A 57,671-nucleotide genomic window follows, 5' to 3' on the forward strand; every position below is an offset into this window, starting at 1 on the left:
CTAAAAGTTTGTTTATAAAGTCCATAATTGTAATTTATTAATTTGTTGATAATTTTTCGATAAACGCACCTTATGGTGTAGTTCCTATTCACTATTAAATCATTGTCTAATCATCATCCAAACAATCCAGCGGATTGGGGATTTTTGCTTTATAGGCGTTCGATACGTGCAGATAAATTGCCGTTGTTTTTATATCGGTATGTCCCATAAGTTCCTGTATGGTTCTTAGGTCTGTCCCTTGTTCCAGCAGGTGGGTGGCGAACGTGTGCCGGAGCATGTGCAGGTGTACCCGATGCTTTATTCCGGCTTTCCTTGCCGCTTCTTTCAATATCTTAACCAATGCGCTGGGCGAGTATTGTTCGCCTGCCTGTTCGCCCTCAAAAAGCCATTTTTGCGGTCTGTATTCCCGGTAGTAAGCCCTTAGTTCGTTGAGCAGCTTTTCCGACAGTAGGGAATACCTGCACTTCTTGCCTTTTCCGGCAATCCTGATTAGCATCCGTTCGCTGATGATGTCTTGGGGTGTCAGGTTCAGAAGTTCGCTTCGGCGTAGTCCGGCAGAGTAAATAAGAGAAATCATGCACCTGTGTTTCCGATTGGATAACTGTGCAAAGATGCTTTTCATTTCTTCCCGGCTTAATACTTCGGGCAATGCCTTGTACTCTTTTGCACGGGCTATCCCGCCATAATATTGCCGCTTGCCTTTCCGGACTTTCTCGTAATAGAACTTGATAGCGTTGATGCGCATGTTCTGCTGGGTGGCGGATATGTGCTTTTCCTTTACCATGTGGAGCATATAGCTGTTTATGTCCTCGACCGTCAGCAGGTCAAGGTCTTGCCCCTTGTGGTATTCCATGAAGTCGCTGAAATAGATTTTATAGGCTTTTATGGTGGAAAGGCTGTACCGCTTCTGTTCCAGCAGTTCGAGGTAGCCTCTCGGCAGTATGTATTCCCTTTTAGGTTTGGGATGCCGCACGTAAACCCGGCTGTAATCAATATAGGCGTGGGGCGAATAGCGGTCATAGAAATCCGGCAGTTTAAAAGCGGTGGCAGGTATGTAGGCAGAACTATTGCCTGTCTTTTCCACGTCCGTATCTTGGGCGAGCAGCAGGGCGACAGCCTGACTGTTTACATACTCTATCCGTATGTAGTCCGCACCGTTTCTTTCTTCCTTGTACAGAACGATGCTTCCTCTCTGTTTCTGAACCTTATCCATGTCGCTGAATTTTGCTTCGCTCCAAAGATAAGATAAAAATATCACTTTTTGAACATCTGTTCAAAAATAATAGAGGTTAAAAAAACAAAAGAGTATCAGGCTTTAAGCAGCGAATAGATATGGCGAAAATTTTCTGCCAGTTCGTCCACGTTCAGACCGTTCAGAAATGCTTGTTCGTATGACAGTCCTAAAAACATTTGCCGGAACAAGATAGCCGTTTTCTTCACGTCCGTGTTGCTCCTGATTTCCCCGCTTTCTTTTGCCTTCTGTATGACTTTCTCCCATAGGTCATAGTCTTGTCGGTAGATTTTCTCAATTTTCTGCCTGATACCCGGATAGTACATGCGCACTTGTGACAGGAAATGAAAGTAGTAGAAGTTAGGACTACAATCATGCGGGCTGCAATTATCGCCAATCAGTTCAACAATCCTTTTCATGGAAGCGGCTACTCCCGCCACGTATTGCCCGATGAACTCCGTCAACGTATCGGCAGGAGCGGCAAACTTGTTTTCCGGTTCGTGCATTTGCAACACGTATTTGTCCGCCACAGCCATGAATAAATCCAACTTGTGCGGAAAATAATAAACGATACCCGTTTTTGTCACCCCGCAGGCTTTGGCAAGCGTGATGATGCTTGCTTTCTCGTAGTTCATCCTGACAAATACGCCGAACGCTTTATCTATTACTTCTTCACGGTTAGTTATTATCATACACGTTTGTTTTTAATCGGTTACGAAGATACGGATTTTGTTTTAACCATTTGTACCCCAGTGCTTTTTTTTAGTGCAAGGTGCAAGTATATATTTATATATATAGCTTGCACCTTGCACTAACCCAAAAATATTTATTATCAGATATTTGCGAGTTTCAAAAGAAAGCCGTATCTTTGAACCCGAAAGTTAGGCAGACAAACAGCGGTCAAAGTTGGACAAGCCCAACATCTGAAAATCGTTACTGTTTCGTTACCTATTTGAAATTTTGAAAGCGAAGTAGCTGAAATATAAGCGGTTAGAGTTGTAGGTTCAAAACCCTGTCTCTCCGCTAGAAAGCAGCTTTTTGCTGCTTTCTGTTTTTATGGAGAGTTTTTTCTCTAGTTGGTAATTGTAAGGAGAGGTGCTCGAGTGGTTGAAGAGGCACGCCTGGAAAGCGTGTATACGCCAAAAGTGTATCACGAGTTCGAATCTCGTTCTCTCCGCATCATTTTTTTACATTTTAATATTAATGAACGACTGTTTTGACTTATCAAGGCAGCCGTTTGTTTTATATTGTTTTCGGGAATTCGGTTATTCCAATTCTTCAATAATCTTCTTTACATCTACCGGTTGTAATCGACCATATACCTTCTCGCCGATCATCACTACCGGAGCCAGTCCGCAGGCGCCTACACAACGCAGACAGTCTAATGAGAACTTTCCGTCCGGGGTAGTGTCACCGACTTCGATACCTAATACACGTTTGAACTCTTCCAGCAGTTTTTCTGAACCACGTACATAACAAGCTGTACCCATGCAAACAGAGATGGGATGTCTTCCTTTGGGAGTCATGGTAAAGAAAGTATAGAAAGTGACGACACCATACACTTTCGATACGGGAATTCCAAGTTTGGAAGCGATAATCCGTTGCGTTTCCTCGGGTAGATACCCTTGCAAATGCTGTGCCTCATGCAAAATATTGATAAGTTCGCCCGGTTTGTTTCCATGCTTGTCGCAGATCGTTTTGATTTGCTCTGCCATGTCACAGGCTAGTTTGATATCTGACATAATACTCTTCGTTTAAAGTTAATCCATAGATTTGTTGAAATAGTGCGTGTGCAATAGCGTTTCCGATATCTCGCCCAGTGGTTTGCCGAGATATTCTTCGTACAAGGTCTTGATGTACGGATTCTCGTGCGATTTGCGCAAAGGTTTGTTGGTGTCTTCGCGGTAGAGTGCGTTGGCGCGTGCATACAATATTTCCGAGTTGCCGTGATGCAACGGCTGTCCGCCTCCTCCGATGCAACCTCCGGGGCAAGCCATAATTTCGATTACATGATATTCGTTGTGCCCGTTTCGTATATCTTCCAGTAGATGGCGGGCGTTGCCTAGTCCGTGTGCGATGCCTACTTTTAATTCAAATCCGTTTAGGTTGATGGTAGCACGCCGGACACCGTTAAGTCCGCGTACTTGTTCGAAGTTTACATTTTTCAGAGATTCTCCGGTATAGATTTCATAAACAGAACGGAGGGCGGCTTCCATTACACCACCTGTTGTACCGAAAATAACGCCGGCACCGGTCGACTCACCCATAGGATTGTCAAACGGGCTGTCCAGTACCAGCGGGAAGCCGATATTGGCGCGTTTAATCAGTCGTGCCAGTTCGCGGGTGGAAATAGAATAATCTACGTCGGGAATACCGTTCACTTTAAATTCATCGCGGGCACATTCATACTTCTTTGCCAGACAGGGCATGATGGATACGACTACCAGCTTTTCTCTGGGAATTCCCATCTTTTCCGCCCAATAGGATTTGGCGATAGAACCGAACATCTGTTGCGGTGAACGGGCGGTGGATGGAATGTCCAGCATATCCGGGAAGTGATGTTCGAAGAAGTTCACCCATGCCGGACAGCAGGAGGTCAGGATAGGTAACCGTACGGACTTATCTCCGTTGAGATAGCGCGTCAGACGGTTTAGTATTTCCGATCCTTCTTCCATGATGGTGAGGTCGGCGGCAAAGTCAGTATCGAATACATAGTCGAATCCCAGTTCACGCAGGGCATAAACCATTTTTCCGGTTACCAGTGTGCCGGGAGGAAAACCGAATTCTTCGCCCAGGGCAGCACGTACGGCAGGGGCTGTTTGCACAATCACCACTTTATCCGGGTTAGCTAAGTCGTCGAGCAGGCGGTTCGTATAATCGCGTTCGGTCAGTGCACCCACCGGACAGACAGCTACGCATTGTCCGCAATAGGTACATTCGCTTTCCGTCATCATCCGGTCAAAGGCAGGGGCTATCGTCGTGTTGAATCCGCGACGGATGGCACCGAGCGCACCGACTGTCTGAACATCGTTGCAGACACTTTCGCAGCGGCGACAGAAAATACATTTATCCATGTTGCGCACGATGGAGGCAGTGATTTCCCGCTTGCGAGGAGAGAGCTCGCCTCCATTGAAAGGCATTTCGCGGATATTAAAGCGTAGCGCTAATGTCTGAAGTTCACAATTGCCACATTTGGGGCAGGTGAGACAGTCGTTGGGATGATCCGACAGGATAAGTTCGGCTACCACTTTGCGTGCGTTCATCACACGTAGCGTACTGGTTTTTACTACCATTCCTTCTGTGCAACGGGTAGCGCAGGCAGGAGCCAGATTGCGGCGTCCCATCACTTCGACCACGCAGATGCGACAGGAAGCAGGATTGTTCTTTATGCAGGTGCCTTTCAGGTCGATGTGACACAAAGTAGGTATGTTGATGCCGATTTTCGTGGCAGCTTCAAGGATGGTACTTCCTTCGGGGACGGTAATGAAATGACCGTCTATCTGGAGGGTGATTTGTTTATCTTCCATAGTAATCGATTTTAGCAGACAAGAATAGCGTTGAATTTGCAGCGTGCCATACACATGCCGCATTTGATACATTTATCGGGAGCAATGACATGTGGCTTACGCACCAGTCCGCTGATAGCATCCGCCGGACAGTTTTTGGCGCATAGATGACAACCAATGCAACGTTCCGGACTGATGGTATATGTTAATAGTGATTTACATTGCTTGGCGCGACAAGTCTTATCCCGCACGTGCTCCATATATTCATCGTAGAAGTTATCCAATGTGGATAAAACGGGATTCGGAGAGGTTTGTCCCAGTCCGCAGAGGGCCGTATCTTTGATGACTTGTCCCAAAGTGGCAAGTGTGTCCAGGTCTTTTTCTGTGCCTTTTCCTTCCGTAATCTTGTTCAGTAGTTCCAGCAGACGTTTGTTTCCAATGCGGCAAGGTGTGCATTTCCCGCAGGACTCTTCCACTGTAAAATCCAGATAAAAGCGGGCTACGGATACCATGCAGTCGTCCTCATCCATGACAATCATCCCTCCTGAACCCATCATGGAACCGGTCGAGAGAAGGTTGTCAAAGTCAATGGGAGTGTCCAGATGTTTTTCTGTCAGACAGCCGCCTGACGGTCCTCCTGTTTGTACAGCTTTGAACTTCTTTCCGCCTTTGATGCCTCCTCCGATTTCGTAGATTACTTCCCGAAGAGTAGTTCCCATCGGCACTTCGATCAGTCCGACATTATTAATCTTTCCGGCAAGAGCAAACACTTTGGTTCCTTTGGAACGTTCTGTGCCAATCGTTGCAAACCAGTCGGCTCCTTTGGTTAGAATAATGGGAATATTGGCAAGCGTTTCCACATTATTTACATTGGTTGGTTTTCCCAGATAACCGGATTCGGCAGGGAAGGGAGGTTTCAGAGTCGGCTCTCCCCGTTTTCCTTCCATCGAATGAATAAGGGCAGTTTCTTCTCCGCAGACAAAAGCTCCGGCTCCGTATCGTATTTCTATGTCGAAACTGAAATCTGTTCCTAAGATATGATCTCCTAGTAATCCGTATTCGCGTGCCTGATTGATAGCTGTTTTCAGTCGGTTGATAGCTAACGGATATTCGGCACGGATATATACTAATCCTTTGGTGGAACCAATGGAATAACCGCAGACACACATCGCTTCTACAATCGAATGTGGGTCGCCCTCCATAATGGAACGGTCCATGAATGCACCGGGATCTCCTTCGTCGGCGTTACAAACCACGTATTTGACATCTGACTGTTGCTTGTTGGCAAATTCCCATTTCAGTCCCGTCGGGAAACCGCCACCACCACGTCCGCGAAGTCCCGAACGTTTGATAATATCAATAACGTCCGTCGGCTGTTTGTTAAGCAGGCAATCGGCCAATGCAAAGTATCCTTCACGGGCGATATACTCTTCAATATTTTCGGGATCGATAAAACCACAGTTACGCAATGCGATGCGAAGTTGTTTCCGGTAGAAATCCATGTGCTTGGAGTCGCTGACGGTATGTTCCGTTTTAGGATCTACATACAGCAACCGTTCGATTCTTCGTCCTCCGATGATATGCTCGTTGATGATTTCTTCCGCATCTTCGGGAGTGACTTGGGTGTAAAAGGTATTATCGGGGATGATTTTCACGATAGGACCTTTTTCACAGAAGCCGAAACAGCCTACGGTGATGACTTCTACTTTATCGGTGATTTCGTTCTTTTTGATGGCTTTTAGAAGATTGTCTGTAATATCCTGGCTGGAAGATGCCTTACAGCCTGTACCACCGCAGATCAGAATCTGAAGATGTTGCGCACCGGATGCCAGTCCGTAACACTTTTCAGTCACCTTTTCATTGCTTTCTTCGCGCAATGAAAGATTGTGCTTTGCTCTCTTCCTGATTGTTGCCAAATCATGGATAGATAAAATTTTCATAAGTATCAGAATTGTTAGTCGGTTTTTTGCAAATATAATTCTTTGTTTGAAATAACAGCGTAGTCTCGTACAAATAAAATTGATCTTCGACGGAGGATTTAGGTAAATAAATCTCTATCTTCGTATTTAATAGGTATCAAACCTAAAAAATATAACTGAAGTATGAGACGAATTTTACTTGGACTATGTTTTCTATCTTTTCTGAACATTGCATCCGGACAAGAGATTCCTTTGCCGGAAAAGATGCCGCAGACACATCCGCGGGTACTGACTACTCCGGCGGGAAAGCAGGAAACATGGAAGCTGATTAAAAAAGAAGAATGGGCGAAAGATGTTTTCAATAAATTGAAGGAACGGACGGAAGTATATACGAACCTGACGGATGCTCAACCGGCGTGGTTGCTGTCTCGTTTGGCAATGTACTGGAAGTCTCATGCCACGGAAGTATATGTGAAAGGTGAAACGTTCGACCATGCAGGTGGTGAAAGAGCTCCTTATCCCACTGTGCGCTACACGGGAACCCGTGGCACAGCTGCTACCCACGGCCGTCCCAAATTGGCGGATGTCGTTCCTTATGATGATGAGGACGGGAATGTCACTTTCTGCAATAATGCACTTCCCGACCGTCCTATGGAGAGTGTACACCCATCCAAAACAGGCCGGAATATTGAAAGCCTGAACTGCGAAATCCTGGGAATTGCCCGTGATGCCGCTTTCCTTTATTGGATGACGGATGAAGAGAAATTCGCTAAACTTGCCGCAGGGGTCTTTGATACATATATGACAGGCATTTATTATAGAAACGTGCCCATCGACCTGAATCACGGCCATCAGCAAACATTGGTAGGATTGACTTCTTTCGAAGTAATCCATGAAGACGCACTCCATATCGCTGTCCCTTTATACGATTTTCTATATAATTACCTAAAGGCCAATTACCCGGATAAAATGGAAATCTACGCCGGAGCTTTTAAGAAATGGGCGGATAATATCATTGCGAACGGTGTACCTCATAACAACTGGAATTTGCTACAGGCACGGTTTGTTATGAATGTCGGATTGGTATTGGAAGACAATAAAGAATATGCCGACGGAAAAGGACGTGAATATTATATCGACTATGTGATGAACCGTTCCAGCATCCGCCAGTGGAGTCTGACGCGATTGGCAGATTATGGTTTCGATATAAATACGGGAATTTGGGCAGAATGTCCGGGATATAGCAGCGTGGTAATCAATGATTATGCCAATTTCGTGAATCAGTTTGATACGAATCTGCAATATGATTTGGTGAAAGCAATGCCTGTATTGTCGAAAGCGGTAGCAACCACTCCCCAATATCTGTTTCCCAACCGTATGATTTGTGGCTTTGGAGATACGCATCCGGGATATTTGAGTACGAATTTCTTTATCCGTATGATACAGAATGCACAGGCGAACGGGAAGAAAGAACAGGAAAACTATTTCACGGCTTTATTGAAATGCCTGAACCCGGATTTGGGAAATGATAAAACAGAAAAGAAGAATGTGCGTGTATCTGTCAATTCTTTCTTTGAAGATAAACCGCTGGCGCTAAATCCCAAAGTGCAGCCGGGAAAGATAGAAGATTATGTTTCTCCTTTGTTTTATGCTCCCAATGTGTCATGGCTGGTACAGCGCAACGGTATGCATCCGCGCAACAGTTTGATGATTTCGTTGAATGGCAGTGAAGGGAATCACATGCACGCTAACGGCATTTCGATGGAACTTTACGGAAAAGGATACGTATTGGGTCCGGATGCAGGTATCGGGCTTTTCCTGTATAGCGGACTGGATTATGCGGAATATTATTCTCAATTCCCCAGTCATAATACAGTTTGTGTGGATGGAATATCGAGCTATCCGGTGATGAAAAGTAACCATTCTTTTGATTTGCTTTCCTGTTTCCCGGCATCAGCGGAACCGGGCAAAGCATTTACGTCCGTTACTTACAGTAACCTTTATTTCCGTGAACCGGAAAGCAGGGCGGATCAGACCCGTATGATGAGTATTGTCACTACTGGGGCGGAGACGGGGTATTATGTCGATGTATTCCGCAGCCGGAAAGAGAAAGGAGGCGATAAGATGCACGATTACTTCTATCACAACCTTGGGCAGACTTTGACATTGACGGCAGCAGATGGCAGCGACCTGAATCTCCAGCCTACGGAAGAACTCGCCTTTGCAGGCGCACATCTTTACGCTTATTCCTATTTATATGATAAGAAAGTGGCTGCGACCAATAAGGATGTCAAGGCAACTTTCACCATAGATATGAAAGATAAGGACGGCGATGATATATACATGAATCTTTGGATGAAAGGCGAACCGGATCGTGAAGTCTTTACGGCTTTGGCGCCAATGACCGAAGGGCTAAGCCGTACACCGAATATGCCCTATAATATAAAGGAGCAGCCGACGCTGACATTTGTTGCCCGTCAGCATGGAGAAGCTTGGAATCGTCCTTTTGTCTCGATATATGAACCGAGTACGAAAAAGGAACCGTCTGCTATTCAGTCTGTTTCTTATTTTGATGCAGAAGGAGCAGGTTTGGAAGATTTTGCCGGAATCTGTGTGAAAAGCAAAAATGGACGTATAGATCATATCTTCTCTCTATCCGATGCTGCACAAACCGCTACTTATCAAGGAATGAAAGTGAAAGCGGATTATGCTGTTATCAGCAATGAATATGCAGGAAACCGGACGTTGTTTTTAGGGAATGGAACCCAATTGGTTGCACCCGGGGTAATGATTCAGACCGACAATGCCGCTAATGTATTGCTCGAAAAGAAAGAAGGGAAATGGTATATTATTTCTTCTGCTCCCTGTACGGTTGTTATCGGCGATAAGAAGATAAAATCCGATGCTGCGTCGGAGCCTATGTTGTTGCGTATCTGATGTTTCATTGGTAATAAAGAAAAATTGTATATCTTATCCGTAGTATGGTATATTATGGCCTAAGATGGAAATTGTTGCAATAAAAAACAAAAAAAGCGTGTTTAAACGTTTTTAATACTATATTTTTTCTAATTTTGTGGCTTTCTGTCCAAGTAGTATATAAAATGGACAGTAAGCCCTTTTTTTGTGGGTAAATATTTAGTGGGAAATATTTAGTGGGAAATAAATGATGGTATATGTGATGAGAAATGGTCGCAGGGTAATAGCTGCGTTATCATTTCTGTTATTATGTTGTGGTGTACATGTGCACGCACAACGGGTGGCTGTAAAGACAAATGCATTGGGTTGGCTGACCGCCAGTCCGAATGTAGAAGCAGAATTTGTATTGGGTAGTCATGTCTCCTTAAACATGGGGATTGCTGCGAACCCAATCAGTACAGACAACTTTAAAACGACTTTCACGCATTTTCAGCCTGAAGTTCGTTACTGGCTAAATCGTCCGATGGTGAGTCATTTTCTTGGAATCACCGCTTTCGTGAATAATTTTGATATGATGGTAAAAGATGTGCATCACAAAGGCGATGCATACGCCGCCGGTTTGACCTATGGATACGCATGGGTGCTGGGCGATCATTGGAACATCGAAGCAACTGCCGGAGTGGGTGTGTTGCGCTACCGTCAGTTTAAGTATGATAAGGGTACTCCGAAACCGGGTGCGGTCAACGATAGTAAGACCACCATTGCACCTGTCAAACTGGGGGTATCCTTTGTTTATATTATTCGATAACGAACATTAGCTAGTCAGAAAAGAGAATGAAAATCAATTTGAAACGTGATAGATTAACAGGTATACTTCTCGTGGCGATGATGTTCGTCGGTATGAATGTATCCGCCCAACGGATCCGCGTGCAGGGGCATATCACAAACCCGCAGGGAAAAAGTGTTCCGAATGTAAATGTGTTGAATCCGGTCAATGACGAACGTATAGAAATGTCCGACGAGGATGGTCGTTACAGTGTCTTGGTTGAGAAAAACGGCTCGTTGAAGTTTACATGTGTCGGTTATGAGGACAAAACAGTGAAGGTGGCAGGAAAGCAGATTTTGAATGTAGTATTGAAAGATGCCGTCATCGAACTGGACGAAGTAACGATTACTTCCAAAGTGAAGGACAAAGTGATTCCGGAACCTACGGACATCGAAATCAAAGGTAATTATTTCCATCTGAAAACTCGTGTCCCGGTGCCTAAGGAGATGTTTAACTCACATCGTCGCTTGGTATTGCAGCCTTCCATTTATGATGTGACACTGAAAAAGCGTCTGTTGATGCGTCCTGTTGTATTCGACGGGGATACTTATAATACAACGCAAAATCGAATGTACGATTATGATATGGATAAAGATCCTTTGCACGATTATATCCGTGTGAAAACTACTTCTTCACGCAAGGGGGATATTATTGCTTACCATGATTCTATCTATATAGAATATCTGCAACATGACTACCGTGCAGATGTGCATCTGGCGATGGAAAATTACCGGAATATCATTTATCGTGACTCTTTCTCCATTGCACGCGGAACGGTCAACCCGCTTCGCTTCTTGGAGTATAAATTCTCCGCTTTCAGCCTGACGGACGAGAAATACCTTCCGAAACCCGTGATGCAGTTGCGGGATACGAAAGGTGAGGTAAACTTAACCTTCCTGGTAGGTAAAGCCGACCTGGATGATAAGAATCCACAAAATCAGGTGGAACTGAACCGATTGAATCAGGAATTGCGTGGTATTGAGACGAACCCGGATGCCTCTTTGAAGAGTTTTCATATTACGGGGGTGGCTTCGCCGGACGGTTCTTACGCGACGAATCTTCGTCTGGCAAAATTGCGTACGGATAAAGCCCTGGAACGTATACTGGCACAACTGGACCCGGAAACACGTAAACTGTTGGAGGTGAAATCGGATGCATCGGTTGCCTCCTGGAAGGAGGTAGCTGAATTGCTGAAAAAAAACTCCAAGCCGGAACTGGCTAAAGAAGTAGAGGACTTAATCAAACAATATGCAGCTACTCCTTACCGGTTGAATGGGGTCTTGAAATCGAAACCTTTCTACAAGGAACTTGCGGCTACTTATCTGCCTAAATTGAGAAAGGTGCAATATACGTATGGTTATTCAATCTTCCGTTCCTTGACAGACGACGAGATTAGAGAACTTTACAGAAAGAATCCGAAGCAACTGACCCGTTTCGAATATTACCGTATGATTACGACAGCAAAAACTCCCGACGAAAGGGAAAAGTATTGCAGGGAAGCTCTTGAACTTTATGATAACTTTACGTATGCAGCCAATGAACTGGCAGTGGCAACGATACAGAAAGATACTCCGGATTCACGTATTCTCGAACCGTTTGTCAGTAAATCGGCACCGGCGGAGTTATTGTCCAATCAGGCTATTGCCTTGCTGCATGAAGGGAAATATACAAAAGCAGATTCAGTCTTGACCTTGGTTCCCGAAGAAGCGGTTTCTGAAGATTTGCAGGCCATTGTTCAGGCATTGGCCGGTTATTATAATGATGCTTTCGAAAAGGTGGCGGCTACCAGCCCTTTCAATGAGGTGGTGATGCTGCTGGCAATGAAGAAGAATCAGGAAGCATGGGATAAGATTTCTACCATAGATGTAGAGACCGCCCGCGAATATTATATAAAAGCGATTGCCGCCAACCGCCTGGAGAAAATAGGTGATGCGATTATGAGCATTGAGAAGGCCCTTGAACTTGATCCTTCCTTATTGGAAGTAGCGAAGGTGGATGGTGATATTATTGACTTGCTGCCGGAAGAGCAGAAAATTAAATAATGATATATACAACAAGAGTAAACGATGAATATCTTCAGAATCAACAATAAATATGTGGTAGTGGCAATCTTCCTGATGCTTGCTGTTACCTTACAGGCACAGGATTATGGTGCATTGCAATATATGTTACAGAAACGGCCTGCAAATGAAAAGTTCGAGAGCAATAAATTCAATGAACATCTCTTTTTCTCTGCCGGAATAGGGCCATACAGCTTGTTAACAAGTGGAGATAGTCAGGATGGAATGGGAATGACTGCCCATCTCTTTATGGGAAAGTGGATTACTCCGGTTCATGGACTTCGGATAGGGGTGAATTTGGGTTATCTGCCGTCGAGTATCTACGATTCTAAAATAAAAAAGGGTGGCGGCAGCCTGGACTATCTGTTGAATATGTCCTCCCTGGCATACGGATACAATGCAAACCGTTGTTTTGAGTTAGTAGGGATTGCAGGTATAGAAGCCGGTTATTCTAAGGTGGGCGACAATAGCGATCGTTCCGAAAAGTATCCGGATTTGAAAGGCGGCGGTCAGCTTTATTACGGCGCTCATCTCGGTTTACAGGGAAATGTACGTCTTTCTTCTACATTGGATTTGTTTGTAGAACCGCGGATCGGATGGTATAATGACGGTTTTGCGTATACGGAAAGTTGGAGAAACTATAAAATGGCTGGTTCGGTTCTGGTAGGTCTGACCTATATGCCTGCTGCTCCGATGGGAACTAAGATTCATTTCGATGATTTCGATAAAAGTTCCTTCCTGAATCATATGTTTATCTCTTTATCTGGTGGTATCAGTACACTGAAAGTTCCGGGAATCAAGAATACGATTAAAGGATTAGGTCCCCAGTTCTCTGCCGGAATCGGTAAATGGTTCAGTCCTTCTTCCGGTCTGCGTTTGTCCGGGACGGTTGGACTTTCAGACACCCCTTCGGGCAGTGCAAGCGGCTACTTTAAACATGTCGATCTGCATGCGGACTATCTGTTGAATATCAATAATGTTCTTTGGGGATATGATGAAGACAGAATATTTAGTCTGATCGGTATTGCCGGAGTTAACCTGGCAGGTACGAAAGGAGTGGATAAAACCGCCAAGTATGCTCCGGGAATAGGAGTCGGTGTGCAAGGAAGTTTCCGTATCAACCGTTCTGTGGATTTATTTATAGAACCTCGCTTCAATGTGTATAATAAGAAATATGCAGGAGGTTGCGGAGTAGGTGGCAATACGGATCAGCTCGGAGAGTTGAATTTTGGTTTGACTTATCATACGATTGACCGTGCGGCACGTCCGAAGAACGGATTCTCAAGCAATCACATCGCAGACAATCTGTTTATGACTTCGGGAATCGGTGTGCAAATGTTCCTGAATAAGACGAATCTTGAAAACCTTGGTTCTTTAGGTCCGCAGGCTTCTGTCTCTATCGGTAAGTGGTTGAGCCCTTATTCCGGTTTGCGCCTGGTGGGTACGGGTGGATTCTTTACGAACTATGTAGTTCCGGGAAGTGTTAAAGCGGGCAAACTTAGACATGCCAGCGTCAGTGGTGGTCTTGATTACTTGTGGAACATAACGTCTACCATGAGTGGATATAATCCCGATCGTATCTTTGATTTAATAGGTTCGGTAGGTGTCAACCTTGCTTATACTTCCAAATCAGACCATAAGTTCCAACCGGGTATTAATGCAGGCATACAGGGATTATGGCATGTGAATGATTTTCTCGGTTTGTACATTGAACCGCAGATTCGCTTGTATGGAGATAAATTCATTGAAGGTAATCTGGGCTTTATGCAGAAAGACGTAATGGTAGGAGTCAATGCAGGTTTCCACTATCGCTTTGTTCCTTATTCAAAAGCAGCCAATCGCAGCGTGTTTGGTCAGGATGACAAGCGTTACTTCATCTCCGGTGCACTTGGATTGGGTAGCTTGCTCGTAGCCAACAAAGATTTGGTGAAGAATGCAGGTGTAGAAGCAAAAGGAAGCATAGGTAAATGGTACACTCCGTTATCTGCATGGCGGGTAAATGGAACAATTATGTACAAGGCCAAAACGTCGTCGAAGATGAATCTTCATTATGCCGGTTTGGGTATGGATTATATGATGAGTCTGGCCACATTGGCAAAAGGATACAGCCCCGACCATGTGATAGATGTTGTTCCTTTTGTGGGAGTTACGGCCGGACTGGTACGCCGTTACGGTAAGTTCCGAGCAGTGCCGGGACTGGATGCCGGTGTGCAGGTAAAGCTGAAAGTGGCTTCTTCTTTGTATCTGTATGCCGAACCTAAAGTCGGTATCCGTACCGATACATACGATGGCTCCGAACAGGGAAGACCTGACCGCGTAGCTTCCATGGTAGGTGGATTATTGTACAGATTCAAGATGCCTACTTTCCAATAAGAAGAAAAATAAGAAATCGAATAAAAAGGGTTGCGCAATACCGGATTAGTGATTGTGCAACCCTTTTTGTATTCCATTTCCAAGAAATTACGGTTACATAAACGTTACATTAATATTACTTCCATTTCTACCTGATAATGAATAAAATGAATCTTTAGAATTCATTTTCTCCCTTGCTATTCTCCTCTACTTTTGCTCCAGAAATTAAAACGAAAACGTATGAAAACGATTACTGAAGCAATATCGAAACAAAGTTCAAACAGAAGATTAGCCGATTTCCTCTTTATTCTATGGGCAGGTGGAGCAGCCCTTCTTTCTTACTCACTGGTTTATACATTGCGCAAACCTTTCACAGCTGCTACTTTTGACGGGATAGAAGCATTCGGCTTTGATTATAAAGTACTGGTTACTATCATTCAGATAGCAGGTTATCTGATAGCCAAGTTTATAGGTATCAAGTTGATTTCCGAATTGAAGAGAGAGAATCGCCTGAAGTTTATACTCGTTTCCATTGCCGTAGCGGAATTGTCATTGGTTGCGTTCGGAGCACTTCCCACTCCTTATAATATGTTTGCCATGTTCTTCAATGGATTGTCATTGGGCTGTATGTGGGGAGTTATTTTCAGTTTTATCGAAGGTCGCCGCACTACGGATATTTTGGCCAGTCTTTTAGGAATCAGTATTGTTATCAGTTCGGGAACGGCAAAATCCATCGGATTGTTCGTTATGAATACATTGAACGTCAGCGAATTTTGGATGCCGGCACTTATCGGTGCTTTTGCACTTCCTTTATTGGCTCTTTTGGGATATAGCTTAACCCGTTTGCCACAACCTACGGCACAAGATATAGAACAAAAAAGTAGTCGTGTAACTCTGAATGGCAAGCAACGGAAAGAACTGTTCATCGACTTTATGCCATTTCTTGTATTATTGTTTGTAGCTAACCTAATGTTGGTAGTGCTTAGAGATATTAAGGAAGATTTCCTGGTGAAGATTATTGATATGAACGGACAGTCCTCATGGATGTTTGCGCAGGTAGATACAGTCGTTACATTAATAATTCTGGCGTTATTCGGAGCGATGGCCTTTGTGAAAAGTAACATAAAAGTTTTGGTTGCCCTGCTGGGATTGGTCGTACTTGGGACAGCCACCATGAGTTTTATATCTTTCAATTATGATTCTCTGCAATTGGATGCAATCACCTGGCTGTTTGTCCAAAGTCTCTGTCTGTATATTGCCTACCTCTGTTTTCAAAGCATTTTTTTCGACCGCTTCATCGCTTGTTTCAAGATAAAAGGAAATGTCGGTTTCTTCATTGTGACCATTGATTTTATCGGATATACGGGAACTGTACTTGTCTTGATGTTCAAAGAATTTGCCCATGCAGACATAAACTGGTTGGAATTTTATAATATATTATCCGGTTACGTAGGACTGATCTGTACGGTTGCTTTCACCTGCTCCATGATTTACCTGATACAGCGCTATAAAAAAGAGAAACAACTGAAGAAAGCGAAAGAAGCCGAAATGAGCAACGGGATAAAATTTACGGGAGAAGGTATGGAGCCAACTACTTTTTCACAAATTTGATAAAAGGTGGACGATGAAAATAATAGGACTATATTTGAAATTCTCCTTCCTTCTATCTCTAATACTAACGACTTCCCGGATAACGGCACAGAATCTGCCCGATGGCATACAATATAAAATCACCGGGCGTCTATTAATGGATGGAGGAGTGTATCTGAAGAATCCGAATAACTTTGGCAACGGCACGGAATTTAATGACCTTCGCATCGGTGTAAAAGCTACCTATCAGAACTGGGGAATGAAACTGGAAATGGGATATGCCGGAAACAAAGTAGCCATCAAAGATGCTTTTGCCACCTATTCCTATAAGAATAGTTCCATTCAGATAGGACAATTCTATGAGCCATTCAGTCTCGATATGATTTGTAGTACATTTGATCTTCGCTTCAACCAATCTCCGGGAGCTGTGCTGGCATTGACAAATAGCCGACGTATGGGAGTAGCCTATTCCTATCGTACCCAATATTACTATCTGTGTGGCGGATTCTTTACCGATAATGATTTGAGCAACCTGAAAAACGCATCGCAAGGATATGCCATTGACGGACGTTTGGTTTACCGTCCACTTTATGAGCAAGCGAAACTGATACATATAGGATTAGCAGCTATCCATCGTACACCGGACGGCACGCTTCCCGAAGATGAGAACAGGAATACGTTTACTTATAAATCTCCGGGCGTGAGCACGATTGATAATCGTACATTAATACAAGCAGATGTAGATCATGCAGCATCCCAATTTAAAATAGGAACCGAACTGCTAATTTACTATCATAAATTCTTTCTTCAGGGTGAATACATCCGCGCCCATGTAAAACGGGAAAAGGGTTTTGAGAACTATACGGCACAAGGAGCTTATCTGCAATGTTCCTGGCTATTGTTGGGACAGAATTATCTGTATGACGAAGAAGTAGCCTGTCCCGGAAGACCGGAAGGAAAAGCACTCGAACTATGTGCCCGTTTCAATTATCTCTCTCTGAATGATGCCGGAATAAAAGGCGGAACACAGAAAGACCTCTCCTTCGGATTGAATTACTATATCAATAAACACATTGCTGTCAAATTGAATTATAGCTACTTCATCCCCGGCTCGCATATCAAAGAGATCGAAAGCACAAACTTTAGTGTAGTACAGGGACGTTTTCAATTCATATTCTAGTACTTGGCAGTTCCGTTCGAATAAAGCTATAATAAAGAATAGGAAGGTGTATTGTATACTAGTTTTACTAAATGTTTCAAAGACATATCGAGAGCACTGCCGACTCAATATGCAGAACCGTATGTAAAAAGTAAAAAATAAGAAGACAGAAAAAACTGGAATGTTCTAGGTAAATCTCCTTTATTGTTCGTAATAGACAATAAAGGAGATTTTTTGCATTGGTTATTTTTTCTATAGTTTCTGTTACCAGTTTGCCAACCTGGGTGGAATAGAAAGTATAGTTTTAGAAAGAACTTCAATAAACAGAATAATTAAAATATAACATAGTTTAGTGATATGAATATAGTAGGAGTTTTATCAGGTAAAAGAAAATGTTTGTTAGCAATAGCTATTGCATTTTCGACATTCGGGAATGCCCAATTAGTAACCTATCCGGAAGGATTGAACACTGGTATGCCACATAATGATGATTATACAGTCAAAGTACGTGAAGCAGGCGGTGAATGGAAAGATGTATTCGAATATGAAGTCCAAGTAGATATGGATCGGGTACAATCTGCTTCAATGGTACAGTTTGATATAGGCAGTCCCGTAGAAGTGATGGTGAAAAAGAACAATGGCACCATTCAGGATGTGAAAATCCGTCCGTTAGCAATAGGTATACAACATACGGTAAACCACAATGCTATCTTTTTTACACTCACTAGACCTCAATGCCTGTCGATTGAGTTTAACGGTGATCGTTTGCATAATCTTCATTTGTTTGCTAATCCTTTGGAAACAGAAACTTATACTGAAAGCAGTGACAAAGTAATGTATTTCGGACCGGGTGTCCATCGTCCGAAAGATTTGCCGAACACACAGATACAGATTCCTTCCAATACTACTGTTTATTTAGCTCCCGGAGCTGTTGTAAAAGCTAAATTATTGATTGACAAAGCTGAAAATGTACGCATTGTCGGGCGTGGTATTCTCGACCATCCGATCCGTGGAATAGAAGTTACTCATTCTAAAAATATATGGATTGACGGTATTACAGTTATAAATCCAGATCACTATACAGTATTTGGTGGTGAGTCTACAGGGTTGACCATCAATAATTTAAAGTCTTTTAGTTGTAAAGGATGGAGTGATGGCATAGATCTGATGTGTTGCAGTGACGTATTAATAGACAATGTTTTTATGCGGAACAGTGATGATTGTATTGCCATCTATGCCCATCGCTGGAACTATTACGGAGGAAGTCGTAACGTGACTTTACAGAATTCAATCCTTTGGGCGGATATTGCTCATCCGATCAACATTGGAGGACACGGTAACCCGGACGATAAGGCTGGAGAGATTCTTGAGAATATAACTGTCCGTAATGTCGATATTCTGGAACATGATGAAGATGATCTTCTTTATCAGGGCTGTATGGCAGTGGATTGCGGTGATAAAAACTTGGTACGCAAGGCATTATTTGAGGATATCCGTGTAGAGAATATCCAGGAGGGAAGATTGTTTCATATTAATGTTCGTTTCAATTCAAAGTATGATAAGCAACCCGGCCGGGGAATTGAAGATATTATTTTTCGGAATATCATTTATAATGGAGTAGGGGAGAATCCATCTCTATTGAAAGGGTTTGATAAAGAACGTTCCGTCAAGAATATCATCTTCGATAATGTGATTATCAACGGCATGAAGATGAAAAATATAGATGATTTTATCACGAATGAATACATAAAGAATATCACAGTCAAATAGCATAATCTGGTATATGAAGTATGAATGGAAAAATCTCTTTGTATTAGGTGCAAACTTCTTTTCTTCTAATATCAAACTTTCTTTAGGTTAAACATAAACTATAAATGCAAGTTTCATTTATATAATTAGAACTTGCAATTATATAAATGAAACTTTCGTTTTTATAATCAAAGCTTGCAATTATAGATTTCTATTAGATAAGAGTAACTTTAGTATTAGAAGGAAAGAACTTTGCAATAGGAAGATAATAACTTATCTATTAATAGATGAGAGCAAAGCTGCACTGGAATCAGAATTAAGGAGTCTGGAAGAGAACCATGAGTATAAATACAAGAGTTTTATTCCCGGGTTTATGCTAATCAAAGTAAATGTTTCATTCACTTTGAACTCCTTTTTATTACTAAATACTATCTTTGCTTATCACTTGTATAAAAAACGAATCGCACTATGATTAACAAAATTATATGGATTATTGGGATTGTATGGATTGGGAATATTCAAAATGGAGTGCAAGCGCAACGACGTAACTTTATCCATCCCGGAATCACCTATACCCAAGGTGATTTAGACCGGATGAAAGCTATGGTCAAGGCGAAACATGAGCCTTATTATTCTACTTTTCTGAAATTAAAGGAATCTCCCTATTCTTCACTCAATACGCAAGTTATCAATCGGGGAAAACAAATCAGAGAAGGACGTTTTAATGCTACTATCGGAGTAGATGGCAGGCGGGCACATGACTTAGCATTGCTTTGGCATCTGACGGGCGATGAGGCTTATGCCCGTAAAGCGGTCGAATATCTGAATGCTAATTCTTATTATACCAATACAAGTAGTCGTGGAACAGGACCATTAGATAACGGAAAGATTTACCTTTTAATTGATGCCGCCGAATTAATGCGTGATTATTCCGGTTGGAAAGTAGAAGACCAGCAACGTTTTAAAAATATGTTGGTCTATCCTGGATATAGCAATACGGAAGATTTCTCTTCCAAATATGCAAATTACTGGGATGATTCAAAGAACGGAGTTACATTCTATTGGAATATTTTTAATTTCGATGCCGCAAGGTTTGGTAATCAAGGACTTTTCGCTGCTCGTGGAATGATGGCAATGGGGATTTACTTAGATAACGAAGTAATGTATGACCGTGCTTACCGTTATTTATTGGGAATGAAGCATCGACCGGATGATTTACCTTATCCTTCAGGACCGACGGTCACTAGCAAAGAACCGATTAAGAAATCACCAACCATGCTTGATTATAAATTGGAAGGAAGAGAAAACAAGATTTCAGATTATGGATACGATGAACAGCTACAGTATTATATCTATCCAAACGGTCAATGTCAGGAGTCGAGTCGCGACCAGGGACATGTATTGGCAGGTATCCACAATTATGTAGCTATCGCAGAAATGGCATGGAATCAGGGAGATTCTTTGTATAATTGTCTCAATAACCGTTTGCTTCTTGGTTTGGAATGGAACTATCGTTATAACCTCTCTAAAGTCCAGACCTATGAAGAGCAAAAAGAGCCTTGGGAACCGACAAGTTATAGTAAGAATTCAAATGAAGTTACCTTTGAGAACGGAAAATTTCTCCAGATAAAAAGCCGTAGTGGACGTTGGGAATCCGTAGCCGTATCTCCTCACGGACGTGGAGACGTAGCAGGTAGTGGCGGAACTCGTGAAATGGCATTGGCGCATTATGCAGTACGTGCTGGATTGCCGGAGAACAACTATACCTGGTTGAAACGTTACCGTGATTATATGATAGAACATCACGGTTGCGAAAACTGGGGGATAGCACCTAACTGGTTTTATGAATGGACTGGCTGGGGAACATTGACCAAGCGATTGACTCCCTGGATGGCAGGCGATCCCGTTTCTTTCTCTACGGGAAAGCGTGTATCAGGAATTCATTTGCTACCTAGTGAAATATCGGCTGCCGATTACGATTATTATTGTCTTGCGGAAGATCCCGAAGGGCATACCTATCACAATGTAGGAAAGAAACGTGGCAACGAATACAGACCTGACGGAGCAGTAGAGCTACGAAAAGAAGAAGATAATTACGTCGTTACCCAAATAGAAGATGGAGAATGGATGAATTATACTGTAAGTATTCCTACCGATGGAGATTATACCGTTTATCTTGTTTATCAATCAAAAGGAAATTCTTTATTGTCCGTAGCTTCTGATTCAGAAGTAAAGACAGAACCCATGCAATTACCCAGTTCTATACAATGGACGGAAAGAGAAATAGGAAAACTCACTCTTCCCGCAGGAGCTTGTGTACTTCGTTTACAGATAGAGCAAGCCGGAGATAAACTCGAAATTCAGAAAATAATAGTAAAGTAGGATAAGGGGATTTGATTCTTCGTTCGTACTTAATAATAGTACTACAAAAAAAGATGGCCATGAAAATTCGAATATGTTTGTTAATCATACTAATGGGATTATTGTATCCGGGTTATATTAGCTCGCAAGAATCCCCTTATGTATTCCGCCAGATTGGAGTTGTCGAAGGATTACCGGATAACTATGTAAAAAGCGTTTTCCCCATTCCCGACGGACGTATCGGTGTGCGAAGTACTGTGTTATTAAGCCTGTATGATGGTGCGAACTATTCAAATTTCCCTTTCAATATTCATGGCGAATATTCGATAGCATATAACCATATTATTCCCGAACAATATATTGATGCCGACAAACGTTTGTGGATGAAAGAACGCAAGAGCCTACGCGTCTTCGATTTGACTACCGAACAGTACATCTATAACGTAGATTCTTTATTTCAACAATTCGGCTTAAAGGATAAAGTGGCGGACCTGATTATTGATTCAGAGAAACATTGTTGGTTTCTGACGCCGGGTTCCTCTGTCTATATGTACGATGCAGAGACAAAATCAATCGAACAGGTTTGTAGGAATGATGAGTTTATGGAATACTATGGAGGATTACTCGGAGTAGAAAGTCATGGAAAATACAGTTGGATGGTTCATCAGAAAGGGGCTATCCGTTGCTACGATTTAGAAAAGAAACGTTTCGTGCATCAACTTGATTTCCTGAAAGACCAACTGAAACCGGATGACCGTGTGGTTTTGAAGATACTCGATAATGGTGACTTTTGGTTGATGTGGGATCGTGGAGTAGGCTATTATGATGTCTATAATAAAAAATGGAACCAAATTTCAGGTATCCAACTCGGACACTATTCATGGTTTACTTCTATGGATGTGGATAAAGGTGGAAATGCATGGGTAGGAACCGTTATCGATGGATTCTATGTCATTGATATGCACAATTTCTCTGTAACCCGGACACTGGATATTCCTTTATTATCAGGTAATACAGTACGAAACGGTATTCAAAGCATCTATTGCGACCGGGAAAATAATTCCGTTTGGATAGGACTTTATAATCAGGGAATGTGTTATTATCATCCCAGCATGAATAAAATAGTGCTGTACAATAAGAAGATGATAAATGGCGACTGGAAAGGAGAGGAAATCCGCTGTATGCTCGAAACATCTAAAGGAGAAATTCTGATGGGTACTACGCAGGGTGTCTATCGCTATGAACCGGAGACTAAAAGCATGAACAGATTCTATCATGAATTCAGTCAGAAGAATTGCCGTGTACTTTATGAGGATAGCAAGAAGCGTGTTTGGGTCGGAACATACCACGATGGGCTCTACTGCATAGATCATGGAAAGGTACAATCTTACGATTATCCCGATACGGATTATCAGAATGAATTGGATTTCAGTAATATCCGTGTCATGGTCGAAGATTCTTCCGGTCGATTGTGGGTAAGTATATATGGGGGTGTAGGATTATTTAATCCTGAAAACGGGCAAATAAACTTATTGTCCGAACAGTTTCCCGAACTCAAAAAATACAAAGTAGCGAATGCATTGGCCATAGATAATCAATCCCGGTTGGTCGTAGGCAGTGATAACGGACTCTACATTTACGATCCTGCAACGAATAAAATATGGATACCGGAGGAAGATGGCCAGGCTAATTCTATATTCAATCAGGGAAGTATCAAGTATAATCAGATACTCAAAGACCATGAGGGAACTTTATGGTTTGCTACACAATATGGCTTGAGCGTTTTGACTTACAATGGGCAAAGCTACACATTAGGGAAAGAAGAAGGTCTGTCTAAAGCTATCCTGAACGTAGTGGAAGATAAGAACCATGATATATGGATTTCGACAGTCACTTCTATTTATAAGATAAAAGTAGACAGAAGAGCAAATAAATACAGCTTTCATGTAATCAGCTGTCTGTCGGAAGATGAAATCCGTCAGGATGATTTATATAGTTTCCCTTCGTTAATGACCAGGGACAATCAGCTTTTCCTGGGGCTGATGAACGGCTTTATCGCTTTCTCACCAGAAAACATGATAGATAATCAGTGCCTCAATCGTCCTCTGTTTACCTCATTCCGCTTGTTTAATGTTCCGGTTGTTTCGGGCGAAACATATAACGGACGTGTCTTATTTGATAAAGCATTAAGTTATTCGGGCGAAGTACAATTAAAATATGATGAGAACTATATTACACTTGAGTTCTCCGGTCTGAACTTCCCTAATCCTTCTCAAACCTCTTTCCGTTACCAACTGGAAGGATTTGACAAAGAATGGACGGAAACCCTTTTTGAGAATGGACAAGGACGTGTGGTCTATAATAATCTCCCTTCGGGCGAATACATTTTCCGTGTGTCCGCTGCCGGAAACGACCGGATATGGGGACCGGAGTCTGCATTCAAAATTGTAATTCATCCCCCGTTCTGGGATACACTGGCCGCTCGTTTTTTCTATGCAATTTTAGTTATTCTCTTAATCTTCGGGTTGATCTACGTAATAAACCGCCGCAACCGGCAGAAGATGATTCGTATGCAAGAAGAGGAAGCGTTGAAGCAGAAAGAAGAACTGGATCAGATGAAATTCCGCTTCTTCACAAATATAAGCCATGAACTCCGCACTCCGCTGACATTGATTATCACGCCATTAGACATGGTGATACGTCGATTGACAGACGATGCGATGAAAAAACAACTGAATACCATCTATAAGAATGCTCAAAACCTATTGTCATTGGTGAATCAGCTACTCGATTTCCGCAAACTGGAAATGAAAGGAGAGAGGTTGCATCTGATGAACGGCGATATGGAGGAATTTATTGTTTCTGCCTATAACAACTTCATGCCAATGGCAGTAGAGAAGCACCTTAACTTTGTGAACCAATCGGAACATAGAGCGCTTTATATGTTCTTCGACCGGGATAAGGTACATAAGATTGTGAATAATCTTTTGTCCAATGCCTTCAAATATACGCCGGAAGGCGGGACGGTCGACTTACTGCTTGCAACAGAAGAAATAGAAGGAAGAAACTACGTGAGAATATCCGTATCCGACACTGGAATCGGAATATCCGAATCAGACCTTCCTTATATCTTCGACCGTTTCTATCAGGTAGGAAATGAAGGAGACGAAAAAATAGGTAGTGGCATCGGACTTCATTTGGTAAGGGAATATGTAAATATACATGGTGGCCGTATTAAAGTGGACAGCCGGATAGATCGTGGATCAGTATTCACCGTTTGGTTGCCGATGGACCTGAAACCGGAACCGGACGAACTGCCGGAAGAAATCATCGGAACGGAAGCATCAGATGTTAAAGAGAAAGAAACCACTACATCTACAGTCGATGATAACCTGAAGAAACTGTTGTTAGTGGAGGACAATCAGGAATTCCGTACTTTCCTGAAAGAACAGCTGGAAGATTTCTATCAGATTATTGAAGCGGCAGACGGCGAGGAAGGAGAGCGGAAAGCGATAGAGGAAAACCCGAACTTGATTATCAGTGACATCATGATGCCAAAAGTAGACGGTATCGAGCTTTGCCGTCGGATCAAGACGAACGTGCAGACATCCCATATACCTGTGATATTATTGACAGCCCGTACTGCCGATGACATCAAGATTAACAGCTATGAAGTAGGAGCAGACTCTTATATGTCGAAACCTTTCAACTTTGATATGCTGATGGTACGCATTGAAAAGCTGATAGAGCAGCAGGAAAAGAGAAAACAAGAATTCCGTAAGAACATAGAAGTAAATCCGAGTGCTATCACCATTACTTCAGTAGACGAGCAGCTCATACAGAAGTGTCTGGAATACATAGAAAAGAACATGGATAATCCGGAATATGGCGTAGAAGAATTGAGTGGCGATCTGGGGATGGTGCGTATGAGCCTTTACCGTAAGTTACAATCCATCACCGGACACACACCGACAGACTTTATTCGCAGCATCCGTTTGAAACGGGCGGCACAATTATTACAAGGAAGTCAGTTGCCGATTGTTGAAATAGCGAACCGGGTAGGATTCAGTTCACCCAGCTATTTCTCGAAGTGTTTTAGAGAAATGTTCGGTATGCTTCCCAAGCAATATGCCGAGGAATCGGGAAGAAAAGAATGACATTGTGCCTGTGTTTGTAGTTTAATTATTACATTTGCGCTGAATAAGTGAGATAATTGTAAGTTCTTGTTCACATTGGGGCAGAAGAAGTTTTATTTTATAATATATGTTGATATGAAAGTATTAGTTTTAATTTCATTGGTAGGAGGTTTGATGTTATCCTCTTGCGGAGGTAGCAGTTCAAAAAATAATGCAAATGTTAAGGAGGTAAATCCTGCAGATACCATCTATTTGGGAGACTTACGTGAAAAATTTGCAAATGATAGTGTTTTCTTTAAAATAGTGGCACCGGATTTGATGTTGATGGATTATCAGTATCTTTGGGCCGTAACAGAATCGGAAGCAGTAGAGAAAGGACTGACAAAAGAATACTATAAACGTGTGAAGAAAGAAATCACCGATACGAATGAAGCGATCAAAAGAGGTGTGATGAAAGGTGCGAACGTAAAACGTATACCGGATTTCCAGGCATCACAGGAAAATAAATAATGAATCCTTCCGGATGAAAGCTTTCATCCATGCAAATATAAGAACAGGGGAGTCGTCAAATGTAACGACATCCCCTTTTTTATTGGTGTAACGGTTAGATTTATCCCGATGAAATGGGAAGTTTTTGCAAAAATACACGCTTGTTACGATAGTTTTGTTATCTGTTACTTTTGTGGTATTTGAATTTGAAACTTGTTCCTACTTTTGTATCATCGTTAAACGGATAAATTTAATGCCATGAATAAACAGCAAGCTACATTTGACGACTTCTTCTCTGAATGCTATCTTAAATATAAGGAGTATATCAAGAACTATATCGCTATCCGCATTTGCCATCCGCATGAAGCGGAAGATTTGGCACAGGATGTCTTTGTCCGCTTATGGGAACACAGGGCATTCGTGAACAAAGATACAGTCTGGTCTTTGCTTTTTACCATCGCTCGCAATATAGTAACCGATAAAATCCGTCGTTATTATAAACAGGAAGATTTCGTCGCCTACATATATAATAGGATGGAAGACACCAGTCGGAATACCACAGAAGATACCATTCATTTTCGTGAACTAAAGAAGATGCATGACCAGGTTATGGAAGCTCTTCCTGTTAAACGCCGTCAGATTTATGAACTTAGTTTCAATCATGAACTCTCTTGTCCTGCCATTGCAGGAAAGCTGTCCTTATCTCCCCGTACAGTAGAATGTCAATTATTACTGGCTCGTAAAACGGTTCGTACTTATTTGAAAAATGAATTCTCCAAAGTCGGTTAAATACCAGATTCGGAAAAACACATATTAACTTTAACAATTTAATAGTATTATGGAAATTAAATCCAAATTCTTATGTTCAAAAGGAGTCGCATTGGCTTTCGCCATGCTGCTGGGTGGTTCGCCCGGTGTATTGCTCTATGCAAATGATTCTGTAGAAGAGAGTTTGATGGTAGTCCAGACGGGCCGCATCATCAAAGGACTTGTGACAGATGCGAATGGTGAACCACTGATTGGTTGTAATGTAGTGGTCATAGGAAGCAATGCAGGAGTAATTACCGATATTGACGGTCGGTTTACGCTGAATATTCCTGCTGATGCCAAACAGATAAAAGTTAGCTATATCGGATATGTAGATCAGATTATTAACCTTCATGGCCGCTCTGATTTTAAAGTGGTATTAAAGGAAGATAATAATGCACTGGACGAGGTTGTTGTAGTGGGTTATGGCACGCAGAAAAAAGCGACGTTGACAGGGGCGGTAGAACAAATTGGTAGCCAGGTATTGGAAAGTCGTGCCATTACCAATGTCGGTGCTGCTCTGCAAGGAGCCACTCCGGGTTTGGTAGTCACTCGTTCTTCCTCACGTCCGGGTAATGAAGGTTTAAATTTCCAGATTCGTGGTCTGACATCTGTCAATGGCGGTAGTCCGTTGATTATTGTGGATGGAGTACCCGTATTGAATTCAGAGTCATTCCAAAATCTAAACTCGGATGATATTGAGAATATTAGTGTATTGAAAGACGGTTCAGCTTCCATTTATGGGGCGAAAGCAGCTAATGGCGTTATCTTGGTTACTACCAAAAAAGGTAAAGGCAAGACAACGGTTGATTATGGCTTCAATATGCGTTTCACTACCAATGGTATTATGGCTTTCTCTCCCAGTATGCAGGAATATGCTTCCATGTGGCTGGAAGCCAATAAAGAAATGCCGGAACATGACTGGTGGGGCTGGGGAGAAGAAAACCTGAAGAAGATGGCTCAAGGCATTGAAGGTATTTATGAGTCGACTGTAGCCGATTGGGGTACGATGTTCGTTGGTAATGCCAATCGCCTGGATGAATTGTTTGCCCGCCGTTATTCTTACCAGCATAACTTGAGTGTAGCAGGTTCTACGGATAAATCCGATTACCGCATTTCATTAGCTTATGCTGATAACCAGGCTAATCTGGCTACAGCCTATGACGGACAGAAACAGTTGAACTTGCGCTTAAACTACGGCATCAAATTGACTGATTGGTTCAAACTGGAGACTTTAGCCAGTATGATTAAAACAAATACCGAAACACCCACACATGGTATCGACCGTACACTTTACGGAAACGATGCTCCGTTTTTCCCGGCAAAAAATCCCTATGGACAATGGTACGCTAACTTCGGTAATGTAGGTGATCGCAATGCGGCAGCAGCTACAACGGATGGTGGACGTGACGAGAGAGAGAAGTTGACTACTCGTGTCGATTTTAAAGCATTGGTGGATATTTGGAAAGGAATCACTTTCGAGGGTACTGCTTCATTTCAAAATGAGGAATATCGCAGAGAACGCTATTCGCTTCCGGTACAGTGTTACAATTGGTTCGGCGAGCAGACGGCGAAGTTAGTATATGAAACAACACAAACCCTTAGTACTCCGCAAGATGTGCTGAATTTTAAAGATTCCCATCAGCCGGGATATTTGGTACAGGCAAATAATGCCCGGTATCAGTACTATTCAGGGTTATTGAAATATAAGCGTACATTTGCCGAAGTACATAATATAGATGCTATGTTCGGCATCAATGCCGAGAAATGGGTGACTAAGAAAGTTGTTACCGCCCGTGAGAAGTTTGAGGATGCCGGAATTTACGATTTGAATTTGGCTACGGGTACACAGGGTAACGGTGGAGGAAAGACTCATAATGGTACCTATTCATATATTGCCCGTTTGAATTATAACTATGCGGAAAAATATATGGTTGAATTGATGGGGCGTCGTGACGGAAATTCCAAGTTTGCTCCCGGTTATCGTTTTAAGAGCTTCGGTTCCGTTTCTTTGGGCTGGGCGTTCTCGGAAGAACAATTTGTAGAATTTCTAAAGCCAGTTCTTTCTTTTGGTAAGCTGCGTTTAAGTTATGGTAGCTCAGGTAATGATGTTGGGCTGGGCGATTACGATTATGTATCTACTGTTTCTCTTGGGACGGCCGGTTTTGGAACTATACCTGCCAACCAGGTATCTTCAGGTTTTGGCGGTTTAATTTCTTATGACCGTACTTGGGAGAAAGTTTCACAAAAAAACTTCGGTATCGATCTTAACTTTTTCGATAATCGTTTGAAAGCTACATTCGATTATTTTATAAAAGATAATACCGGTATGTTGGTGAATGTCACCTATCCGGGCGTATTAGGAGGTAAATCTCCTAAAACGAATAGTGGTCATTTGAATGTAAAAGGTTGGGAATTCACTATTGGATGGCGCGATCAGATTAAAGACTTTTCTTACTATGCCAACTTTAATATTGGTGATACAAAGAGTCTGTTGAAAGAGATGGAAGGAGCAGATTCTTATGGGGCTGGTTGGAATGCAGCTGTGAATGGGTATCCATTGAATTCGTACTTCCTTTATCGCACAGATGGTTACTTTAAAGATCAGGCAGAAGTAGACCGCTATTATGCACTCTATGGAGAGGGTAAAGAAGATTTGACTGGTGTAGGAGCAGGAAGTGCAAGCCGGTTGCGTCCAGGTGATACCAAACGTTTGGATTTGAATGGTGATTATAAGATTTCCGGTGCAGGGAATGAAAATAGCGATTTGCAATATCTCGGTGACTCCAATCCACATTTTGTTTTCGGTTTCACACTGGGAGGATCATGGAAAGGTATTGATGTGAACGCAATGTTCCAAGGTGTCGGCAAGCAGTATGTTATCCGTAATGACTGGATGGCTTATCCTTTTCAAACACGTACTGCCAATCAGAACCCGACATATTTGGGAAAGACATGGACAGAGAGCAATCCGAATGCTGAATTCCCTCGCTTGACTACCAATGCGAATCTCGCACGCTGGAATTATCAGAATAACGACTTTATGATGCAGAATAACCGCTATATCCGTTTGAAAACATTAATAGTCGGCTACACATTGCCGCAGATATGGACGCGCAAGGTGAAACTGGAAAAAGTGCGTGTTTACTTCTCTGGTAATGATTTATGGGAAGCTACCAGTATTCGAGACGGTTTCGACCCGGAAATGGGAGCAGCCTCCAACAACAGTGGATACCCGTTTGCACGTACTTGGTCGTTCGGTCTGAACATCACTTTATAGTAGCTATGGAAAATTAAATACAGAATAGAAGATATGAAAAAGATAACGAACTATATATTAATTTGCACCTGCGCATTGGGATTTTCTTCATGCGTGAATACGTTCCTTGACTTGGAACCACTGGATGCCAAGACAGATGTGATTTATTTCAAAACTCCGGAGCATTTCCGTGAATATGCTAACGGGCTTTACGGGCAATTATTGGGATGGCAGTCTTCCTATGGAAGTATATTCGATCACATGGATGCGGCATCCGATCTTTCTACTTGTTTCAGATATTCGTATGGTGTGGGGACCGGTGTGATGGGAGTTCCTAATGACGATAGCCGTTGGGGTAATTGCTATGGTAATATTCGTGCCACTAATCACATGTTTGAAAGAGCAGTTTCTTCCTATACAGGTAATTTAGCGGATATTAAAAAAGAATTAGCCGAAGGTCATTTTTTCCGTGCCTATAACTATTTTTACTTATTGAAGTTTTTTGGTGGAGTGCCTGTCGTTACGAAAGTTCTCGACGTGACTTCACCGGAGTTATATGGAAAACGTAACAGCCGTTATGAGGTTGTCAACTTGATTCTTTCCGATTTGGATGAGGCTATTGCAGGGTTGCCGTTGGAACAGAATATAACCTCTGCCGACAAAGGTAAAATCAGCAAACAGGCTGCACAGGCATTTAAGGCTCGCGTGTTACTTTATGAAGCTACCTGGCGTAAGTACAATGGCACTTCTACTGATTTTGAAGGTTCTGCCGGTCCGGCTTCCGATCAGGTAAATACTTTCTTGGAAGAATCTGTTCAACTATCCGAAATAGTGATGGGGGATGCTGCTTATTCTCTTTGGAATTATAATAATGTAGCAGCAATGAAAAATTTGAGTAGCCGTTATCTGTTTAATATTGAAGAAGAAGCTAGCAATCCTGCCGGTGCAGGAAGAGCGACGAACAAGGAATTTATCATAGCTTCTGTATATAGTCAGGAAACGCGTAAAGGACAGGTTGATTTGAATCAGGTGATTTATACGGATATGCGTCCCAGCCGGAAATTGATTGATATGTTTTTATGCACTGACGGGCTTCCGGTTAGCATGTCCGATAAGTTTCAGGGGTATAAGAATCCGGGGGATGAATTTCAGAACCGGGATTTCCGTTTGACTTCTTATGTGGGTTCATATTCAACGAGCCTGACAGTTGAGAGCTGTGGGTATGGTGTTTCTAAGTTTGCTATTACTGATATTCAACGTCAAAGTAAAGATGAATCGGCTAATTATCCGGTACTTCGGTTAGCAGAAGTATACCTGAACTATGCCGAAGCCGTGATGGAACGCTATGGTGAAATATCAGATGACCAGTTGAATAAGTCGATAAATAAAATCCGTGCCCGTGCGGGAATTGCTAACCTAACAAATGCATTGGCAAAGCGAATTCAGGAAGGAGTGCCGGCAAATGCGACTAAGACAGTCAATCAGGTAATGTTGGATGAGATCCGTCGTGAACGTGCTTTGGAACTCTATATGGAAGGTTTCCGTTGTGACGACCTGAAACGTTGGGGCATTGCGGAGAAGAATCTGAATGAGTCTCGTTGCGGTGCGGTAGTAGGTAATGCCAGCTATCCGACAGCATTTGTAGACGAAAACGGGAACGCTACCAGTGCTTTCAATCCGGCTATCTTTACGAAGGGGACGGAAGAAGTGGAAACAGGTAAAGGCAAATTACCTTGTGTAGTGCTCCTCAAATCATCCGACTGTGCATTTACTAAGGGAGATTATTTGTGGGCGATTCCAAGAAATCAAATCAACCTGAATTCAAATCTGGTACAAAATCCGGGATATTAATCATTCAATCGTTTAACGTATAATACCATAGATTATATGAAGTTTTTATTCAAATATACATTTCACTTGGCAATACTTGCTTGTGTTTCCGCACTTTTCTCCGGTTGTGAGCAAGACCCCAAGTATAGAGTTTATGATTATCCCGTGCCAGTAGTGGAGAGCATTTATCCTACGGACGGATATGTCACTACACAGGTAGTTATTACGGGAACCAATTTTGGTGACCGTGCTGAAGCAGTGAAAGTTTTCTTCGGTGAAGCCCAATCCAATAAAGTGCTCGATTGCAAAAATAACCGTTTGGTAGTGGAAGTGCCGGAAACTGCAGTAACAGGCAATCTGTCTTTACAGATTTATAATAAAAAGGTGGAGAATATCGGTCATTATACAGTACTGCCTACGCCACGTGTCATTACAGTGACTTCTGATAGTGAAGACGGTGAAGGGGTAGCCGATACGGGAGACAAGGTCACTATAACAGGTGAAAACTTTGGTACGGATCCATCCGATATTTCTGTTAGTTTCAATGGAACGCCGGCCGAATTTGAGCTGGTGGATGAGTCTACTATTGTTGCGACAACTCCTGCTGATTATCAGACAGGTAGTGTGACTGTGACTATTCACGGATATACAATGACAGGTGGTGCAATGTTCAATCCTAACTCGAAGGGTGATGTGACAGTGCTTTATCTTCAAAACTATAAGCAGCCGTTTGCCAAGGCAAATGATGAAAGTTGGAAGAACGGTGAATGGTGGACTCCGGCAGTGTGGAATCAAAATGCAGCATCGTTCAATGCAAAAGGCAATACGACTGTTTCCGGAATGCAATATAAATCAGAAGAAGGCTTAACGTTAGCATTCCAGAATGGATGGGATAAAGAAGCTTATACGAATGGGAAAATGTGGCAGGTTGCTACGCTCCGTCCTGGTAAATACAGACTGGAAGTCACTTATGCATATACATTGGTAGTTACTGATGCGGGGAACTTTATTTCCGTATTGATAGCTAAAGGAGATAGTGAAAGTGATATACCGAATGTCGCTGATCTTGAGCAACTAAATGGAGTTTATGTGGCCTATGATAAAATGGGAACAGCGAATGATTCGGGTACGTTGGTTACACCTTCATTTGAAGTGACGGAGACAACGGATGTTGTCATTGGATTCCTGACTTCTCTGGCTAAAGGTAATTCATACTTTAAGGTGACAGAATTGAAATTGATTCTTGAATGATGTGGAAAAAGAAAAAAGAGTAATTCATCGTGATAATATAATTAAGATTATGAAGAAAATATATAACTATCTGTTTCCCGTTTTTCTCTCGCTTTTCGCATTAGCTGCTTGTGACGAGGATAATGAAGAAATTGTTCCAATGAGTTACACTGATCCTGTGGCGACTGTAACAAAGATAGATCCCGTAGAAGGATATGTTGGGAATGAGTTTACCGTTAGTGGCAGTGATTTTGGTATCATAACAGAAGATGTGAAAGTATTTATCGGTTCCCAGGAGGCAGTAGTAGTCTCTTGCGCTGATGATGCTATCCTTGCGAAAGTGCCGGAATCGGCAACAAACGGAAAGATAACCGTTGAGGTTTTCGGGCAACGTGTGGAGACTGATCTAGTTTATCGTGTACTTGGTAAGCCGGGTGTCAGCGTAGTGAAACCTTCTTATGGTTTTCCGGGTGCCAGTATCGTTTTCGAAGGACAAGAATTTGTTTCTTCTAAAACACTGTATACTTTGACTTTCGGGACTTCCACAGACAAGGCAGAGATTGTGGGTACACCTACTGATACCGAATTTACGGCCAAAGTTCCCGAGACAGCTGTCAGTGGAGTTATGACACTTATTATGGCAGAACAAACGATTGATTTGGCTTCTTATCCTTTCACTGTGTTGAAGCATGCAACGCTTGATACTCCTAAGGAAGACGAACCGGTTCCATCAGGTTTTGCTGGCAGTAAATTTGCAATAACAGGAACCAATCTTGTGCAAGAATTGCTGGATAAGTCTGTTGAAGGGTTGGAGCCTTTGAAAGTAACTTTCTTTAAAGCTGGCGGAGAACCTGTAGAAGCTGCAATAGATACAGATAATTTGACGGATAAGAGTATTCCACTCACTGTACCTGCTTCGTTGGAAGCCGGAGATTATACAATTACTGTCATTACTCCGTTTGAAACTATCGGGACACAGTTGAAATATACGGTATTACCGATGCCGACAGTAACAGGCATTTCAACGAAAGCCGGATATATTAATGCGGAAGTAACGATCATTGGTCAGAACTTTGGTACGAAAGCTGAAAATATTCAGGTCTTTTTCGGAGAAACAGTTTGTGATAAAGTGACACTGAATGATAAAGGTAATATCGTAGTGAATGTTCCCAAAGGAGTTTCATCTGAAGCTCCGGTGAAGATTAAACTGATAATTCAGGGTAAGGAAATAGAGATGGGCGAATCGGGCACATTTGAGGTTTGGGAAACTCCAGAAATTACTTCTGTTGAAACACCGTATATTTATCCTTATGGTACATTAGTAAAAGCCGGACAGGAAATAACATTTACAGGAAAGGGTTTTGGAACGGATAAGAATTCTGTTACAGTTACTTTTGAGGGAATATCCGTACCCGTTACGGTTAAAGAGATTACTACGACTTCTATTACTGTAACGGTTCCGCAGGGTTTCAATGGTGGAAAAGTAACAATGGTGTTTGAAGGTATTGCACAACCCGTAGAGAGTGATATGTTGCAACCTCTGCCGGTGGATGGAGATATTTCTCAATATGTACTCATGAACTATAAACAGCCTTTTGAATATGTAAAAGAAGGTGGGGATAAAGGATTCCATAAAAAAGGAGAGTGGGCAAAAGCTGCTTATTGGATAGTTCAGAACTCTAACTTGACTGCTGGTGAAGGAGGTGCTGCTGTTGATTTGGCATTTAAAACGAAATATGGTGATGGAAGTGATGCAGGTTTGGCTTTACAAACAGATTGGGGATTTGACAATCCTAAAAATGATGGTAAGGTATATCAGACTTCTCATCTTCAAAAAGGAAAATATAAGTTGACGGCACACGTTTATGAATATGACCGCAGAGGTTTTACCGGTTATGTTGCGGTTTGTAAAGGTAATGAGATGGCAAATACGAGTGATATACCAAGTAAGAGTCTGGCAAACGCTTCTATTTCAGGTACGGGTGATGTAGTAGTTGATATTTCTGTTGAAGAGCCTACCGATGTTGTCATTGGTTTTGTATGTACGATTACAGTAAAACAAGGACGGGCTAAGATAGATAATTTCAAATTAGAGTTAGTAGAGCAATAAACTATAATTGGGTGCACCGTAATCAATGGTAGATACGGTGTACCATTAAACCAAAAATATGATGAAAAAGATATATTATATAACCGCAGTATTTGCTACCCTGTTTTTAGTAGGATGTGGGGACGGCATTGACCTTCCGGGTGTCAATGTGGAAACTGATTTGAATAAAATTCCTCTTCCTGATAATAATGTAAATTTGGAACAGGTTGAACTTAAACCGTCAACGGAACCCATGCTGCATGAAGGGTTGCATACGGAGGAAGACTTCCAGCGTATCCGGGATAAAAAAGCTGCCGGAGAAGAGCCTTGGGTAAGTGCTTATCAATTATTAGTAGAAAGTCAGTTTTCGCAGAAGACGGCAGATACTTATCCTACGGAATGGATTAAACGTGGAGTTTCCGGTGATGAAAATTATATGAATGCAGCCAGAGGGGCCACTATTGCATATCAGCAGGCGCTTCGTTGGAAGATTGAACAAGATGATGAATATGCGGCAAAAGCGGTGGAGAATCTGAATAAGTGGGTACAGACTTGTGTAGGTGTAACAGGTAATACGAATTTATCGCTTGCTGCAGGACTTTATGGTTATGAATTTGCTATTGCCGGTGAATTATTGAGGGATTATGGAGGATGGGATCGTGCGGACTTCGCAGCGTTCCAGAATTGGTTGCTTAAAGTGTTCTATCCTGCTAATGATGATTTCCTGAAACGTCATCATGATACCAATGCGTTACACTATTGGGCTAACTGGTGTCTTTGTAATATAGCGGCTAAAATGGCTATCGGCATTGTAACCGATCGTCGTGATATTTATAATGAAGGTATCGCCCATTTGCAGACAGGTGATACAAACGGACGTTTACGTCGTGCTATCTATCACGATTATGCACCGGACTATAACTTTGCTCAATGGCAGGAAAGTGGACGTGACCAAGGACACACGTTAATGTGTGTCGGATTGATGGGAGTTATTTGTCAGTTGGCATGGAGCCAGGGAGACGATTTCTTTGCTTATGATGATAATCTCTTCCTACGGGCCTGCGAATATGCCGCTTGTTGTAATTACACTAATGAGACTGTACCATATACTACTTATATATGGCAAAAACAGAGTCAATGGGGATATCCGATTCCGGAAGAACAAACAACACTTGGTGGTGGTAAATGGATCAAACGTGCGATATGGGCGTTGCCTTACTATCATTACAAAGGGATAAAAAACATCTCGGATGATAATCTCAAATATACTAAGATTGCTACCGAATATGTAGGAATAGAAGGCGGCGGCGGTTATTATGATGCTAACTCTGGTGGGTATGATGTACTTGGACTCGGTACATTGATGTATGCACAATAAATGAATAATTCAAAATGAATAGATTGATACGAATAGCGCTTACATTTTTACTTGTAATGACTTCAGGAGTTATACAGGCAAAAATTGTCATCTATCCGGTGCCACAAGGCATCTACTATGCCCGCCACAATGACGATTATACAGTAAAAGTACGGCAAGTGGGTGAAAAAGATTGGGTAGACCTTTATGAATATAATGTAAAGGTAGATATGGATACCAAGTCGGATGCAACCATGGTACAGTTTGATTTTTCCGGTAAAGTGGAAGTGCTGGTGCAAAAGAATAACGGGGAACTCCGTTCAGCAGTAGTGCGTCCACTATCTAAAGGAATTCAGCCGGAGATAGACGGAAATTTTCTGCTGTTCACATTGGATAAACCACAAAAACTCTCTGTAGAGTTCAACGGTGACCGTTTGAATAATCTGCATGTGTTTGCCAATCCGATCATTGAGAATGTGCCTGATAAGAATGATCCGAATGTGATGTATTTTGAATCCGGTATACATGAACCCACAGATGTGGCAGGCAAATGCTTCCGTATTCCTTCCAACACGACTGTCTATCTGGAAGGTGGAGCGGTGCTGAAAGGTTGCCTGACTTGCGACAGTGTAGAGAATGTAAAGATTCTCGGACACGGTATGTTGCTTGAACCGCAGCAGGGAATATCGGTGGCATACTCCAAGAATGTACTGATTGATGGAATTACAGTTGTCAACTCCCGTCACTATACAGTTTCCGGTGGACAATCACAGGGAATTACTATCAAGAATCTGAAATCATTCAGTTATCAGGGTTGGAGTGACGGATTGGATTTTATGTCTTGCTCGGATGTCGTGATTGATGATGTTTTTCTTCGTAATTCAGACGACTGTATAGCCATCTATACGCATCGTTGGAATTATTATGGAGATTCTCGTAATATCCGTGTACTTAATTCTACACTATGGGCGGATATTGCTCACCCTATCAATATCGGTACGCATGGAAATACGAAAACAGGAGATGAGGTTTTAGAAGATATATTGTTCAAGAATATCGATATCTTGGAACATGATGAGGACGATCGTGATTATCAAGGCTGCATGACTATTAATGTAGGAGATCACAATCTGGCACAAAACATCACTTTTGAGGATATTCGTGTGGAACATATCCAGGAAGGACAGTTATTTCATCTTCGGGTGATGTATAACCAAAAATATAACACAGGTCCCGGCAGAGGTGTCAGAAACATAACGTTCCGTAATATTTCATGTACCGGGAAATATATCAATCCTTCTTTGATGGAAGGTTATGATAAGAATAGGAAGGTTGAGAATATTTTGTTTGAGAACATAATGTTGAACGGCAAACGGATCGCCTCTTTGGAAGAACTGAATATAGATAAAAAAGATTTTGTAGGGAAGATACAGATAAAGTAGCTAACAAATAAAAGATTGTGTTGATTTTACCCTCACACTGTCACCCGGCTCTCAATCCCTTTATCCATCGTACTTTCGTGGGTGAGGGTAGTGTGAGGGTAAAATTTACCCTCACACTGTCGACGCTTACAGTATGCATTGGCATTGAAAGGTTTAGCTATTGAGAGGACAGTCCGTTGTATTTATTGCATCGGAATTATATGATTATAACTAAAAGCCTAGAGACAGAATGGTCGTTTCTTGTCTTTGAGACAGAATCTTCCTGCTTTAGAAACTATAGTTTTCCGCCTTTGGAACTGGAGTTTCGAGCCTTTGGAACTAAAGTTTCAAGGCGGGAAACCATCAGTTTCAACGCTTGAAACAAAATATTTCCCGCCTTAAAACAAATAACGAGGTTATTGCTCTGACGAAGCTCTGACTATATCAGTACTGTAATGATTATAATATTATCTGTCGTCTTTTCTCATCATCTACTACAGCCATCATTCCCTCTACTTGTGCAAGAGCCAGCATACGTCCGTGGAAGGAATATCCCGGATTATAACCTTTATCTTCATCTCCCAGCATCATTCGTCCGTGGTCTACACGCATCGGTAATCCCGGATTCTCATTTTCGAAGATACGGATAAGATCAATCAGATGTCCTCTTCCCGTAAGATGGGAGCTTTCAATGAAGTTTCCACCTTGCATGGCAGCTGTGCTGCGCAGATGTACGAAATGAGTTCTTTTCGCAAATTTCTTAGCCAACTCACGTGTATCGTTATGCTCGCCTGCACTCAAAGAGCCTGCACAGAAAGTCAATCCATTATGAGGATTATTTACGGCATTCAGGAACCATTCAATATCATTTTCATTGGTAACGATACGTGGTAAACCTAATACCTGGAATGGAGGGTCATCCGGATGTACGCACATATTAACTCCATATTCTTCGCATACAGGCATGATTGCAGATAAGAAATAACGCATATTTTCACGCAAAGCATCCCGGTTTATATCTTTGTACAAAGCAAGTAACCGCTTGAAGATGGAAACCGGATTTTTATCTCCTTCTTTGATATTGCCATTAACAAAACCTTGAGTCTTGACAATGATCGTATCAATCAAAGCGTCTTTTTCTGCTTCTGTGATAACCTTATTCAACTCGGCAACTTTATGCAGTTCTTCTTCTGTGTAGTCTTTTTCAGCTCCTTCACGTTCCAGTATTTTGATGTCGAAGTAAGCGAAACGAATACGGTCGTAGTAAAGCGAACTGGTACCGTCCGGCCAAGGGTACTGTAAATCCGTACGTATCCAGTCGATTACCGGCATGAAGTTGTAACAGACTGTTTTCACTCCGCATTTACTTAGGTTGGCAAGACTTACTTTATAATTTTCAATCAACTGTTCACGTTCCGTACCCGCATATTTGATTGCCTCACAAACCGGAAGGCTTTCCACGACCGACCAGCGCAACCCATACGATTCAATATACGATTTTAAATCGTTGATGGCTTCTACTGTCCAAATCTCTCCGTTCGGTACCTCGTGTAATGCAGTGACGATTCCTTCAACACCTATCTGACGGAGCATCGGCAAGGTGATTTTATCTTTCTTGCCGAACCATCTCCATGTTTTTTCCATCATAGCGTTTGAATAAATTAAAAGATTAAATATTAAACGCCGCTGAATGCACTGAAACCACCATCGATAGGCAACATAGCTCCCGTTACGAAACTAGCGGCTTCACTGCACAGGAATTGTACAGCACCGTTCAATTCTTTGATATCGCCGAAACGATTCATCGGAGTTTTGGCTAACACCTTTTTACTTCTGTCGGTCAATGAACCATCCGGGTTGATAAGTACACGACGGTTTTGGTCACCGATAAAGAATCCCGGAGCGATAGCATTTACACGGATACCATCACCGTATTTCAGTGCCATTTCGCTTGCCAGCCATTGGGTGAAGTTGGCTACTGCCGTTTTAGCGGCCGAGTAACCCGGTACACGGGTGATAGCACTATAAGCAGCCATAGAAGATACATTGATGATGCATCCTTTCTTCTGTTTTGCCATTACCTTACCGAATATCATAGACGGATAAACTGTACCGTTCATATTCAGGTTAGTCACTTTTTCCCAGCAAGAGATGTCCATATCATAGAAGTGCTGATCCGGTTCGAGAGTAGCTCCCGGCATATTGCCACCGGCAATGTTCAATAGAATATCGATCTGTCCCCATTTGGCTACGACTTCTTCGGCTACTTTCTCCAGGCTGGCGATGTCAAGTACATTACCGATGATGCCGATTACATCGTTACCGTATTGCTTAAGTTCAGCCACACGGTTGTCCAGTTGCTCCTGACGAATGTCAATAGCTACAACTTTTGCTCCCTGCTGTACAAAGTGTTGGGCAATATTTCCGCCCAGTACACCACCTGCTCCGGTAATAACAGCAACTTTACCGGCAATACTAAATAATTCGTTCATGTTTTCTATCAAATGTTTTTATGAATGGATGCAAAAATAGCGGGTTTTTATACATGCTATGATGCGTATTTTTGCAAGATATTTACCTATCTTTGCAAAAGCAGTTTAGAAAGGAGATTTATGAAGAAGATAATGAATGAGAAGTTGACTATTACGACTTCTAATCCCGTCCGTGCCCGCTTTTATGAATATCCACGTTTCACGTATCCGTGGCATTTTCATAGTGAGTATGAAATTATTTATGTGGAGAAGGGAGAGGGGGATTGTCTGGTGGGTGACAGCATTATCTCCTATTCAAAAGGTGATTTGATTCTTTTCGGTTCCGAACTGCCTCATAGTATGCAAAGTCCACCGGACGGCGGGGAAGAATCTGATAACGAAGAAAAATCCGAACTGAAAGTAAGAGGAGTCAATATTCAGTTTGAAAAAGACTTCATGCATTATTCTATATCTCAATACTCCCAGTTTATTCCTATCAGGAATTTATTGGAGGATGCTTGCAGAGGAATTAAATTCACAATTACCCGTTCGGGGAAAATCATTAAGCTATTAAAACAAATACCTTCTGCCAAAGGAGTAGATCAAATTATCCTGTTGCTTTCACTCCTACAAATGATGGCTACCAGTAATCACAGGAAGTATCTGACTACTTCTCATTATACTCCGTCTCCTTCGATTATGCGTAATGAAAGAATGGAAAAAGTGATTGCCTATTTGAATAAACATTATACCGAGTCTATCGGTCTGGATGAAATTGCTTCTTATACAGCGATGAACCCTACTGCTTTCTGCCGATACTTTAAAGAAAACACAGGAAAAACATTCAAAGAGTATGTACTTGATATGCGTATCGGATATGCTTGTAAACTATTGAATAGTAGTATGATGAATATATCTCAAATCAGTGCTACTTGCGGATTTGAATCACCTGTACATTTTAACCGCATTTTTAAAAGGGTGACAGGAATGACACCTACTTTTTATAGGGAACAGATGGAATAAGCTTTTCAGGCAATAAACATTTGAGTATAATTTCTTTCTCGTTCGTATATAATAGGAAAGATGAATAAACATGAACGTAAATAGAATGAAGAAAAGAATTTTGCTTTTGTTGTTGGTGATACCGGCATTGATAAAAGCGCAAGATGTGATGACAGAAACCCGTCAGGAACTGACGTCTCCTGATGGAGCTTATCGTTTTACCTTTTATCAACGTGCGGTAGGAGAGGATAATGCACAAATGTATTATACCTTGACTTATAAAAATCGTCCGGTGATTGAAGAAAGTAAACTGGGTGTTCTGATTGAAAATCAGTTGTTTGAATCGGCGTTGGGTATACCGAATGATACTTGTCATTTTTGGTGTGAGAATCTGAAGTTGACGGGGACTGAACATCAAAAGACGGACGAGAGATGGAAGCCTGTATATGGCGAGCGTGCGGAGGTTCGTGATTGCTATAATGAGATGACCTTGAAGTTCAAGAAAGGAGAAGGAAAAGGTAATCGGGATGGTGGTTATGATAAGCGTAAAAACTACTTTATGAATATCATAGTCCGCGCCTATAATGAAGGAGTTACTTTCCGCTATCATTTTCCGGAAATGACAAACGGGCTTTTCTTGCATATCGTCGGTGAGCAGACTAGCTTCACAATGCCTGAAGGAACGATGGCGTATTATGAACGTTGGGCACAAGGGCCTTATGAACTCCGTCCGTTGGAAGGATGGGGCAAAGAGGAGAGTGAGCGTCCTTTGACATTGAAACTGCCTGATGGATTATCTGTAGCCTTGTTGGAAGCGGAAATGGTGGATTATGTTCGTGGTAAATTCCGTTTATCGGCAGAGAAACCTTCCACTTTGGAGACAAGCCTGTATAGTAGCGTCGATATTATTTCTCCTTACAGTACTCCGTGGCGTGTAATCATGGTTGGCGAACGTCCGGTCGATTTAATTAATAATAATGATCTTGTCTTGAATCTGAATCCGGCTTGCAAACTGGCTGATACTTCTTGGATCAAACCCGGGAAAGTATTCCGTTCGGGCGACTTGAAACAAGATAGAGTAAAAGCGGCCATTGATTTTGCGGCAGAACGCGGTATTCAGTATGTACACATGGATGCAGGCTGGTACGGACCGGAAATGAAAATGAGTTCGGACGCTACTACAGTTTCTTCTGATAAAGACCTTGATATACCTGCTTTGTGTAAATATGCCGAATCGAAAGGAATCGGACTTATGGTGTATGTCAATCAGCGCGCATTAGTGCAGCAGTTGGATATTCTGTTGCCTTTGTATAAAAAATGGGGATTGAAAGGTATCAAGTTCGGTTTTGTACAGATAGGTAATCAGCGTTGGAGTACCTGGTTGCATGATGCAGTTCGTAAATGTGGAGAATATAATCTGATGGTAGATATTCATGACGAATATCGTCCGACAGGTTTCAGCCGTACTTATCCTAACCTGATGACGCAGGAAGGTATTCGTGGAAATGAAGAAATGCCGGATGCCACACACAATACGACTCTTCCTTTCACCCGCTATCTGGCAGGTGCAGGAGACTATACGCTTTGCTATTTCAATAATCGGGTGAAGAATACGAAAGCACATCAGTTGGCGATGGCAGCTGTGTATTACAGTCCTTTGCAATTTATGTTTTGGTATGACAGACCGGAATTCTACCAGGGAGAAGAAGAACTGGAATTTTGGAAAGCAATTCCGAGTGTATGGGATGACAGCCGCGCGTTAGATGGAGAGATTGGTGAATATATCGTTCAGGCACGTCGTTCGGGGAATGACTGGTTTGTAGGAGCAATGACGAATACGGAAGCCCGCACAATTACATTGACTACGGATTTTCTGGAACCGGGTAAGAAGTACATGCTTCACCTGTACGAAGATGATGACAAGCTGAATACACGCACGAAAGTACGCAGTACTCATAAGAAGATAAAAGCCGGAGATAAGCTTGTTTTGAAGCTAAAAGCAAGTGGCGGAGCCGCATTGCATTTCACTCCGCTAAAGAAATGACTCAAATTATTTTGATGGTCATTGAGTATGTGAAAATGACAAGTAAATGATAATTTTGCGGAGTGCCCTGAAAGGGCTTAATTATATAGCGTAGGGCAACGCCCTACGAAAAAGACACATCGGCCACAAGCCCTGAAAGGGCGGAACCGTATACAATTATGCCCTTTCAGGGCGCAAATTCAGATTGCTTTTTTTACGTAGGGCGTTGCCCTACGCTATATAATTAAGCCCTTTCAGGGCACCCCAATAAATATATAATTGTAAGGCTTTCAGCCTAACCGATAAATTCTCATTTAACCGCTAAATTCCCATTTGTAGTCTTTATTGGGATTTACTACTTACCACTATTTACCATAATTAATCAACCACTTCACCATCTCCGGATCATAGTGGGAGAAAAAGAGTGTTTTAGCTGTATCAAGCGCAGCGATAGCCGCCATATCGTCCGGTGTTAACGAAAAATCGAAAACATTGAAATTCTCAATCATACGTTCTTTATGAGTCGATTTAGGAATCACGATGATATTGCGTTGAATCAGATAACGCAGTGCGACCTGTGCCACTGATTTGCCATATTCTTTACCGATTTCCTGGAGAGTCGGGTTGGTAAAGAAGTCGTTTCGTCCTTCAGCAAACGGTCCCCATGACATAATTTTAGTACCATATTCTTTCATTACTTCCTGCAACTTTATCTGTTGGTTGAAAACGTGTGTCTCTACCTGATTGACGGCAGGAGTAATTTCACAGAATTCTGCCAAGTCTATAAAGCGGTCAGGATAGAAGTTGCTGACACCGATTGCACGGAGTTTACCAGCCTTATATGCTTCCTCCATAGCCCGGTAAGTTCCATAATAATCACCGAATGGCTGATGAATGAGCAGTAAGTCTATATAATCACTTTTTAATTTGTGAAGTGATTCATCAATAGAAGCTTTAGCTTTTTCGTAACCGGCATTTGAAATCCATACTTTTGTAGTGATGAACAGTTCCCCACGTGGTACGCCGCATTTACTGATTGCATTTCCAACACCTTCTTCGTTATGATAGGCTTGTGCCGTATCAATAGAACGATAGCCCACACTGATTGCATCCGACACGCAACGTTCACACTCTTCAGGCGTAACCTGATAAACACCATAACCTAAAATAGGCATTTCAATGCCATTGTTCAATTTTACTTTTTCCATAATCGAGTATATTATTAAAATAAAAGCGTATTCTAATGTTTTTATTATCTTTATTTCCTCTATACAAAGTTAGTCTGTAAAAGGTAATCTGTTTTTATATAGATTACGGGTTTTGCTACCTTTTTTACGGATAACTCTATCTTTGCATTTAATATCTACTATTATATAGTCGTTTTTTGAGTATTTTGTTCTTCATATTCGTAGTATAGGAAGTTAAATCAATTAAAAGAAGCATTATGAATAAATATTTTCTTGTTGTATTGTTGTCATTATTCATGCAGGTTGCTAAGGTGGCAGCAGCCCCCTGGCAATGGTCAGTGGAAATAAAAGAGCTGATTTCAGAAGAGACAAACGCCCACCCTTCTGCCTATCTATGGATACCGGAAAACTGTAAACAAGTCCGTGCCGTCATCATCGGGCAACACAATATGACCGAAGAAACAATTTTCGAGCATCCTGAATTTCGGAAGAATATGGGCAAACTGGGAATTGCAGAGATATGGATCACTCCCGGAATAGACCAACGCTGGGACGTGACAAAAGGTACCCAACAAATCTTTGAAACAATGATGAAGAACTTGTCTGAAATAAGCGGATATACAGAACTGGAGTTTGCCCCGGTTATACCCATCGGACACTCGGCAATGGCTACTTATCCGTGGAACTTTGCCGCCTGGAATCCTGAACGTACATTGGCCGTACTCTCTATTCACGGTGATTCTCCCAGAACTCATTTGACGGGTTACGGGCGTGCGAATTTGGATTGGGGAACCCGTACGATTGAAGGTATCCCCTCATTAATGGTAATGGGAGAGGACGAATGGTGGGAAGACCGGTTGATAACCTCTTTCGATTATCGTCGTGAATATCCGAATGCTCCCCTTTCATTTCTTGCTGATGCAGGACACGGACATTTCGACATATCCGATGAATTGATTGATTATCTTTCTCTCTTTCTGAAAAAGACAGTGGAATATCGGTTGCCGGAGCATTCGTCATTGGATGCTCCGATTCAGTTAATTCCGGTAGAAGCAAAGAATGGCTGGCTGGCAGACCGTTGGCGAAAGAATGAAAAGCCTACAGCCGAAGTCGCTTCCTATGATAAGTATAAAGGAGACAAGAACCATGCGTTTTGGTATTTTGATAAGGAAATGGCAGATGCCACAGAAAAATATTACGCCAATGAGCGTGGAAAGACAGAGCAGTATATCGGCTTTGAGCAAAAAGGAAAACTGATAACTTTCAATCCGAAATCCCATGTACGTATGTCTCCTTCTTTTCAACCCGAAGCGGACGGAGTCACTTTCCACCTGAAAGCAGTGTACACAGATACGTTAAGGAACGAATATTCAAAAGAACACAGTACGCATCCCATTCGAATGTCGAGAATTTGCGGTCCGGTGGAAGTGGTGAATGATACAACTTTTACTGTTCGTTTCTATCGGATGGGATTGGATAATCCTAAACGTACAGGAGGCATCTGCCTGATGGCTTCCGTAAAACAGGATCATAAATACCGGAGTGCCGTTCAGCAGGTAGAGATTCGTATTCCTTACCGGAATAAGGAAGGGATACCCCAAAGTATAATTTTCCCGAAACTATCCGATGTAAAAGCTTCAGTGAAAGAAATAAGTTTAAATGGAACTGCTGACTCCGGCCTTCCGGTTTACTATTATGTAAAAGAAGGTCCGGCAGAGATAAAGGGAGATAAACTGGCATTGACTAAAATTCCCCCACGTGCAAAATTTCCGGTAAAGGTGACAGTGGTAGCCTGGCAATATGGGCGTAGCGGAGAACCTAAAGTGCAGACTGCTGAAGCAGTAGAACAGAGCTTTTATATTACTGCCCGTTAGTTTGACAAAGAGATTGTCCAAGGAATCAGAGTACTAATTCCTTGAACAATCTTTCCAAAGTCTTATCTAAATCAGTAGAAAATCCCGGATGTGGGCGAGATACTTGTATGCAGGAACTTTTTACTGCAGTCAGCCAACGAAATCTGTCAGGAATATCCATATTGGCTATGGCTCCTCCCTCTTTATTTCCCATGCATATCTTGTCAAAGACCTGTAACCCTTCTTTCAGGCAATTCATATCCAGTTCGGAAGAAAACAGTTTTAGTTTGTTCTCATCTATCGTATAGAGGGATTTCAGGTATTTGGCTTGTTTGGAAAACAACACAATCCCCATATTGATAAACTCCTCCCGTTCTACTTTAGGAACGAAACGGATGACTGCGTATTCATATAAGTGCCTTTCTTGCATTTTGCGCTTCATTTACAAATGTTTCGGAATGTTTCATCCTTTCTTCTAAGAATCGAATATAAATGTCTCTCAAATCCTGTGGAGTTTCTGTGCCTTCTGTCCAGTTCAACCAGTCGTCGGGAATAGCATTGACTATCTCACGGATTTTATCAGAAGTCAATATCTGTCTGAATTCGATATCTACTTCTTCCAGTCTATCGGCAAACGGTAATAATACATGATCTTTTATCTGTACAAAAGGAACCAGTGCCTGTTTTTGCCAGTTAGTCCAGGAATGGTGGAAATAAAGGGACGCCCCATGATCTATCAGCCATAGTTCTTTGTGCCATATCAACATATTGGTGTTTTTAATGGTACGGTCTACGTTAGTCAGCAAGGCATCCAGCCATACTACTTGCGAAGCCGTTTTTCCATCTACTTGATGTACTATCGGATCAAAGGTCAACGAACCGGAAAGGAAATGCAATCCCATATTCAGTCCTCGACTCCATTGAAGTAAATCCTGTATCTCTTCGTCTGCTTCCGTTCGTCCGAAGGCCTCGTCCAGATTCAGAAAAACTATTTCGGGGACTCTGAAACCCAGTGCACGGGCTATCTCCCCACCAATCAGTTCGGCAATCAGCGCTTTTGTTCCGTGTCCTGCCCCCCTGAATTTGACTACATACTTAAATTCATCGTCAGCTTCGGCTAGAGCAGGCAATGAGCCTCCCTCACGCAGAGGAAGAATATATCTTGTAACATTTGCCGTACGTAAATCCATGTAGCTCCTTTCTTTAATTTGGGGAATAAAGATAGGACGTTTTAGATGAATTTTATAAGAAAGTGGGCTTTAAATTAAAGAATTGTAGCTTAATTAAATAATTTTGTGGCTTTGAGTGTTTAAGGCACCTTGTTCGTATCTTATAGATAAAAGATAGAAATAATATGAATAAGAAAGTTTTAGTTACGGTAATCTTGTTTGGTTCATTGACAGTATCGGGTATAGTGTCAGCTCAATCTGTATATCCCGGACAACATCAGGGAAAGTTGAAAAAGGAAACAGTCGCTCCCCTTCAGGCGGAAAGTTTTGATTTGAAAGATGTTCGCCTGTTGCCAAGTCGTTTCCGTGATAATATGCTTCGGGATTCTGCCTGGATGACGTCAATAGATGTGAATCGTCTGCTACATAGCTTCCGTACCAATGCCGGTGTATTTGCCGGACGTGAGGGCGGATATATGACAGTGAAGAAACTGGGTGGTTGGGAATCTTTGGATTGCGAACTTCGCGGACATACTACCGGACACATGCTCTCGGCACTTGGTTTGATGTACGCAGCTACCGGCAGTGAGATATTCAAACTGAAAGGCGATAGCTTGGTTAACGGATTGGAAGAAGTGCAGAATGCACTGAAAAACGGGTATTTGAGTGCCTGGCCCGAAGAACTGATAAACCGGAATATTCAGGGAAAAGGTGTATGGGCTCCCTGGTATACTCTGCACAAACTTTTCTCCGGGCTGATAGATCAATATCTGTATGCGGATAATAAGAAAGCATTGACTATCGTCACCCGAATGGGTGATTGGGCATACAATAAATTGAAACCCCTTAGTGAAGAAACACGTAAACTTATGATCCGCAATGAATTTGGCGGTATCAATGAGTCATTCTATAATTTATACTCAATAACGGGAGATGAACGTTATCGCTGGCTGGCGGAATATTTCTACCACAATGACGTAATCGACCCATTGAAAGAACTTCGTGATGACTTGGGAACGAAGCATACCAATACTTTCATCCCGAAAGTGATAGCCGAAGCCCGCAACTACGAGTTAACCCGCAACGAGACAAGCAGGAAACTATCGGAATTCTTCTGGCACACCATGATTGACCATCATACTTTTGCTCCGGGATGTAGCAGTGACAAAGAACACTACTTTGATCCGAAGAAGTTATCCCAACATCTGACCGGCTATACCGGAGAAACTTGTTGTACCTATAATATGCTCAAACTTAGCCGCCATCTTTTCTGCTGGACGGGCGATTCATCTATTGCGGATTATTACGAAAGGGCATTGTATAATCACATCTTGGGACAACAAGACCCTGAAACAGGTATGGTAGCTTATTTTCTGCCTTTGCTTTCCGGGTCTCATAAACTGTATAGCACAAAAGAGAACTCTTTTTGGTGTTGTGTCGGTAGCGGATTTGAGAATCATGCAAAGTTTGGAGAAGCCATCTACTACCATAACAATCAGGGAATATATGTAAATCTATTTATCCCTTCACAGGTAACCTGGAAAGAAAAAGGACTGACAATCCGTCAGGAAACGGAATTCCCACAGGAAGAAACAACACGTTTTACTCTTCAGGCAGAAAATCCTGTCCGCACGACTATTTATCTGCGCTATCCTTCGTGGAGCAAGGATGTAAAAGTTTCGGTGAATGGTAAGAAAATATCTGTAAAACAGAAATCTGGTTCTTATATTGCCATTACCCGTGAATGGAAAGATGGCGATCAAATCTCGGCTACTTATCCGATGCAAATCAAACTGGAAACTACTCCGGATAACCCGGATAAGGCAGCCCTGTTATATGGCCCGTTGGTATTGGCGGGAGAACGGGGAACTGAAGGTATGCAAGCCCCTGCTCCTTTCTCAAATCCTGCTCTTTATAATGATTATTATACCTATAATTTTCATGTCCCAGCACATTTGCGTACCTCTTTGAAACTAGATAAGAAACACCCTGAACGTGCTTTGCAACGTGTAGGAAGTGATTTGAAGTTTACGACAGAACAAGGAGATGTGATTCGTCCGCTATACGATTTGCATCGCCAGCGCTATGTCGTATATTGGGATTTACAATCAGAAGAATAGATAGTAAACAACGAAATGAATAATCGTTTATTAATTGCCGCTTTTGTAAGTATCTGCTTTTTGTCCGGTTCTTGCAAAATATCATCCGGTCAGGGAAGTCGGTATGACTTCTCTTCTTTGGATTCTGTTATCCAAGGATGGGTAGACAAGGGATATTACCCCGGAGCATCCATTTGTGTAGTGAAGAATGATACCGTCATTTTTCAGAAGAACTATCGGGATTATACACCCGATACAAAAGTATATGTCGCTTCTGCCGGAAAATGGGTAGCGGCTGCTGTCATAGGCGCGGTGGTAGACCGTACTGATTTGGGATGGGATGATCCGGTAGAAAAATGGTTGCCGGAATTTAAAGACGATGCTAAAGGTAAGATTCTTCTCCGGCAATTATTATCCCATACATCAGGAGTACGTCCATATCTTCCCGAGCCCCGTGTAGATAACTATAATCATTTGGATTCGGCAGTCACTGAAATTCTCCCTTTGGATACAGTCTTTACTCCCGGCACTCGTTTTGAATATGGTGGACTTGCCATGCAAATTGCCGGAAGAATGGCAGAAGTGGCGATGGGAGAGGAGTTTGAGACTCTTTTTCAAGAACTGCTGGCGCAACCTTTGGAAATGAAAAACTCTCATTTTACCCCAATCAACACGGACGGCGGACATGCACCCATGTTAGGGGGCGGACTGTGTACTACAATGAATGATTATCTTCACTTCCTGTCCATGATTTATCACGATGGAATGTATAATGGCAAGCAAATTATATCAGCAGAAACTGTGAAAGAAATGCAGGCCGACCAAGTGAAAGGCGCCATAATCCCTTCGAATAACTCGGATAATTATGTAGCGAAAGGACTGGGACAATCCCACAATGGAATCTACGGATTAGGAGAATGGCGTGAATTAATAGATAAAAAGACAGGTGAAGCTTATCAGATTAGTTCACCGGGATGGGCCGGTGCTTATCCGTGGATAAATAAACACGATAAAGTTTACGGATTCTTCATCTCCCATGTAGCAGGTTCTTCTGCTAAAGAAGACGGTTTTTCTTCTTTCTTTGGCAGCCCTGTCATTTCACGGACCGTTTCAGAAATACTGAAAGGTAAGCCATTGGTTGTCAAACAAGGACGTATCAATGTAGGAAACGGCTCTCTATACTATGAGGAAGCCGGTCAGGGTGAACCGATCATCTTTGTACACGGTCATTCGCTTGACCATCGTATGTGGGATGAGCAATTTTTAGTGTTTGCGAAAAAGTATCATGTCATTCGCTATGATTTAAGAGGATACGGCATTTCTTCTTCCCAAACAGAAGATTATCAATTTATGCATGTTGAAGATCTGGTTACTTTGATGGACTCTTTGCACATCAAGAAAGCGCATATCGTCGGACTTTCTTTGGGGGGATTTATCACTGCTGATATGTTGGCGTATTTCCCAGACCGGATGTTATCGGCTTTTTTAGCCAGTGGAAACATTCGAAAGTCCAAAGGTCCCAGTGAACCGATGACTAAAGAGGAAGCAAAGGTACGTGATGACGAAATAGCTGCCCTGAAAAAGAAAGGAGTGGAAGTGATGAAGAAAGAGTGGTTTGAAGGATTAATGAAATCCGGTGGTAGCCAGCGTGAACGGATGCGTGTGCCTTTGTGGCAGATGATTGACGAATGGGATGCGTGGCAACCGCTACACAAAGAAGTACGGGTAGTAGCAGGGCTGGATGCTATTGAAGAATTGAAGAAGAGTCACCCTGCTGTACCTGCCTTAATTGTAGAAGGTCATTCTTCTGATAACAAATTTTCAAAAAATCCTCCCATATTGGAATATCTACCTAATGGAAAGCTGAAAATCATAGAGGATTGCGGGCACATGATGAATATGGAGCGACCGGAGGAATTCAATGCAGCTTTAGAAGAATTTTTAATCAATATTGAACAGTAAAATGAAAAAGCAATAAATATCATGAAACAAATAGTTCTATGCCTGATCGGAATATTATTAGCATCGTTTGTATCTGCACAAAAGATAAATCATCCTTCACTTTTGTATACCCCTCAACGCATTCAGCAGGTAAAACAACGTATGCAGAATGAACCGAAATTGCGGGAAGCCTGGGAGGATATTCAGAAAACCGCCGATGAAGCCTTACAAAAGAAAGATTTCAATCGGTTGGATTATTTGTCGTTGGCCTATCTGATGACGGATAATAAAGAGTATGCAAATATAATCAAAGAGATTCTTTTGAAAGCTGTGGAAGCCGAATCCTGGGGAGATATGGAAATGATGGCACGTATTCCTGCCTGGCGTTCGCAACTGGGCATGGCACATAAGAGTTTCCTTTCTGCCATAGGATATGATGCAGCTTATAATATAATGTCTTCTTCGGAAAGAAAAAAGATTGCCGAAGGCTTGAAACGATTGGCTGTAGAACCTGCATTGGGAGACTGGCTGCTGGAACCTACCCGTATCCATTCTTTGAATTCTATGGGACATAACTGGTGGACTTCTTGTGTATGCCAGGGTGGAATATTAGCATTAAGCCTACAGAATGAACTTCCCGAAGTAAAAGATTGGGTGGAGCAACTTCATGAATCACTACCCGAATGGTTTGACTTTGCAGGCGATGCCTTGCAGCAGAAAGCAAAGAGCTTTGATGAGGCCGGAGGAATGTATGAAAGTCTCAATTATGCAAATTTTGGTATTCAGGAAGCTCTTTTGTTTCGGATCGCCTGGATAAACACTCATCCGGGACAAAATCCCGGTGATATACCCCAATTAGCAAAACTTCCGAACTACTTTTCTCAAGTATGCTATCCCCGTACAGGTGTGCTGCATAGTTTGAATTTTGGTGATAGTCATAAGAACGTATCAGCAGAATCCAGTATGATGTTATTGTATGCATTGGGACTGAAAGACCCGACTATTCTGTGGTATATAGCCCAAGTAGAGCAAGGACAGCATCGTGATGGATTTTTCCTGAATCGTCCGATGGGCTTTCTCTATACCCCTGATTTGAGTAAAGCTCCCATAACTCCCGATTTGAAAACCTCACAGCTATTCTCGGATTTCGGTTGGGCCACCATGCGTACTTCTTGGGAGAAGGATGCTACGATGCTTGCTGTGAAAAGCGGTCATACGTGGAATCATTCCCATGCGGATGCCAACTCCTTTATTGTTTTTCATAAAGGCGTTGATATTATCAAGGATGGAGGAAACTGCTGGTATCCCAATCCTGCCTATCGCAACTATTTTTTTCAAAGCCAGGCACATAATGTAGTCCTGTTCAACGGGGAGGGACAACCTCGTGAACAACAGTATAGCGGCTCTACTTTGCGAGGAAATCTTTATCATCTCTTGGATGCGGGCAATGTGAAATATGTTTTGGCCAATGGAACAGGTCCTGTCTCTAATAATTTCAGCCGTAACTTCCGTCATTTCCTGTGGATGGATAATGTGATTTATATGATCGATGATTTGAAGACACATAAGGTAGGACAGTTCGAATGGTTATGGCATACCAATGGAACTTATAAGAAATCGGGCATTGACGTGAATGTGACAAACGGAAATTCTTCAGTAGTCATCCGTCCTTTATATCCCCGCATGCTGGCTAAGTCCGATTTTGTGCACGACTATCCCGAAGATTTATATTGGGAAGAAATAGAAGCTCCTACGGAAGATTTGAAAGGAACCGAAAAATATTATTCATTCCATTTACCAGCCGAGGTGAACCGTGTGAAAGGACTGACAGCTATTATTCTGAAAGACGCTCCCGATGAAAAAGACCTGCCTCAAATGGAAAGACGTGAAGGGCAGGACTGGATAGGGCTTCGTATCCGTCATAAAGGTAAAATTACCGATTTATATATCAACCAACTGGCGGACGGAAGATTAATGCACAGTAATTCATGGATTATGCCCGACGACTGGATGACAGATGCTTATATGTTTGCAGTTTCTTACCCAGAAGGTACTGAAGCAAAGAACGCTAAGGACTTCTTTATTGCTTATGGAAGTGCATTGAGACGGGGTAATGAAACTTACTTTTCATCATTGGCTAAGCTGTTCGTTATTCAGAAAGCAGAAGATAAGAAACTTGATCTTTGGATAAACGGACAGCCGAAGATAAATACCACCTTTAGAAGCACAAAGAAGCCTGTGTCTGTAGAAGTGAATGATAAGAAAATCCCGGTAGTTTATCAAAAATCGCAGGTGAAGGTGAAATTATAAATTCTACAATATCGTTCTTGTATATATGCTGTTATCTTTTTCTAAGGTAGTAAATTCTTTATTTTTGTTACTCAAATATTTTTCAAATAACATTGAGTAAATAATTTAATCCCTTCGTATTTGTCTATGTGCATATAGAGAATACGAAGGGATGACTTTTTTAATTATAAGTACTTCCTTTTGGAGATTTTTATGTATGTTTGTCACATGTTTAATATGAAAGGAAGCAGTTGTAAGTGAAAGACACGATTAAATATCTGATTCTTATATTAATATATTTGGCTTGTGGTGTGGAACTACAAGCTAAAGACTATATATTCCGTAATATTGTCATGTCTGACGGGCTGTCAGGACTGTTGGTCAATGCTATTTATAAAGATTCCGAAGGTTTTGTGTGGTTAGGGACAGATAATTGTCTCGACCGTTTTGATGGAGTGAAAGTACGCCATTTTGAATTCCGGGGTATTGAGTCAGGAAGAAAGAAGCGGGTGAACAGCGTTACAGAAACAGCCAACAAACAACTGTGGGTAGGAAATGGAATCGGACTTTGGCGATTGAACCGTACAAACAGTCAATTGGAAAGAATTGTCCCCGAAAAGATTGATTTTGCCGTAAATACTTTGTTGGCTAATGAGGATGGTCTTTATATCGGCACAGAGAAAGGCTTATTCATTCATAAAGACGGTCAATTACTACAGGTCTTGACAGACCGGAATATGCTTGCTGCCTGTAACAGAATCATGGATATTTGTCTGAATGAAGACAAAACCGTATTATGGCTGGCTACGGTGCAGGGGCTGTTCTCTTATTCACTGAAAGACGGAAAGATTGATTCCTGGCATTTTCAGGAGAATGTGCCCGAAGCCGATTATTTCCGTTGCCTGACCCGTATTGGAGAAACGCTTTATCTAGGCACAATGAGCCAAGGTGTAGTACGTTTTGATATAAAAAAGGAAACATTCTCTCATACAGTATCTTTAGGCTGCGATGTCATTTCTGATATATCCAGCGATGGGAAAGAGACTGTTTATATAGCTACTGACGGTAATGGCGTCCACTTCCTTTCACACAAAGACCAACAAGTGACACGTCGTTTTTACCATGATGTCAATGATAAGGAAGGAATTCGCAGTAATTCTATTTATTCCTTACTTGTAGATGATAGAGGTGCCGTCTGGGTGGGGCATTTTCAGGCAGGGCTGGATTATTCACTCTATCAGAACGGCCTTTTCCGTACGTATGCCTATCCACCTTTATTCAATTCGGCAAATCTTTCCATTCGTTCTTTCGTAAACAGAGGACAAGAGAAAGTTATCGGTTCACGTGACGGTTTGTTTTATATAAACGAAGCCACCGGAGTAGTGAAAAGTTTTGTAAAGCCCGTTTTGACTTCAGATCTGATACTGACAATCAGCTTCTATCAAGGAGAATATTATATCGGTACGTATGGTGGCGGTATGATGGTACTGAATCCGGGAACATTATCTCTGAAATATTTTGCACAGGGCGATACGGAGCTTTTTCAAAAGGGACATATATTCTGTGTGAAACCGGATGCAAAAGGAAATCTTTGGATAGGGACTTCACAAGGACTCTTCTGTTATAACGGACAGACCAAACAGACCAAACAGATCAAACACTTTACTAGTGCTAACTCCCAACTGCCGGAGGGCAATGTGTATGAAGTAAGTTTTGATTCTACAGGCAAAGGATGGATTGCCACCGAAACCGGTATGTGTATTTATGACCCGGCTTCTCAAAGTTTACGCTCTAATGTGTTTCCGGAGGGATTCGTTCATCGGGATAAAGTGCGTACTATCTACGAAGATGCTGGACACAATCTCTATTTTATCCGTGAGAAAGGGAGCTTGTTTACATCTACTTTAACGATGGATCGTTTCCAGAACCGCTCTATCTTTTCTACTCTTCCGGACAATTCGCTAATGTCTGTTATAGAAGATAACCAAGGCTGGTTGTGGGTGGCTTGCAATGACGGGCTATTGCGTATCAAAGAAGAGGGAGAGGAATATGATGCTTTCACTTTCAATGATGGAGTGCCGGGACCTACTTTTACGAATGGAGCTGCTTATAAAGATGAAAAAGGACTATTGTGGTTTGGTAACACCAAAGGACTGATTTATGTCGATCCGAAACGTGTGGACGAAGTGCGTGGCAAGGTCCGTCCGATCGTATTTACTGACATATTAGCTAATGGTGTCCCTTTTACCAGCTCCTCTTTGAAATACAATCAGAATAATTTGACTTTCTGTTTCACAGACTTTGCTTATGGTCTCCCATCTGCCTTACTATATGAATATCGATTGGAAGGAGTGGACAAGGACTGGAAATTATTGGCAGCACAGAACGAAGTTTCTTATTACGGACTTTCTTCCGGGACTTATACTTTCCGTGTACGTCTTCCGGGAAATGAGCAATCCGAAGCTAGCTGTCAAGTGACAGTATGCCCTATGATACCTTGGTGGGGATGGACACTTTCCATTTTATTAATCGTAGGAATTATAGCCTTTATACGGTATTATGTTTGGAAACGTATGCGTCGTTTGCTTGTTTCCTCTGCTTCGTCGATTTCGACATCAACGGAGGAGGAAATACAACAGAGAGAACAAACAGTAGAACATTCGAAAGTAATTTCAGAGCAACAATCTTCCACTGTTGAAGAGAAATATAAGACCAATAGACTGACCGAAGAGGAGTGTAAAGAACTTCATAAGAAACTGGTGGCTTATGTAGAGAAAGAAAAGCCATATATCAATCCCGACTTAAAAATGGGTGACTTGGCTTCTGCATTGGATATTTCTTCACATTCATTATCGTATCTTTTGAACCAGTATCTTAATCAGTCTTACTATGACTTCATCAATGATTACCGTGTTACCCAATTCAAAAAGATGGTAGCGGATAGCCAATATTCCCGCTATACTTTGACTGCACTGGCAGAACTTTGTGGTTTTAGTTCGCGTGCTTCTTTCTTCCGTTCATTTAAAAAGAGTACGGGAGTTACTCCGAATGAATACATCCGTAGTATAGGCGGAACAGCCAAAGAAGAGTAACTTTTCGACTTATTATCTCTGAAATCTATTTTGCGCCCATATTCCCTTCACCCTTCACTTCTCCCTGTTCATCGGGGATAGAGGGTGAAGGTTCTCGATTCACTAAGTGACTTTCTTCCTTTCACTTGTTTCTTTCCATTATCTATTAATAGATAAGTTCTTCTTCTCCCTATATAAACTTCTTTTGGTCCTATTGCAAAGTTGTTTTTTATAGGGAGTAATCTATAAACGCAAGCTTTGTTTTTATAAATGCAACTT

34 protein-coding genes and 1 tRNA gene are annotated in these 57,671 nt (G+C 42.0%); 25 read left to right on the forward strand and 10 right to left on the reverse strand.

The genetic code is table 11. The features are described 5' to 3' along the window. Positions 1-106 precede the first annotated feature (106 nt). Together DWZ47_RS20230 and DWZ47_RS20235 are read right to left on the reverse strand one after the other, a co-directional pair. The gene (locus tag DWZ47_RS20230) at positions 107-1,213 is read right to left on the reverse strand and encodes a tyrosine-type recombinase/integrase (protein ID WP_007480249.1); all 1,107 of its coding nucleotides are present in this window, start codon (positions 1,211-1,213) and stop codon (positions 107-109) included. A gap of 95 nt (positions 1,214-1,308) precedes the next feature. Beyond that, positions 1,309-1,923 (reverse strand): TetR/AcrR family transcriptional regulator, encoded by a 615-nt coding sequence (locus DWZ47_RS20235; protein WP_007568835.1) that lies wholly within the window; start codon positions 1,921-1,923, stop codon positions 1,309-1,311. A 397-nt stretch (positions 1,924-2,320) separates the two neighbouring features. Here DWZ47_RS20235 and DWZ47_RS20245 point away from each other — a divergent pair. Continuing rightward, a tRNA-Ser gene (locus DWZ47_RS20245) sits at positions 2,321-2,408 on the forward strand. 88 nt (positions 2,409-2,496) lie between these two features. On the opposite strand, the gene nuoE is transcribed toward DWZ47_RS20245, so the two are convergent. Genes nuoE through nuoF form a run of 3 tightly spaced genes read right to left on the reverse strand, consistent with a single transcriptional unit; the run spans position 2,497 to position 6,677 of the window. Beyond that, positions 2,497-2,973, reverse strand: coding sequence for an NADH-quinone oxidoreductase subunit NuoE (gene nuoE, locus DWZ47_RS20250; RefSeq protein WP_117514425.1), 477 nt, complete (start codon positions 2,971-2,973; stop codon positions 2,497-2,499). An 18-nt stretch (positions 2,974-2,991) separates the two neighbouring features. After that, entirely contained in the window at positions 2,992-4,758 is a 1,767-nt protein-coding gene (locus DWZ47_RS20255) for an NADH-dependent [FeFe] hydrogenase, group A6 (protein WP_117514426.1), read from the reverse strand. 11 nt (positions 4,759-4,769) lie between these two features. Next, positions 4,770-6,677 carry an NADH-quinone oxidoreductase subunit NuoF gene (gene nuoF / locus DWZ47_RS20260; protein ID WP_117514428.1) on the reverse strand — a complete coding sequence of 636 codons (1,908 nt, stop codon included), beginning with the start codon at positions 6,675-6,677 and terminating at the stop codon, positions 4,770-4,772. A gap of 162 nt (positions 6,678-6,839) precedes the next feature. On the opposite strand from nuoF, the gene DWZ47_RS20265 reads away from it, so the two are divergent. The 17 genes from DWZ47_RS20265 to DWZ47_RS20345 all read left to right on the forward strand — a co-directional run bounded on the left by DWZ47_RS20265 (position 6,840) and on the right by DWZ47_RS20345 (position 38,308). Continuing rightward, complete coding sequence (locus DWZ47_RS20265) at positions 6,840-9,593, forward strand: heparinase II/III family protein (RefSeq protein ID WP_117514430.1); 2,754 nt, start codon at positions 6,840-6,842, stop codon at positions 9,591-9,593. Between the two features lie 241 nt (positions 9,594-9,834). After that, positions 9,835-10,380: a DUF3575 domain-containing protein gene (locus DWZ47_RS20270; RefSeq protein WP_004305849.1), complete on the forward strand. Its 546-nt coding sequence runs from the start codon at positions 9,835-9,837 to the stop codon at positions 10,378-10,380. 26 nt (positions 10,381-10,406) lie between these two features. Then, a complete protein-coding gene (locus DWZ47_RS20275; protein WP_004302326.1) occupies positions 10,407-12,440 on the forward strand; it encodes a tetratricopeptide repeat protein in 2,034 nt (677 codons plus the stop codon). 24 nt (positions 12,441-12,464) lie between these two features. Continuing rightward, positions 12,465-14,831, forward strand: a complete 2,367-nt coding sequence (locus DWZ47_RS20280) for a hypothetical protein (protein ID WP_117514432.1) — start codon at positions 12,465-12,467, stop codon at positions 14,829-14,831. Between the two features lie 219 nt (positions 14,832-15,050). Continuing rightward, the gene (locus tag DWZ47_RS20285) at positions 15,051-16,421 is read left to right on the forward strand and encodes a DUF5690 family protein (RefSeq protein ID WP_009039930.1); all 1,371 of its coding nucleotides are present in this window, start codon (positions 15,051-15,053) and stop codon (positions 16,419-16,421) included. A 13-nt stretch (positions 16,422-16,434) separates the two neighbouring features. After that, positions 16,435-17,580, forward strand: a complete 1,146-nt coding sequence (locus DWZ47_RS20290; protein ID WP_004302334.1) for an OprO/OprP family phosphate-selective porin — start codon at positions 16,435-16,437, stop codon at positions 17,578-17,580. Between the two features lie 336 nt (positions 17,581-17,916). Continuing rightward, positions 17,917-19,329, forward strand: coding sequence for a glycosyl hydrolase family 28 protein (locus tag DWZ47_RS20295; RefSeq protein WP_004325484.1), 1,413 nt, complete (start codon positions 17,917-17,919; stop codon positions 19,327-19,329). Positions 19,330-19,776: 447 nt separating this feature from the next. Beyond that, on the forward strand, positions 19,777-21,690 hold the full coding sequence (locus tag DWZ47_RS20300) for an alginate lyase family protein (protein WP_074707765.1): 1,914 nt from the start codon (positions 19,777-19,779) through the stop codon (positions 21,688-21,690). A gap of 59 nt (positions 21,691-21,749) precedes the next feature. Then, the gene (locus tag DWZ47_RS20305) at positions 21,750-25,826 is read left to right on the forward strand and encodes a hybrid sensor histidine kinase/response regulator transcription factor (protein WP_117514466.1); all 4,077 of its coding nucleotides are present in this window, start codon (positions 21,750-21,752) and stop codon (positions 25,824-25,826) included. A 114-nt stretch (positions 25,827-25,940) separates the two neighbouring features. Further along, entirely contained in the window at positions 25,941-26,315 is a 375-nt protein-coding gene (locus tag DWZ47_RS20310; protein WP_004305864.1) for a hypothetical protein, read from the forward strand. Between the two features lie 237 nt (positions 26,316-26,552). Next, positions 26,553-27,083, forward strand: coding sequence for a sigma-70 family RNA polymerase sigma factor (locus tag DWZ47_RS20315; protein ID WP_004302348.1), 531 nt, complete (start codon positions 26,553-26,555; stop codon positions 27,081-27,083). A 49-nt stretch (positions 27,084-27,132) separates the two neighbouring features. Continuing rightward, entirely contained in the window at positions 27,133-30,381 is a 3,249-nt protein-coding gene (locus DWZ47_RS20320; RefSeq protein ID WP_004302350.1) for a SusC/RagA family TonB-linked outer membrane protein, read from the forward strand. Between the two features lie 33 nt (positions 30,382-30,414). Next, positions 30,415-32,211 (forward strand): RagB/SusD family nutrient uptake outer membrane protein, encoded by a 1,797-nt coding sequence (locus DWZ47_RS20325; RefSeq protein ID WP_117514434.1) that lies wholly within the window; start codon positions 30,415-30,417, stop codon positions 32,209-32,211. A 36-nt stretch (positions 32,212-32,247) separates the two neighbouring features. Continuing rightward, positions 32,248-33,441: a DUF5013 domain-containing protein gene (locus DWZ47_RS20330; protein WP_004302353.1), complete on the forward strand. Its 1,194-nt coding sequence runs from the start codon at positions 32,248-32,250 to the stop codon at positions 33,439-33,441. A gap of 49 nt (positions 33,442-33,490) precedes the next feature. Next, positions 33,491-35,530 (forward strand): IPT/TIG domain-containing protein, encoded by a 2,040-nt coding sequence (locus DWZ47_RS20335; RefSeq protein WP_117514436.1) that lies wholly within the window; start codon positions 33,491-33,493, stop codon positions 35,528-35,530. 58 nt (positions 35,531-35,588) lie between these two features. Then, on the forward strand, positions 35,589-36,887 hold the full coding sequence (locus DWZ47_RS20340; RefSeq protein ID WP_059365531.1) for an alginate lyase family protein: 1,299 nt from the start codon (positions 35,589-35,591) through the stop codon (positions 36,885-36,887). 14 nt (positions 36,888-36,901) lie between these two features. Further along, positions 36,902-38,308 carry a glycosyl hydrolase family 28 protein gene (locus DWZ47_RS20345; RefSeq protein WP_117514438.1) on the forward strand — a complete coding sequence of 469 codons (1,407 nt, stop codon included), beginning with the start codon at positions 36,902-36,904 and terminating at the stop codon, positions 38,306-38,308. A 438-nt stretch (positions 38,309-38,746) separates the two neighbouring features. Here the strand turns inward: DWZ47_RS20345 and uxuA are convergent, their stop codons facing one another. Together uxuA and DWZ47_RS20355 are read right to left on the reverse strand one after the other, a co-directional pair. Further along, positions 38,747-39,934, reverse strand: a complete 1,188-nt coding sequence (uxuA, locus tag DWZ47_RS20350) for a mannonate dehydratase (protein WP_117514440.1) — start codon at positions 39,932-39,934, stop codon at positions 38,747-38,749. Between the two features lie 29 nt (positions 39,935-39,963). Further along, positions 39,964-40,779, reverse strand: coding sequence for an SDR family oxidoreductase (locus DWZ47_RS20355; protein WP_008020332.1), 816 nt, complete (start codon positions 40,777-40,779; stop codon positions 39,964-39,966). A gap of 120 nt (positions 40,780-40,899) precedes the next feature. Here DWZ47_RS20355 and DWZ47_RS20360 point away from each other — a divergent pair, with 120 nt between their 5' ends. Together DWZ47_RS20360 and DWZ47_RS20365 are read left to right on the forward strand one after the other, a co-directional pair. After that, positions 40,900-41,781: an AraC family transcriptional regulator gene (locus DWZ47_RS20360; protein WP_004310215.1), complete on the forward strand. Its 882-nt coding sequence runs from the start codon at positions 40,900-40,902 to the stop codon at positions 41,779-41,781. Positions 41,782-41,851: 70 nt separating this feature from the next. Continuing rightward, a complete protein-coding gene (locus DWZ47_RS20365) occupies positions 41,852-43,804 on the forward strand; it encodes a glycoside hydrolase family 97 protein (protein ID WP_004310216.1) in 1,953 nt (650 codons plus the stop codon). Between the two features lie 344 nt (positions 43,805-44,148). Here DWZ47_RS20365 and DWZ47_RS20370 read toward each other — a convergent pair whose 3' ends face one another. Beyond that, the gene (locus tag DWZ47_RS20370) at positions 44,149-44,991 is read right to left on the reverse strand and encodes an aldo/keto reductase (protein ID WP_004308578.1); all 843 of its coding nucleotides are present in this window, start codon (positions 44,989-44,991) and stop codon (positions 44,149-44,151) included. A gap of 236 nt (positions 44,992-45,227) precedes the next feature. Here DWZ47_RS20370 and DWZ47_RS20375 point away from each other — a divergent pair, with 236 nt between their 5' ends. Beyond that, entirely contained in the window at positions 45,228-46,844 is a 1,617-nt protein-coding gene (locus DWZ47_RS20375; RefSeq protein ID WP_117514442.1) for an alpha/beta fold hydrolase, read from the forward strand. A 25-nt stretch (positions 46,845-46,869) separates the two neighbouring features. Here DWZ47_RS20375 and DWZ47_RS20380 read toward each other — a convergent pair whose 3' ends face one another. Both DWZ47_RS20380 and DWZ47_RS20385 read right to left on the reverse strand, forming a co-directional pair. Continuing rightward, the gene (locus DWZ47_RS20380) at positions 46,870-47,253 is read right to left on the reverse strand and encodes a DUF3037 domain-containing protein (RefSeq protein WP_004305884.1); all 384 of its coding nucleotides are present in this window, start codon (positions 47,251-47,253) and stop codon (positions 46,870-46,872) included. Continuing rightward, a complete protein-coding gene (locus tag DWZ47_RS20385) occupies positions 47,231-48,013 on the reverse strand; it encodes a HipA family kinase (protein WP_004308580.1) in 783 nt (260 codons plus the stop codon). The genes DWZ47_RS20380 and DWZ47_RS20385 overlap by 23 nt, the downstream gene beginning before the upstream one ends. A gap of 164 nt (positions 48,014-48,177) precedes the next feature. On the opposite strand from DWZ47_RS20385, the gene DWZ47_RS20390 reads away from it, so the two are divergent. The 4 genes from DWZ47_RS20390 (at position 48,178) to DWZ47_RS20405 (ending at position 57,413) form a co-directional block, all read left to right on the forward strand. Then, positions 48,178-50,112, forward strand: coding sequence for a glycoside hydrolase family 127 protein (locus tag DWZ47_RS20390; protein WP_008774953.1), 1,935 nt, complete (start codon positions 48,178-48,180; stop codon positions 50,110-50,112). A 15-nt stretch (positions 50,113-50,127) separates the two neighbouring features. Then, a complete protein-coding gene (locus DWZ47_RS20395) occupies positions 50,128-52,053 on the forward strand; it encodes an alpha/beta fold hydrolase (RefSeq protein ID WP_099146614.1) in 1,926 nt (641 codons plus the stop codon). A gap of 21 nt (positions 52,054-52,074) precedes the next feature. Further along, entirely contained in the window at positions 52,075-54,342 is a 2,268-nt protein-coding gene (locus DWZ47_RS20400) for a heparinase II/III family protein (protein ID WP_117514444.1), read from the forward strand. A 236-nt stretch (positions 54,343-54,578) separates the two neighbouring features. After that, entirely contained in the window at positions 54,579-57,413 is a 2,835-nt protein-coding gene (locus tag DWZ47_RS20405) for a two-component regulator propeller domain-containing protein (RefSeq protein ID WP_117514446.1), read from the forward strand. Positions 57,414-57,671 lie beyond the last annotated feature (258 nt).

The sequence above is a fragment of the Bacteroides sp. AF32-8BH genome, from assembly GCF_003435205.1.
GTDB lineage: Bacteria > Bacteroidota > Bacteroidia > Bacteroidales > Bacteroidaceae > Bacteroides > Bacteroides ovatus.

Excerpts from the sequence above, each read along its gene's own strand:
- DWZ47_RS20230 (WP_007480249.1), bottom strand. The coding sequence starts at position 1,213 with ATGGATAAGGTTCAGAAACAGAGAGGAAGCATCGTTCTGTACAAGGAA.
- DWZ47_RS20235 (WP_007568835.1), bottom strand. The coding sequence starts at position 1,923 with ATGATAATAACTAACCGTGAAGAAGTAATAGATAAAGCGTTCGGCGTA.
- nuoE (WP_117514425.1), bottom strand. The coding sequence starts at position 2,973 with ATGTCAGATATCAAACTAGCCTGTGACATGGCAGAGCAAATCAAAACG.
- DWZ47_RS20255 (WP_117514426.1), bottom strand. The coding sequence starts at position 4,758 with ATGGAAGATAAACAAATCACCCTCCAGATAGACGGTCATTTCATTACC.
- nuoF (WP_117514428.1), bottom strand. The coding sequence starts at position 6,677 with ATGAAAATTTTATCTATCCATGATTTGGCAACAATCAGGAAGAGAGCA.
- DWZ47_RS20265 (WP_117514430.1), top strand. The coding sequence starts at position 6,840 with ATGAGACGAATTTTACTTGGACTATGTTTTCTATCTTTTCTGAACATT.
- DWZ47_RS20270 (WP_004305849.1), top strand. The coding sequence starts at position 9,835 with ATGAGAAATGGTCGCAGGGTAATAGCTGCGTTATCATTTCTGTTATTA.
- DWZ47_RS20275 (WP_004302326.1), top strand. The coding sequence starts at position 10,407 with ATGAAAATCAATTTGAAACGTGATAGATTAACAGGTATACTTCTCGTG.
- DWZ47_RS20280 (WP_117514432.1), top strand. The coding sequence starts at position 12,465 with ATGAATATCTTCAGAATCAACAATAAATATGTGGTAGTGGCAATCTTC.
- DWZ47_RS20285 (WP_009039930.1), top strand. The coding sequence starts at position 15,051 with ATGAAAACGATTACTGAAGCAATATCGAAACAAAGTTCAAACAGAAGA.
- DWZ47_RS20290 (WP_004302334.1), top strand. The coding sequence starts at position 16,435 with ATGAAAATAATAGGACTATATTTGAAATTCTCCTTCCTTCTATCTCTA.
- DWZ47_RS20295 (WP_004325484.1), top strand. The coding sequence starts at position 17,917 with ATGAATATAGTAGGAGTTTTATCAGGTAAAAGAAAATGTTTGTTAGCA.
- DWZ47_RS20300 (WP_074707765.1), top strand. The coding sequence starts at position 19,777 with ATGATTAACAAAATTATATGGATTATTGGGATTGTATGGATTGGGAAT.
- DWZ47_RS20305 (WP_117514466.1), top strand. The coding sequence starts at position 21,750 with ATGAAAATTCGAATATGTTTGTTAATCATACTAATGGGATTATTGTAT.
- DWZ47_RS20310 (WP_004305864.1), top strand. The coding sequence starts at position 25,941 with ATGAAAGTATTAGTTTTAATTTCATTGGTAGGAGGTTTGATGTTATCC.
- DWZ47_RS20315 (WP_004302348.1), top strand. The coding sequence starts at position 26,553 with ATGAATAAACAGCAAGCTACATTTGACGACTTCTTCTCTGAATGCTAT.
- DWZ47_RS20320 (WP_004302350.1), top strand. The coding sequence starts at position 27,133 with ATGGAAATTAAATCCAAATTCTTATGTTCAAAAGGAGTCGCATTGGCT.
- DWZ47_RS20325 (WP_117514434.1), top strand. The coding sequence starts at position 30,415 with ATGAAAAAGATAACGAACTATATATTAATTTGCACCTGCGCATTGGGA.
- DWZ47_RS20330 (WP_004302353.1), top strand. The coding sequence starts at position 32,248 with ATGAAGTTTTTATTCAAATATACATTTCACTTGGCAATACTTGCTTGT.
- DWZ47_RS20335 (WP_117514436.1), top strand. The coding sequence starts at position 33,491 with ATGAAGAAAATATATAACTATCTGTTTCCCGTTTTTCTCTCGCTTTTC.
- DWZ47_RS20340 (WP_059365531.1), top strand. The coding sequence starts at position 35,589 with ATGATGAAAAAGATATATTATATAACCGCAGTATTTGCTACCCTGTTT.
- DWZ47_RS20345 (WP_117514438.1), top strand. The coding sequence starts at position 36,902 with ATGAATAGATTGATACGAATAGCGCTTACATTTTTACTTGTAATGACT.
- uxuA (WP_117514440.1), bottom strand. The coding sequence starts at position 39,934 with ATGATGGAAAAAACATGGAGATGGTTCGGCAAGAAAGATAAAATCACC.
- DWZ47_RS20355 (WP_008020332.1), bottom strand. The coding sequence starts at position 40,779 with ATGAACGAATTATTTAGTATTGCCGGTAAAGTTGCTGTTATTACCGGA.
- DWZ47_RS20360 (WP_004310215.1), top strand. The coding sequence starts at position 40,900 with ATGAAGAAGATAATGAATGAGAAGTTGACTATTACGACTTCTAATCCC.
- DWZ47_RS20365 (WP_004310216.1), top strand. The coding sequence starts at position 41,852 with ATGAACGTAAATAGAATGAAGAAAAGAATTTTGCTTTTGTTGTTGGTG.
- DWZ47_RS20370 (WP_004308578.1), bottom strand. The coding sequence starts at position 44,991 with ATGGAAAAAGTAAAATTGAACAATGGCATTGAAATGCCTATTTTAGGT.
- DWZ47_RS20375 (WP_117514442.1), top strand. The coding sequence starts at position 45,228 with ATGAATAAATATTTTCTTGTTGTATTGTTGTCATTATTCATGCAGGTT.
- DWZ47_RS20380 (WP_004305884.1), bottom strand. The coding sequence starts at position 47,253 with ATGCAAGAAAGGCACTTATATGAATACGCAGTCATCCGTTTCGTTCCT.
- DWZ47_RS20385 (WP_004308580.1), bottom strand. The coding sequence starts at position 48,013 with ATGGATTTACGTACGGCAAATGTTACAAGATATATTCTTCCTCTGCGT.
- DWZ47_RS20390 (WP_008774953.1), top strand. The coding sequence starts at position 48,178 with ATGAATAAGAAAGTTTTAGTTACGGTAATCTTGTTTGGTTCATTGACA.
- DWZ47_RS20395 (WP_099146614.1), top strand. The coding sequence starts at position 50,128 with ATGAATAATCGTTTATTAATTGCCGCTTTTGTAAGTATCTGCTTTTTG.
- DWZ47_RS20400 (WP_117514444.1), top strand. The coding sequence starts at position 52,075 with ATGAAACAAATAGTTCTATGCCTGATCGGAATATTATTAGCATCGTTT.